Source organism: Paenirhodobacter ferrireducens (assembly GCF_004022265.1).
Classification (GTDB): Bacteria; Pseudomonadota; Alphaproteobacteria; order Rhodobacterales; family Rhodobacteraceae; genus Rhodobacter; species Rhodobacter ferrireducens.
In genome coordinates this window covers 1-56,100 of sequence record NZ_SAVB01000028.1, presented here as the reverse complement: position 1 = coordinate 56,100, position 56,100 = coordinate 1, and the positions used below count along the sequence as shown (strand labels likewise).

Below are 56,100 nucleotides of genomic sequence, written 5' to 3'. Positions count from 1 at the left end.
GATCCGGTCGCAGATCTTGCCCGCGACACGCAGGTCATGGGTGACGAACAGCAAGGTCAGACCGAGCCGCTGCTTCAGATCCTCGAGCAGATCGAGCACCTGCGCCTGCACCGAGACATCAAGCGCCGAAACCGCCTCGTCGGCGACGATGATCTCGGGTTCGAGGGCGAGCGCCCGGGCGATGCCGATGCGCTGGCGCTGACCGCCCGAGAATTCGTGCGGGAAACGCTCCATCGCCGAGGCCTTCAGCCCGACGAGGCTCAGCAGTTCGCGGGCCCGTGCCTCGGCCTCGGCGCGGGGGCGGCCGTGGGCGATGGGGCCTTCGGTCAGAATGCGGCCGATGCGCGCGCGCGGATTGAGCGAGGCATAGGGATCCTGAAAGATCATCTGGATCCGCTTGCGATGCGCGCGCAGCGCTGCGCCCCTGAGATGCGAGATATCCTTGCCGTCCATCTCGATCGTGCCGGAATCGGGTGTGACCAGCTGCACGATGGCGCGCCCGAGCGTCGACTTGCCTGAGCCGGATTCGCCCACGATCCCCAGCGTCTCGCCCCGCATCAGATCGAGCGTGACGTGATCCGAGGCCTTCACCACCCGCGCCCCGGTGCGGAATTCCTTGACCAGATCGCGCACCCGCAGCAGCGGTTCCTCGCGCGCCGGTTCGTCGCGGAACTCGACCGTCGGGATCGCGGCGATCAGCCGGCGGGTATAGGGGTGATCGGGCGCCTTCAGCACCTTTTCGGCCGGGCCCTGCTCGACCAGCTCGCCCAGCTCGATCACCGCGACGTCATCGGCGATCTCGGACACGACGCCGAAATCGTGGGTGACGAACATCACCGCCATCCCGTGCCGGGTCTGCAAGTCCTTGATGAGGCGCAGGATCTGCGCCTGCGTGGTGACATCGAGGGCGGTCGTCGGCTCGTCCGCGATCAGCACCCGCGGCTCCAGCGCCAGCGCCATCGCGATCACCACGCGCTGGCGCTGCCCGCCCGAGAGCTGGAACGGATAGGCGAACTGAGCGCGCTCTGGGTCGGGGATGCCGACCTCGCGCAGCAGCTGCAGCGCCCGGGCCGCGCGCTCGGCGGGGGCGAGGCGACCATGGGCCTCGAACACCTCAGCGATCTGCGCACCGATCCGCATCAGCGGGTTGAGCGCGGTCATCGGCTCCTGGAAGATCATCGCGATGCCCTGACCGCGCAGCTCCTGATACTGCGCCTCGCTCAGGTGGGTGATGTCGCGGCCGCCGAACAGGATGCGGCCGGCGCCGACGCTGACGCCCTTCGGCAACAGCCCCATCACCGCATTCGCCGACATCGACTTGCCGGAACCGGATTCGCCCACGATGCACAGCGTGCGCCCGGGCCACAACTGCAGCGAGACGTCGCGGATCGCGTGCGGACGGTCGGCGCCCTCGGGCAGATCGACGGTCAGATGTTCGATGCTCAGGGTGGGTTCGATGTCCATCTCAGCTCCTCCGGCGCGACAGGCGCGGGTTCAGCGCGTCATTCAGGCTTTCGCCGATCAGGTTCAGCGCCAGCACCGTCAGCACGATCGCCACGCCCGGAAACAGCGACAGCCACCACGCCTGACGGATCACCGTGCGCGCCGCGCCGATCATGTAGCCCCAGCTCATCAGGTTGGGATCGCCGAGGCCGAGAAACGACAGCGAGCTTTCCAGCAGGATCGCCGAGGCCACCATCAGCGAGGCCATCACGATGATCGGCGAAACCGCGTTGGGCAGGATCTGGCGCAAGATGATCGCCGGCGTCGACAGGCCCTGCAAGATCGCCGCCTCGATATATTCGCGCTGGCGCAGCGACATCACCTCGCCGCGCACCAGCCGCGCCACCGGCGGCCAGGACACGATGCCGATGGCAAGCGTGATCGACACCACCGAGGGCTGGAAGATCGCCACGATCACGATGGCGAGGGCGAAGCTCGGCACGGTCTGGAAGAACTCGGTCACGCGCATCAGCAGATCGTCGATGCGGCCGCCGAAATAGCCCGCGAGCGCGCCGACCGGGATGCCGATCAGCAACGCGGCAAGCGTCGAGACCAGCCCCACCAGCAGCGACACCCGCCCGCCATAGGCCAGCCCCGCCGCCACGTTGCGCCCGACCGTATCGGTGCCGAGCGGGAATTTCATCCCCTCGAACGGCGGCACGAAGGGACGCGCCACCATCTTCCACGGGTTGCCCGGAAACAGCAGCGGCGCCAGCAGCGCGACCGCCACGATCGCCGCCAGCAGCGCCAGCCCGATGATCCCGCCCTTGTTGGCGCGGAAACGGTGCCAGAAATCTTTCATCACAAGTCTCCTGTCCCTGTCACTGCGCGCGGATGCGGGGATCGACGATCCCGTAGATCAGATCGGTGATCAGGTTGAACACGATCACCATCGCCGCCGAGACGAAGAACACCCCGAGCAGAACGTTGTAATCGCGCTGTGTCAGCGCCTCGAACATCAGCCGGCCGATGCCGGGCCAGGCGAAGACGGTCTCGGTCAGCACCGCGCCGCCGACCAGCTGGCCGGCCTGCAGCCCCGCCAGCGTCACGATCGGCAACAGCGCGTTGCGCAGGATGTGGCGCCGTTCGATCACGGCGCGGGACAGGCCCTTGGCGCGCGCGGTCTTGACGAAATCGAGCTGCGCCACCTCGAGCATCGAGGCCCGGGTCATGCGCGAATAGACCGCCATGAAGAACAGACCGAGCGACAGCGCCGGCAGCGCCAGATGCTGCGCAATGTCGAGCGCGCGGCGAATCCCGGTGAAGCCCGATCCCACCGTCTCGTAACCGAAGGGCGGCAGCCAGCCGAGCACCACCGAAAACAGCAGCACCCCCATCAGCGCCGCCCAGAACAGCGGCGTGGCGTAAAACAGCAGCGCCACGGTCGAGATCAGCGTGTCGGACCATTTCCCCACCCGCGACGCCGCCAGCACCCCCGCCGCGACGCCGAGGATCAGCGACACCGCAAAGGCCGAGCCGGTCAGCAACAGCGTCGCCGGAAGCCGGTCCATCAGCAGATCGAACACCGGCATCTGCTGGCGATAGGAGAAGCCGAGATCGAGATGCAGCACATCCCAGACATATTTGCCGAGCTGCATGTAAAGCGGCTGGTCGAGGCCGAACTTCTCGCGCAGCTGCGCGAGGAACACGTCATCCGTGGCCCCGGCCTCGCCGGCCATTACCACCGCCGGATCTCCCGGTGCGGCATGGATCAGCAGGAAATTCAGCACCAGAATGGCCAGCAGCACCACGGCTGCCTTGGCCAGCCGGGCGGCGATACGGGTAGCGATCTTCATGAATGTCGTTCCGCGCATGAAAGTCCCCGGCGCGCTTGCCACGCACCGGGGAACGGGGTCACTTCTGGATCCAGGCGTTCTTGAACCCGTCGTTCAGGCCGATGCCCGTGGTGACGAGATCCTTGACCGAGCAGCGGCTGATCGTCGGCATCCCCATGTCGAGCAGCCAGGCGTTCGGCACCTCGTCGACGAGGATCTTCTGCACCGCGTCATAAGCGGCCTTGCGTTCAGCCGGATCGACGGTGCCCGCACCCGTGTCGAACAGCGCATCGACCTTCGGGTTCGAATAGCCCTCGACGTTGTTCCAGGGCGAGCCCTTCTTGATGTTGCCCGACACGTAGCTGCGCGACACCCCAAGCGCCGGATCGCCATACTGATACAGATAGGTCGTCGACAGGTCGTAATCCCAGTCCGACAGATGCTGGTTCCAGCCCGCCACGTCGGTCGAGACGATCTCGACCTTGATGCCCACATCGGCGAGGTTCTGCTTGATGACCTCGGCGAGGCGCATCCAGGTCTCGCCATAGGGCATCGGCACCAGCTTCAGCACCTCGCCCTTGTAGCCCGAGGCCTTGACCAGTGCCTTCGCCTTCTCCGGATCGTAGGGCCAGGGCTTCAGGTCGGTGTCGTTGTAGCGGGTGGAGCCGGCGAAGGGGCCGTTCGGGATCTGCCCGAGGCCGTTGAACAGCGAATCGCGGATGAACTCGCGGTCGAGCGCATACAGGATCGCCTGACGGAATTCCTTGCTCGCGGTCGGGCCCTGACGGTTGTTCAGCCACACCCAGGACTGCGGGCCGAAGAACTCCCAGCCGGATTGGGTGATGCAGGTATTGGGCAGCGCCTTCACCCGGTCGATGTCGAAATTCTCGATCGAGCCGGCGGGCAGGATGTCGACCTGTCCGGTCTCGTAGGCCACCGCGCGCGAGGCGGCATCGGGGATCACGTGCCAGTAAACCTCGTCGAGGTAAGGCTTGCCCTGATCCCAGTAATCGGGGTTCTTCACCAGCTTGATATACGACCCCTTCACCCATTCGGCGAACTTGAACGGGCCGGTGCCGATGGGGGTGTTGTTGGCCGGGTTGGTGGCGAAATCGGTGCCTTCGTAGATGTGCTTCGGCACGATCGGCATCGAACCGACCTCGAAGCTGTTCAGGAACGGGCCGAAGGGCGATTTCAGGCGGAACACCACGGTACCCGCGTCGGGCGCGGTGATGCTTTCGACATGATCGAGCACGGCGCGGAACCGCGGATGGGTCTTGCGCAGGAACACGTCGGCGCTGAACACCACGTCATCGGCCGAGAACGGCTGTCCGTCATGCCACGTCACCCCGCTCTGGAGGTGGAAGGTATAGGTCAGACCGTCGTCCGAGACCTCCCAGCTTTTCGCCAGCGAGGGCATCGGGTTCAGCTTGGTGTCGTAGCGCAGCAGCCCTTCGTAGATGTTGCCCGCGACCTGCTGGGCCGGAGCGTTCTGCACGAGGCCGAGCATCAGGCTCGGCGGTTCGGGCTGGATGACGACATTCGCCCGCCCGCCGGCGACCGGATCAGCCAGCGATGGCGCCACGGCCAGGAAACTCGCGACGACGGCCGCCAGAATGCGCTTCATGAAAATTCTCCCTTGTCGTTTGGACATATTCTTGTGCCTTCACGGCGCGAAGTCGCCTCCGCGCCCGAGGATGGAGAAATCATTCGGCCATCGCCGTCAGCGGCGCAAATAGGCCTGAGCTATCGCTGCGATAAGCGAGACGTCCCCTTCACCGAAGCGTCATGTCGAGCCCCCGCCCCGCAAGCCGCCTCTGCCATGTGCAAGGAGATGTCGCGGGAAAATCCGTGCGCTGATGCACGCCCCGGCTTTCCGTCCTGGCAAGGGCGGCGCTGGCGCCTGTCCGGGCGTGGAACAGCATGCCCGACAGTTCCCGCGCAAAAAGCGCGCTGCGCGCATCCGCGGCGCGCGGGGCGGTCTGCAGCTCATCTTCAAGTTCGGCGGTGAGCGCCAGAGTCTCGTTGAGTGTCCGGTCGCAGCGAAAGCCATTGCGGCGGATCGGCAGGACCTCAGCCTGAAGCGCCTGCAGCAGCGGCCGCACCGCCGCGATCCGGCGCCCGGACACGGGCTCCCTTGCCCGCTCCCCGCGCCCCGGCGCGCCCTCGCGGGCCGAGCGCGCAGCTGCCAGCCCCGCCCATCTGCCGGAGGCAAGCGTCCAGGCCGCGTTGATCGCGCCCGCCCCCGACGAGGCCCCGACCAGCATCTCGCGCGAGGCGGCATCGCCCGCCACCCAAAGCCCCGGCACCGACGAGGCGCAGTCCGGTCCTTTGACGACGATCCCGCCCGAACCGCGCACCGAGCCTTCGAACATCGGCTCGACCTCGAATTTCTGGGTGAACGGGTCCACGCCAAGCCGGTCGAACTGGGTGAAGAGATTGGGCTGCCCGGCCCGCAGGAACGGGCGGTTCGCCTCGGGCACCTGGGTGAACTGGCAAAAGACCGGTTCGTGCCCGAAGAGCGGGGCGGCCGCGGTGCCCATGACGCCATAGGGCGAGGACCAGCCGAGATGCACCTGATGCCCGGCCGCATCGAAGAACGCCGCCTGCAGCAGATAGCCGTTCTTGTCGACCGACCCGCCTTTCGGCACGATGCCGTAATAGTTCGAGAATTCCATCCCCGACCACTCGGCACCAAGCTCGGCCGCCATCAGCAGCGCATCGCCGGTATTGACGCTCGAGCCGATGCAGCCGCTGCGCAGCGCCGACCCGCCGGCCGCCATCACCACGGCACGGGCGTCGACCCGCCAGCGCTGGTCCTTCTGCCGCAGCACCCCCTCGGCACCGGCGCAGCGCCAGGCGGCATCCATCAGCAGCGAGACCGCCGGCGCATGATCGAGGATGGTGACCCCCGCCCGCAGCACGAGCCGGCGCATCTCGCGCAGATAGACTGGCCCCTGCACCACCACCTGCCCGCCGCGCCCGCTGCGATAGGTCGGATCGCCGACATAGCCGCGGCTCTCGGCAAAGCGCGGCCAGCTGGCCCATGTCTCCGCAAGAACGCGCTCCATCCAGGCCTCGTCGGCAAGCCCGCAGGCATCGACGGCCTTTGCCGCCATCGCCGCGGCGCGCCCTTCCGGCGCCACCCACCAATGGCCGATGGTCGCCGCGGCGCCAACGCCGGAAGCCCCGCACCAGCCTTTGTCCACCAAGATCACCTCGGCCCCGGCCGCGCGGGCCGCGAGGGCGGCCCAGGTGCCGGCCGGGCCGCCGCCGATCACGAGGACATCTGTCGCAAGATGCAGCTCCGCGCCGAAATGCCCGGCTCCGTCAGCCATGATATGCCTCCTTCCCGGGCTGTGCGCCCGGTTGCAGCGCCATGGGCGAAACCCCGGGGGCGGCCTCCGGCCGTTGTGAGAGCGCGAGCGCCTCGTCGAAACTTCGGGGCGGACGGCGGCCCTTGCCCCAGCCAAGCCGCGCCCGATAGCTGCCGAGAAGCTGACGCTCCGCCAGCTCCGCCTCGGTCGGCGTCAGGGCCGGCCGCCGTTCGGCCGCCACATAGAGCGCATCGGTCGGGCAATGCGCCTCGCACAGGAAGCAGGTCTGGCAATCCTCCTTGCGGGCGATCACCGGAAGCCCGTCCTCGGCCCGGTCGAACACATCCATCGGGCAGACCCCGAAGCACAGATCGCAGCGCACGCAGCGGCTGAGGGACACAAGCTCGATCATGCCACGACCTCCGCAGGCGTTTGGGCCAGCGCCGCCAGAAGATGGCCGCGCAGCTGCGAGAACGCCTCGGTGTCGCGACTGCGCGGCCGCGGCAGGGCGAGTTCGACCACCTCGTGCACATGGCCGGGGCCGGGCCGCATGACGACCACCCGATCCGCCAGATAGAGCGCCTCCTCGATGTCATGGGTGACGATCAGGATCGAGACCTGATGGGCCCGCCAGATCTTCAGCAGCTCTTCCTGCATCCGGGTGCGCAGGATCGAATCGAGCGCCCCGAACGGCTCGTCCATCAGCACGAGATCGGTTTCCACCGCCAGCGCCCGGGCGATCGCGGCGCGCTGCGCCATGCCGCCCGAAAGCTGCCGCGGATAGCTTTCTGCAAAGGCGTCGAGCCCGACGAGGGCGATATAGCGCGCCGCCCGCGCCTGCCGCTCGGCCGCGGTCATGGCGAGCGGCTCGAGCGCAAGCTCGACATTGCCGCGCACCGTGAGCCAGGGCAGCAGACGATGGTCCTGAAACACCACCGCGCTGCCCTGCCCGGCCGTGGTCACCGGCACGCCCGCAATCGCAAGCGTGCCGCTGTCCGGGGTTTCAAGCCCGGCGATGCAGCGCAGCAAGGTCGACTTGCCGCAGCCGGATGCGCCGATCACGGCGATGATCTCGTTGCGCCGGAGCTCCAGTCCGACATCCGCGAGTGCGCGGAAGGGCACGCCGTTCACGGGGAAGGATTTAGAGACGCCGGAAACGGACAGAAGTGGGGAGGTTTTCATGTCAGGTTGCCTTGTCGAGGTGACGGATCAGACGGGCGCCGAGCGCGTGGAGCGCGACACCGATCAGGGCGAGCGCGAGCACGCCCACGAGGGTGATATCCATGCGGAACTGCTCGCGCCCGCTCGCGATATAGGCGCCAAGGCCGCGGCCGTTGCCGATCGCGTATTCCGCGCCCACGGTTCCGATCCAGGCGGAGATCAGCGCGATCTGCACGCCCACGGCGATCGAGGGCAAGGCCGCGGGCAGATAGAGCGCGGTGATCCGCCGCCGCGGCGACAGGCCGAGCACCTGCACCAGCTCGACGAGCCCGGCCGGGGTCGCGCGCACCCCCTGCTGCGTCGCCAGCACCAGCGGGAAGAACGTGCCGAGGGCGATGAAGACGATCTTCGCCGTCTCGCTGGTGCCGAACCACGCCGTCAGCAGTGGGATCCAGGCGAAAAGCGCGATCTGGCGCAGGGTGTCGATGCTTGGCGACAGCGCCCGGCCGAGGGGCCGCGACAGGCCGAGGGCGAGGCCAAGGCCGATCCCGGCGACGGCGCCGAGACTGCCGCCAAGGGCAAGCCGCACCAGGCTGGCGCCAAGGGCGGCCCAGATCTCGCGCCCGTCCGGGTCGGTGACGGGCACCTGCAGAAGCGCGACGGGAGACACCGCCATCGGACCGCCCAGCAGGTGGTTTTCGACGGCAAGCGACCAGGCGGCCAGCGCGGCCGCGGGGAGCACCAGCCCCTTCCAGGACAGCTCAGCCATCGTCGCCCATCCTTGCGCGCAAGGCCCGCTCGCCTCCGCGCAGCAGCCGGTCGAGCGCGATGCCGGCGGAACCGACGGCGATCATCCCGACGATGACCAGGTCCATCTGGAAGAGCGTCCGGCCCCAGACCATGAGATAACCAAGGCCATCGGTGGCGGCGAGCATCTCGCAGGTGACGAGCGACACGAAGGCCTGACCGGAGGCGAGGCGCAGGCCCGAAAACAGCGTCGGCACCATCGCCGGCAGGCGGATCCTCCAGAGCTGCCGCAGCGGCGAGAGCCCGAGCACGCGCCCAAGCTCGGCGTAGCGCGCCGGCACCGCGCGCCAGGCGTCGCGGCTGGCAATCGCCACCGGCACGAAGCAGGCCTTGATCAGGATGATGACCTTCAGCACCTCGTCAATGCCGACAAGCAGGATCAGCACCGGAATCCAGCCCAGGGCCGGCACCGCGGCGATGGCGCGGAAACTGGGGCCAAGCCAGTCTTCGGCGCGCGGCGAGGCGCCGAGCAGCAGGCCGAAGAGAAATCCGAGCGGCGCGCCGATCAGCAACCCCACCGTCAGCCGCCACAGGCTGATGCGGGCGGCCGACCACAGCTCGCCGCTGTGCGACAGCTCGCCGAGTGTCGCGAGAACGCGGCCGGGTGCCGGCAGGATATGCTCGGAGACCAGAGCGCATTCCGCCGCGAGCTGCCACAGCAGCAGGCCGGCGAGCGGCGAGAGCCAGGGCAGCGCCCGGAAGGCCGCGCGCTGCAGGGTCCGCGCGCGCCGCAGGGCCGGTTGCCGCGCAGGCCGCGCGCGCCGCGCGAGGGGCGCCGCGCCCTGCCCGGGAACGGTGCTGACGGAAAGATCGCTCATCGTCCCGCCTCAGTTCGTACCGGTGGCAGGCCGGTCGGGCCAGACCGCCGCGAGCCCCTCGTCCTCGAGCGACTTCGCAAGGAAACGGCCATCCGCCCAGGCGGCAAGATCCAGGGTCTTGCGGGTCAGTTTCTGCGCTCTGGTGAACGCGAGCGCACTTGCGAAGCGCTGCTCGAACACCGCATCGAGGCGCGGATCATAGGCCTGCCGGAAGTCGGTATCGGCGTTCGACCGGCGAATGAGATCGACCGGTGTGCCCGCCCGGTTCCAGATCCGGAAGGCCTCTTCGCGGTTCGCCGGATCGGCCAGCCAGGCAGCCGCCCTGACATAGCCGTCGACGACCTTCTGCGTGGCCTCGGGATAGGCGTCGCGGAACTGCCGCGACACGAGGAAGCCGCCGAAACCCGAGACCTCGCGGTCGTCGCGGGCCGAAGAGAAGACCACCTTCGCCACCCCCTTCTGCTCGAGCGGCAGCAGGAAATCGGCGCCGAACACCGCGTCGACACTGCCCGCACTGATCGCGGCGAGCTGATCGGCGTTCTTGAGGTCGATCAGCGTGATATCCTTTTCGCTCAGCCCGGCGTGCCGCAGCGCCTCGAGCGCCGCCCAGTGGATGATCGTCGCCTTCTGCAGCGCGACGCGCTTGCCTTTCAGGTCGGCGAGGCTCTCGATGCCGCTGCCGGTGCGCGCGACGGCGAAGATGTTGGTGCCCTGCGTCGAGGCGACGATCACGGTGTCGAGCCCGTTCGCCGCGCCGACGATGTTCGGCACCGCACCATAGGAGGCAAAGTCCACCTGCCCGTTGGCGAAGGCCTCGTTGATCGCCGGGCCGGTGCCGGTGAAATAGGTCCAGTCGAGCTTGACCCCGGTGCCCTTGAACTCCTCGGCGATGAAGCCCTTGGCATCGGCGATCGCCAGCAGCCCGACGCCGAACGGCTTGCCGAACCCGAAGCCGACATCGCCGAAGCGGATCTCCTGCGGAAGCCCGCCGGCAATCGCGGCGGCACCCGACATCAACGCAGCCGCAAGGGCCGACAGCACTGTAAATTTCCTGAACATCGTCATCTCCGGCTGGTTGGATCTGACGCCAGATTAAAGACGATAATAACGATCGCAATTATAGATGAATGATGTGGGCGAATTCGCTGAATCTGTTCTGCCGGACGATGGTTGCAAGAAAAAGGACGCGCGACGTTGCATCGCGCAGACGAATATTTTTCTTCTTGCTGCGGCAGACCGGGCCGGTGAACCGCCGCAGGTTTGCCGCCGGGGGGACGTCCGTTGTCGTGGTTATAGGTGTCGGTGGCCATCGGGGTTCCCGGCAGGGTCGGGTTGCGACAACCAGCCTGCCCCGAAGGACAGCCCCGATGACCAACCCCATGATGGATCTCCGCGCGCTCCTGAAGAGGAACGGAGATGCCGGTCTGCCGCGTGAGAGGATCGGCTTTGCGGCCGAACGTCTGAGGGAGTTGGAGGTCGGCGCCAAGACCTGCACCGACTACGGCGAGAAGACCCCGAGCGGCTGGCGCAGTATAACGGCCAGCGCGGGCGAGACCGGCAGACGCGGGCCGGCAGCGTCGAGCTGCGCACCGGCACCTGTTCTCCATCCGCTCTCGAGCCCCGGCGCTCGGTGGAGCGGGCGCTGACGGCCGTCATCCAGCTGGCCGGATCGTCTCCGTCGCCGTGACGATCGCGGCGGGCGTGAACACCGATGGCCGCCGCGACGTGTTGGGCAGACCGAGGAATGGACCGACCAGAGAGGCCGTTACATGACGCCCGAAACGCTCGCGCCGGTCTGTGAGGGTGTCATGGTCAGCCTGCCTGCTGCGCAGCGCAACTGACCAACCCGGCCCGCATCAGAGCGCGAGGCCCACCGAAAGTGACACCACCGGCGGGGACACTATCCGGGGCTGGCGCGGCTCGACCAGTCTGAGCGATGCCGGGCCGCGCGTCTGTTCGCGATGTCGCGCGGCCACAGAACGAGCACGAATGATGCCGACCGCTTGCGGAAACACCTCCAGCGCTTCGCTCTCGGCTGGGCCATGGTGACGTCATCGCGGCCATAATCCTGGCCGGGCGCGGCGCAGCAGATGAACGGCCGGCGGGGGAAAGTCGCACCGCGGCAAGGGCGGGATCCGGGCTCTCGCAAATGGGCGGGTCTTTCATCCGCTCATACGCCCCTCCCCCCACCCGCCTCTGTATGCTTTGGCGAAGCGTGGTCCGCGCCTGGCCTATCTGTCGGCCAGGCGATAGCCGGCCCCCGGCTCGGTGAAGATCCAGCGCGGGTCGGCGGCATCATCGCCGAGCTTGGCGCGCAGCTGGCGGATATAGACGCGCAGATACTGGCTGTCCTCGGCATGGGCCGGCCCCCAGATCGCCTTCAGGATCATGTCCCGCGTGACCAGCCGCCCGGCGTGGCCGGCCAGAAGCCACAAGAGATCGAATTCCTTGCGCGTCAGCTTCAGGTCCTCGCCCGACAGGCTGGCGCGGTGCTCGGCCGCATCAATGACCAGCGGCCCCAGAGTCAGGATGGCGGGAGCCGCGTCCCGCGCCCGGTCGCGCAGCAGTCCGCGCAGGCGTGCCAGCAGCTCTCCGGTCGAGAACGGCTTGGTGACATAGTCTTGCGCTCCGGCATCCAGCGCAGCGATCTTGCCGGCCTCGTCGCTGCGCACCGACAGCACCAGAACCGGCACCTGTGACCATTCGCGAACCGTCTTCAGCACCGAGATCCCGTCCGCATCCGGCAGGCCGAGATCGAGAATGATCGCCGCCGGCGCCTCGCGCGCGGCCAGTGCAATGCCGTCCCGCGCCGTCGCCGCCTCGGAGACGACATGGCCTTCGGTCTCCAGCGCGACGCGCAGAAAGCGCCGGATCGGCGCCTCGTCCTCGACGATCAGGATGCGGGCAGCGGCGGTCAAGCGGATACCTCCGGGTTCCAGAGCGGCAGTTCCATCACGATCCGCGTGCCGCGCCCGTCGGGATGCACGGCCCCGGCGCGGATCGTGCCGCCATGGGCTTCCACGATCCCCTTGCAGATGGCAAGGCCGAGGCCGGTTCCCGCCTGTCCGCCGTCGCCCTGCTCGGCGCGCCAGAACATGTCGAAGACATGGGCGGCCGCGCCCGGTGGCAGGCCCGGCCCCTCGTCCTCGACCGACAGCACCGCTCGCCCGCGCGACGGACGCGCAGCGATCCGGATCGCGCGGCCCGGCCCGGCATATTTGCAGGCATTCTCGAAGATATTGACCAGAACCTGTTCGATCAGCACCGGATCGACCTGCGCCGGCGCCATGTCGACGGGGATCGCCACCTCCATCGGATGGCCCCGCAGCGGGCCGCGCAGCCGGTTGCGGGCCGATCCCACCAGCTCCCGCAGGTCGGTGGCATGGGTCTTCAGCGTCAGCGCGCCATGGCCGAGACGGGTCATGTCGAGCAGGTTCTGGATATAGCGGTCGAGCCGGTCGCCCTCGTCGCGGATGGTCTCGGCAAGGGTGCCGCGCGCCTCGGCGGTCAGGCCGGGTTGCGTCAGCCCCTCCGCCGCACCGAGGATCGACACCAGCGGCGTGCGCAGATCGTGACTGACCGAGGACAGCAGCGCGGTGCGCAGCCGTTCGGTCTCGCTTGCCACGCGGATCTGCGCCAGATCATCGGCAAGCCGCACCCGCTCCAGCGCCAGCGCCACCTGATCGGCCAGCGCTTCGACCAGCCGCCGGTCGCCGGGGGGCGGCTCGCGCCCGTCCTCGTAGGCAAGGCCCAGGACGCCGATCCGCCGCTCGGCGGCCAGCAGCGGCAGGAACAGCCAGCGCGAGGCGGGCAAGGTCTCCGAGCCCTTGCCCGCGGGTTCGCCATGCGCATGGGCGTAGGTCGCCGCAGACAGTTCGCGCGGCTCCATCCGGTCCTCGGGCGGAAAGGCCCCGACAATCGCAAGCTGCCCGTTTTCGTCGGGCAACAGCAGGATCGAGTGGCATTCGAGCACCGCGGCGACATGGCTGACCGCCGCCCAGACCACATCGTCGACGGAGGCCGCCGCCGCCGCCCGGCGCGAAAAGTCATAAAGCTTGCGCGTCCGGTCCGAGATCGCCCGCTGCGCAACGGCCCGGTCGCGCAGCCGTGCGGCGAGATTGCCGGTCAGGATCGAGACCGCAAGGAACAGCAGCAGCGTCACGAACTGGCCCCGGTTCCAGATCTGCAGCGTCATCCGCGGGTCGGTGAAAAACAGATTGTAGGCCAGGAAGCTGAGCACCGCAGCCGCAACCGACGGCCGGCGCCCGAGCGTCGCCGCAACCGCCACCACCACCGTCATGTAGAGCAGCGACAGGCTCAGCACCGGGATCAGCCGCTCGGCGCCAAGGGCGAGCAGCGTCGTCGCGCCAACCGCCAGCGCGACAAGGCCGAGCGGGCGCAGCTGGGCACGCAGATCGGCCCGGGCCGGCCGACGGCGCTGACGCTGGCGCGCCGGGCTTTCCTCGTCGGTGACGAGGGTCAGCTCGAACTGCGTCGCGCCGCGCAACAGGCCGGCGACCACGGCCTCATGCGGCGAGGGCGACAGCCAGCGCGCAAGCCGCGCCCTGGGGGCGGGCCGCGGCACAACGATACGGCGGACATTGTACCTTTGCGCGAAGTCCAGCACGTCCTGGGCGGCGTCGCGTTCGGTCTGCAGCACCGTCACCTCGGCCCCCAGCCGTTCGGCCAGACGCAGCGAGGACGTGCCCGGATCGCCCGCAAGATCGCGCCGCGTCTCGGCGCGCAGGCTGGTCAGCGCCACCGCCAGCCACTCGACCCGCGCCCGGTCGGCCGAGCGCCGGGCGATCCGCACCGCGTCGCGGCCGACGGCGCCTTCGGGCAGGACGACGAGGATCCGCTCCTGCGTCGGCCAGGGGCCCTCGATCGCGTTTGCCGCCATGTGTTCCTTGAGCTGCGCATCGACGCGGTCGGCGGCGGTGCGCATGGCAAGCTCGCGCAGCGCCGTCAGGTTGCCCTTGGCGAAGAAGTTCGCCACCGCCCGCGCCGCCTGGTCCTGCACATAGACCTTGCCCGCACGCAGCCGCGCGATCAGCTCGTCCGGCGGCAGGTCGATCAGCTCGATCTCGTCGGCGAGTTCAAGCACCTGATCGGGCACCGTCTCGCGCACCCGGATCCCGGTGATCCGCGCGACGGTGTCGTTCAGCGTCTCGACATGCTGGACATTCATCGTCGTGTAGACGTCGATCCCGGCGGCGAGCACATCCTCGACATCCTGCCAGCGCTTCTCGTGCCGGCCCCCCGACAGGTTCGAATGCGCCAGCTCGTCGATCAGCGCGAGGCCGGGAAGGCGGGCGATCAGGGCGTCGACATCCATCTCCTGCAGGATATGGCCCTGATGATAGACCGTCCGGCGCGGCAGGACCTCGACGCCGCGCAGCATCGCCTCGGTCTCGGCGCGGCCATGGGTTTCCACCACGGCGGCCAGCACGCTGACGCCTTCGGCCGCGCGATCGCGCGCGGCCTGCAGCATGGCGAAGGTCTTGCCCACACCGGGCGCGGCGCCGAGAAAGACCTTCAGCCGGCCCCGGCCTTCGCGGCGGGCTTCGGGCAGAAGGGCCTCGGGTTCGGGGCGGGAGGGTTCGGACATCTGACCTCTCAGTTCGCCGCAGCAGGCGCCACCGGCGTCGCCGCGTCAAGGGCAAGGTTGGTCAGCAGGACGTTGACGCGCGGCTCGCCATAAAGGCCGAGCCATCGGCTTTCGGTATGGGCGGCGATGATCCGGCTCACCTCGGCAAGGGGAAGGCCGCGGGCCGCAGCGATGCGGGCCGCTTGCCCATGGGCGTTGGCGGGCGAGATCTGCGGATCGAGGCCGGACCCCGACGCGGTGACCGCGTCCACGGGGGCCGTGCCGCCATTCGCGGCCTCCCAGGCGCTGCGCCGGGCGGCCACCTCGCGGCGCAGCGTCGCCGAGCTCGGGCCGAGGTTCGAGGCGCCCGAGGGCATGGCGCTGAACGCCGCGGCCGAGGGGCGCGGATGCAGATAGCGCGCGCCCGCGAAGTCCTGCGCGATCAGCCGCGAGCCGATCACGCTGCCGTCCTGCACGATCAGGCTGCCGTTGGCGGCGGCGGGCACCAGCGCCTGCGCGATGGCGGTGATCGCCAGCGGATAGGCGAGGCCGGTGAGAAGGGTCATGCCCGCAAGCAGGACGAGGGCGGGGCGGAACAGGGTCAGCATGGATGTCTCCTTACACAAGGCCAAGGGCGGTGACGGCGATGTCGATGGCCTTGATCCCGATGAAGGGCACGATCAGCCCGCCCAGCCCGTAGATCGACAGGTTGCGCCGCAAGAGCGCCGCGGCGCTCGAGGGCTGGTATTTCACCCCGCGCAGCGCCAGCGGGATCAGCGCGACGATGATCAGCGCGTTGAAGATCACCGCCGACAGAAGCGCGCTTTGCGGCGAGGCGAGCCCCATGACGTTCAGAACGCCGAGCCCCGGAAAGGCGGCGACGAAGATCGCGGGCAGGATGGCGAAGTATTTCGCCACGTCATTGGCGATCGAGAAGGTGGTCAGCGCGCCGCGCGAGATCAGCAGCTGCTTGCCCACCAACACCACCTCGATCAGCTTGGTCGGATCGCTGTCGAGGTCGATCAGGTTCGCCGCCTCCTTCGCGGCGGGCGTGCCCGAGTTCATCGCCACCCCCACATCCGCCTGCGCCAGGGCGGGCGCGTCGTTCGAGCCGTCGCCGCACATCGCGACCAGCCGCCCGCCCGCCTGTTCGCGGCGGATGTAGTCGAGCTTCATCTCGGGCGTCGCTTCGGCCAGGAAATCATCCACCCCCGCCTCGGCGGCAATCGCGGCAGCGGTCAGGGGATTGTCGCCGGTGATCATCACCGTGCGGATGCCCATCGCGCGCAGTTCCGCGAAGCGCTCGCGCACGCCAGGTTTGATGACGTCCTTCAGATGGATCGCGCCGAGGATCACGTCGTCTTGCGCCACCAGCAGCGGCGTGCCGCCCGAACGGGCAATCTCGTCGATCTTCGCGCGCAACGCCGGATCGGCGGAGCGCCCCACGAACCGCTCCACGGCATCCACCGCGCCCTTGCGCAGCTGCCGGCCCGGCAGATCGACGCCGGAAAGCCGGGTCTGGGCGGAGAAGGCGACGGACTCGCCCATGTCCGGGGTCTCGCCGGTCAGGGCAGGGAGCAGCCGGCGCGCCAGATCGACGATCGACTTGCCTTCCGGCGTGGCGTCGCTGAGCGAGGCAAGCCAGGCGGCACGGACCAGTTGTGTCTCGCTCACGCCCCGGGCCGGATAGAAAGCATCGGCCATCCGGTTGCCGAAGGTGATGGTGCCGGTCTTGTCGAGCAGCAGCGTATCGACATCCCCCGCAGCCTCGACCGCGCGCCCGGATTTGGCGATGACATTGGCGCGCACCAGCCGGTCCATGCCGGCGATGCCGATCGCGGACAGCAGCCCGCCGATGGTGGTGGGGATCAGCGTCACGAACAGCGCCGCAAGCGTCACGACCGGGATCGCGATGCCCGAATAGCGGGCGAAGGGGGCGAGCGTGACCACGACGAAGAGGAAGATCAGCGTCAGCCCGGCAAGCAGGATGTTCAGCGCGATCTCGTTCGGGGTCTTCTGCCGCTCCGCGCCCTCGACCAGCGCGATCATCCGGTCGAGGAAGCTTTTGCCCGGTTCGGCGGTGATCCTCAGGATCAGGCTGTCGGAAACAATCCGGGTGCCGCCGGTGACCGAGCAGCGGTCGCCGCCGGAGTCGCGGATGACGGGCGCGCTTTCGCCGGTGATCGCGCTTTCGTCGACCGAGGCGACGCCGCGGATCACCTCGGCGTCGGTCGGGATCAGGTCCCCGGCCTCGACGCGCACAAGCTGCCCGGCCCGCAGCGCCGAGGACGGCACCGGTTTCGGCGCGGGGTCGTCCTCGCGGGCGAGCAACCGGACCATGGTTTCGGCCTTGGTCGCGCGCAGGCTGTCGGCGCGGGCCTTGCCGCGGCCTTCGGCGAGCGCCTCGGCGAAATTGGCGAAAAGGACGCAGACCCAGAGCCAGAAGGCCAGCTGAAGGGTCACGCCCCAGCCCGGCGCGCCGATGGCAAGGTCACGCAGGGCGAGAACGGTGGTCAGCCCGGCGGTGACGGCGGTGACGAAGATCACCGCATTGCCGATCAGGGCGCGGGGGTGAAGCTTGGCGAAGGCGGCTTTCAGCGCCGCCGCATAAAGGCCCGGATGGGCGCTCGGGGAGATGGACATGGGGTGTCCCTGAACTGAAGGGGGAAGGCGCGGCCCGGCGGGGCCGCGCGGGATCAGAAGCTGTGTCCCGCCGCCAGGGCGGTCTGTTCCGCGATCGGGCCAAGTGCCAGAACGGGGAAGAACGTCAGCGCGCCCAGGATCGCGACGGTCAAGATCAGCAGCGTCACGAACAGCGGCCCGTGCGTCGGGAAAGTCCCCGAGGTGACGGCGGCGCGCTGCTTCGCGCCGAGCGAGCCGGCAATCGACAGCATCGGCACGATGATGGCATAGCGGCCGAGGAGCATCAGCAGGCCAAGGGTCGTCGTCTGCCACTGCGTCGCGGCGCCGAAGCCCCCGAAGGCCGAGCCGTTGTTGCCGATCGCCGAGGAATAGGCATAGAGGATCTCGCTCAGCCCATGCGGCCCCGCCTCCTGCACCGAGGCCAGCGCCGCCGGCACCGAGGCCGAGATCGCCCCGCCCGCCAGAATGCCGAAGGGCATCGACAGGAAGGCCAGCATCGCGAGCGTCACCTCGCGCGCCTCGATCTTGCGGCCGAGGTATTCCGGCGTGCGCCCGACCATCAGCCCGGCCAGGAAAACCGCCAGAACGACATAGAGCAGCATCCCGTAAAGCCCGGCGCCGACGCCGCCGAAGACCACCTCGCCGATCATCATGTTGACCATCTCGACAAGGCCCGAGAGCGGCATGAAACTGTCGTGCATCGCATTGACCGAGCCATTCGAGGCCGCCGTGGTCGCCGCGGCCCAAAGGGCCGAGAGACCGGCACCGAAGCGCTGTTCCTTGCCCTCCATGTTGGTGCCGAGACCAAGGACCGCGGTGCCGCCCGTTTCGCCCCACCAGATCACCACGAGGCCAAGGACGAACATCACGCCCATGGCGGCAAAGATCGCCCATCCCTGCCGGCGGTCTTGCGCCATCCGGCCGAAGACGAAGCAGAAGGCGACGGGAATGAGCAGGATCGACAGGCACTGGACCATGTTCGACAGCACCGTCGGGTTCTCGAACGGATGGGCCGAGTTCACGCCGAAGAAGCCGCCGCCATTGGTGCCAAGCTGCTTGATGGCGATCTGTGCGGCGGCGGGGCCGCGCGCGATCACCTGATCGGCGCCTTCGACCGTTGTCGCGTGCACCGCGCCCAGCAGCGTCTGCGGCACGCCCTGCACGGCCAGCACCAGCGCCACCACCACCGACAGCGGCATCAGCACATAGAGGACCGAACGCGTCATGTCGGCCCAGAAATTGCCAAGCCCCGCTCCCCTTTCGCCGGTGAAGCCGCGGATCACCGCGATGCCGACCGCCATGCCGGTCGCCGCCGAGACGAAGTTCTGCACCGTCAGGCCGGCCATCTGCGCGAGATAGCTGAGCTGTGCCTCGCCGGAATAGGCCTGCCAGTTGGTGTTGGTGACGAAGCTGATTGCCGTGTTGAAGGCGAGATCCGCCGGCATGCCGGCAATGCCATCGGGATTCAGCGGCAAGGCGCCTTGCAGGCGCAAGATCGCATAGAGAGCAACGAACCCCGTCAGGTTGAAGACCAGTACGGCGAGTGCATAGGCCTTCCAGCCCTGCGAGACATCGGCGCGGATGCCGGCAAGGCGATAGAACCCCCGCTCGAGCGGGTCGAAAACGGGCGAAAGTGGCGTTCGTTCGGCCGCGTAGACGCGCGTCATCAGGCCGGCCAGCGCCCATCCACCCGCCGTCAGCACCGCGCAAAAGAGGAGATATCCCAGAAGATCGTGCATCGTCGCGCCTCAGAACCGGTCGGGGCGCAACAGCGCGAGGATCAGGAAACCGAAAACTCCCGCCGCGACGGCGAGGCCCAGGAGGATGTCGAACATGTCGTCCTCACATCCTGTCGATGAGGCGCAGGGCACCGGCGAAAAGGCAAAAGCCCGCCAGCCCGAGCGCGAGATAGATGAGGTCTGCCATGGCAGTCTCCCGCTGTTGTCATGGTAGGGGGATCGCTCGGACAGGCGTGAAGGGGATATATGAAAGGCAGCGCAGGCGCATAAAGATCGCGTAAAGGGGCGCCGCGAGCGCGCAAGGTCGGGAGCGCAGAGCGCGGCTGCAGTGGCTTGCGACCGCGCGCCTCCAGGGCTTCGGCCCTGCCGTCCGAGCCACTGACGAGCGCCAGTTCGGGGCCGGAACGGAGTGTTGCCGCTTGGTTCTTCGGCCGCGACGTGCTACCCGGGCGGGTATGTCTCCGCTCCCCCCTCCCGACCCGTTCAACGCTCTTGTGGAGGCGCTCGACCTTCCGCCGCGGGGAGACGGCCCGCTGAGCGGCGCGCGCTTCACGGTGAAGGACAATATCGACCTCGCCGGACATCGCACTTCTTACGGCAGCCCCGCCTGGCGCGATGCCCATCCCGCGCCGGTCCACAACGCCCTTTGCGTCGATCAGCTGCTGGCCGCCGGGGCGCGCTGCGTGGGCAAGGCCATCGCGGATGAATTCACCTACAGCCTCGATGGCGAGAGCCAGTTCTTCGGCACGCCGCGCAATGCACGGGCTCCGGACCGGATCCCCGGCGGATCGTCGAGCGGTTCGGCCGCCTCCGTCGCCAACGGGCTGGCCGATTTCTCGATCGGCACGGATTCGGGGGGCTCGGTGCGGGTTCCGGCAAGCCTGTGCGGGATCTGGGGCATGCGCCCCTCGCTGCATCGCATCTCCGAGGCCGGGGTGCTGCCCTTCATGCCGAGCGTCAGCACGGTGGGGATCCTCGCCGCGGGCCTGCCGCTGCTCGAATCCGTGGCGCGTGTTCTGCTGCGCAGCGGGACAAGGCCGGCGCCCTCCAGACGCCGCCTGCTGGTGCTGAGCGACGCGGTCGAGCTTGCCGCCCCCGCCGTGCAGACACAGGTGCGCGCGGCTCTGGATGACATCGCGCGGCGCACCGGCCTTGTCGCCGAGCCGATCCGTTTCGCGCAGCTCATCGGCGAGGACCGGCCTCTGAGCGACTGCAATCTGAAGGCGCTGCGCGACCTGCAGACGGCGGAAGTCCAAAGCACGATCGGCAACTGGATCGAGACCGCCCGACCCGAGCTCGGCACCACCTTCTCGCTGGCTTATGGCAATGTGCTCCGGTTCGACCGGATCGCCGCATTGGAAAGCCTGAAGCGCTGTGAGCGGCTGTTCGAACAGATCAACGCGGCGCTTCCCGCGGGCACGATCATCTGCTTCCCCACCACCCCCTGCATCGCGCCGCCAAAAGGCTCGCTCAGGACGCTCGAGGCGGTAACGGCCTTCTACGATCCCACGATGACCCTCACCGCGTTTTCCGGTGTTGCCCGCCTTCCCGAGATCTCGGCGCCGCTGCTGACGGTCGAGGGATGCCCGGTCGGGCTGTCCTTCGCCGCCGGGCACTATCAGGACGAGGCTCTTCTTCAGGCGCTGTCTGAGTTTCTGCGGCCGCAGGATCGTTGAGGGCGGCGCGGAGCCGATCGCCACAACACTCCGCAGCCCCGCACCCGAGCATGGCGGTCAGGGCCGCAACGGGCCCCTTCCCGACCCGAAAAGGCAGAGCGGGAAACTCCGGCGTCAAACTGTCCGGTTCTCCGGGCATCAGATCAGGCCGGCAGGCCTCGCCGTTTCCGCGCAACGGGGGGGCGCCACCCGCGCGCGGAAACAGGAGACGCAGGCTTTCACCCCAAGGTGCGGCCGCCGTCCACCACCAGATCCGCGCCGGTGATGATCGCCGCCTCGTCCGATGCGAGGAAGGCCACGGCATTGGCGATATCGGCAGGTTCGGGCAGGCGGTCGACGCAATGCTGGGCCAGCAGAACCTCAAGCGCCTTTTCTTTCGATCCGAAGCGCTTGACCAGCATCGCCTCGACCAGCGGCGTCCAGACCCAGGTCGGATGCACCGCATTGACCCGCACGCGATAGCCACTCTTGCCCGCGCTGAAGGCAGCGTTGCGCGTCAGTGCCCGCACGCTTGCCTTGCTGACATTGTAGGGGATCGCATCCAGACTGCTGACGAAGGCCGTGGTCGAGCCGATATTGACGACGGCACCACCGCCGCTGTCCTTCATCACCCGGATCGCTTCGCGGGTGCCCAGAAAGGTGCCGTCCACGTTCACCGACATGATCCGCTGCCAGTCGGCGGTCGGCAGCGCGTCGATCAGGAAGCTGCCATTGCCCACGACCCCGGCGGCATTGACCAGAACGTCAAGCTTGCCGGCCTCGGCCACAACCGCATCGAGGGTCTGGCGCCAATCCGCATCCGATGTGACGTCGAGCGGCACGATGACCGGCGCGACAAGCCCCTCGAAGGCCGCCGCGATGCTGTCGGTCGGTTCCGGCTTCAGATCGGCAAGATAGACCTTGCCGCCCTCCTGCGCGATGCGCTTGCCGATCGCGGTGCCAAGCGCCCCGGTGCCGCCGGTGATGAAGGCGGTCTTGCCTGCAAACCTTTTGTCCATTCGGTCTGTATCCTTCTTTGAAATCCGCCCGGGCCCGGTGCGGGGCACGGGCCGTGGCAGTCATTCGTCGACGACACCATTGCCCAGCGTGCCGATGCCGGTGATCTCCACCTCGACCTGCATCCCCGGGGCGAGGTAAAGCTGCGGCTTGCGGAATTTGCCGACCCCGCCCGGCGTGCCCGTCGCGATCACATCGCCCGGCTGCAAGGTGAGCACGCTCGAGATATAGGCGATCATCTCGGGGATCGAGATCGCCAGATCGTCGAGCCCGGCCTGCTGCACCACCACGCCGTCAACCCGGGTGGTCAGGGTCTGCGCGGTGATATCCTCCAATTCATCGGCGGTCACGATCCACGGCCCGATGGAGCCCGAGGCCTCGAAGCTCTTGCCCGGCCAGAACTGGGTCGTGTGGATCTGATAGTCGCGGATCGACCCTTCGTTCACGCAGGTATAGCCCGCCACATGATCGAAAGCCGCCTCGGCCGGAATGTGACGCCCCGCCTTGCCGATGATTACCGCCAGCTCGCCCTCATAATCGAAGTCCTTGCTGACCTTCGGACGCACCAGCGGCGTGCCGTGCCCGACCAGCGAGGACGGGTAGCGGGTGAAGATCGAGGGATGGCGGGGCCGGTCGCGGCCGGTCTCAGCGATGTGTGACAGGTAGTTCAGCCCGACACAGAGGATCTTTTCCGGGGTCGGAACCGGCGGCAGCAGCGTGACATCGGCCAGCGGAAGGGCCGTGCCGACCCCGGCCAGCCCGGGCACTGCGTCGGCAGCGATCACCTGACGCAGGTCGGCATATTGCGCCCCCAGAACGGCCCCGGCATCCAGAACGTCGGACCCGGCAACGGTGCCATAGCTGGCCGTCCCCGAGGGGGTGATGAAAGAAACAAGACGCATTCGTCGCTCCTGCAGAGTCTGGGATAAGGGAAATCTGATGATGATTGCCGCGCGTGGACACGGTCACCGATCGGACGGGGGCGCGACGCGCTCTCCGTCCGCGGCCGCGCCGGGCCAACGGGCAAGCAGCTTGTCCGCCGTCGCCTGATAGTGTTCCAGCAGCAGCGCCGTGGCCCGCGCCGCATCGCGGTGCAGCACTGCCTCCAGAATGTCGGCATGTTCCTGCTCCACGTTGCGCGCACTCGTGGTCGTGACCGGCCCCGAGGTGACACGGTAGATCTCGGTCGCCGCCGCGAGTTTTTCGCAAATGTCGATCAGCGCCGGGATGCCACAGGCCTCGACCAGCTTTGCGTGAAATGCGCGGTGCGCGTTGAACCATTCGGGGTTGCCGTGCAGCTGGTCGCCGGGCAGACGGCGCTGCGTGCGCGACAGCCTGTGATGGGCCGCCAGCACCTCGGTCTCCCAGTCCATGTCCCCGCGCTCGATGGCCAGCGTCAGCGCCAGCTTTTCGTTATGGCAGCGCAACAACGTCAGATCGAGCAGTTCCTTGCGGTCGAGTTCGGGCACGGAAAACCCCTGCCCCGTCGTCGAGCTGACCAGACGGTCTCCGCTCAGCAAGATCAGCGCCTCGCGCACGACGGTCGTGCTGGCGTTGTATTCCTTGCTCAGAACCGCAGGCTGCAGCCGGGTGCCCGGCGTGATCTGACCGTCAAAAATGCCCTGACGTATCCGCTGATAGACATCCAGCGCCAGTGACTTTGCTTCTCCCCGTTTCGACATCGCCCAGCGCTCCTATCTGTATCTTGGAAAAAATGACATTTGTGCATGCAGCTCAGCGGATCATCTGCGACGGCAGCCAGGTGACGAGCCCCGGGAAAACCGTGATGACGATCACCACGGCCAGAGCCAGCGGCACGAACAGCAAGACGCCGGAAAAAACGTCCTTGAGAGAGATCCGATGGCCAATGTTGATCTCGGGATCCTGCGCCATGCGATGACCGATGAACACCAGCAAGCCAACAGGCGGCGTCAGGATGCTGATTTCCGCCATCAGCACCAGAAAGACGCCGAACCACATCGGATCATAGCCCGCTGCGACCACGATCGGCATGATCAGCGGAACCGTCAGCAGCATCATCGCGATCGCATCCATGAACATCCCGAGCACGAGATAGAGCAGGATCAGCAGGCCGAAGAACACGACGACATTGCCCGAGACCTCCCGCATGCTCTGCGACAGCCATTGCGCGGCGCCGGTGACGGCCAGCAGGCGGCTGAGGATGGCCGCGCCGATGACCAGGATCAGCACCGAGCCCACCGCCGACAGCGTGCCACGCGCCGCCCCGAACAGCGAGCGCAGGAAGCTGCGGGCGTCCTGCACGGCAAGGCAATAGAGCGCCGCGCCCACCGCCCCCACCGATGCGCATTCGGTCACCGTCAGGAACCCGCCGCCGAGGCCGCCGAAGATCACCGCGATCAGCAGCGGCACCGGCCAGGCGGCGGCGACGATGCGCAGCTTCTCGCGCGGGCTCAGGGCCGGGGCCGCCGCGACCGTCGCGGCCTTCGCGCCGCGCCCCGTGGCGCCGACCCAGTCGGGGCGGAGCACGGCGATTGCCACCACGGTCAGCACATAGGCGAGGGTCAGCAGGATCCCCGGGATCGTGCCCGCGAGCAGCTGCGGCCCGACCGGCACCTCGGCGAAGCCCGCGAAGATCACCATCATGATGCTCGGCGGGATCAACTGGCCGATGGTGCCGGCGCTGAGCACCGCACCAACCGCAAGGCGCTTGTCATAGCCAACGCGCAGCATCTCGGCGATCGCGATCCGGCCAAGCGCATAGGTGCTGCCCACGGTCGAGCCGCTGATCGCGCCGAGGCCCGCCCCGGCGATATTGGTCGTCGCGGCCAGATTGCCGGGCAGCCAGAAGAACAGGATGCGCGCGGCGGCGTAAAGCTTGGTGGTGATCCCCGAATACCAGAGCATCAGCCCCATGAAGACGAACATCGGCAGCACGACGAAGGTCGAACCGGAGGCGGTGGTGAAGGGCACCTGCGACAGCGTCGTGTCAAGCGCACGCGGGCCCATCACGGCATAAAGGCCGAGCGCGCCCGAGACCCCCATCGCGAGCCCGACACTCATGCCCAGCCCCATCAGCGCGAACATCATGCCCAGTGCCACGATCGCACGCAGCTCCCGCGCCATATCGACGAAGAACAGCGCGCCACAGACCGCGCCGAGCACGGTCAGCAAGATCACCCAGGACACGCCCTTCCACGGCTGCACATCGGCCGGGACAGGGGTGGCAAGGTCAGAAATCGGTGTCATCTGCTGGGTCATCACAGGGCCTCCGGGCTTTCCATGGGCTCATCCGCATCGGGGCTCGCCCCGGACAGAACGACGTAGAGATACTGTGCAATGACCAGCGCGAAGCTCAGAAAGCCCACGGCCGTCACAAAGCGCACGGGCCAGATGGCGATCTTGTAGGCACCGGCATACTCGCCGTCGGTCATGCTCTCGAACGCGACGTGAAAGCCAAGCCACGCCATCTTCAGCAAGATCAGGATCGACAGCACCGCCACGATACCGTCCGCCAGTTTCAGCGCATTGCGGCCCAGAACTTCGGTCAGCATCGAGACCCGCACGTGTTCATGGCTGACGCCGGCCCACCAGATGCCGACAAAGACCATCGGCACCATCAGCCAGTATTCCGTGACCTCGAGCGCCCCGGGAATGGGCGTATTGAACATGTTGCGCGACACGACGTCGGCGAAGGTCAGCAAGATCAGCACGTAAAGACAGACGCTCCCCAGTCCGGTGAGCGCGGCCTTCCCCACGCGCCAGATTGGCAGCTTTCGTTTGCCTGGGATCGATATCATGGAAGTTCTCGCAAATGGCGATTGCGCAGCCTCGGGCGGGCAGGCAATGGCGGATGGGGGGCATGCAGCGCGGCAGCGCGGGCGACATGGGCCGTGCCCAGCCCGCCCGCAGCGGTGCGTCAGGGCTGCGTTGCGCTGTACGGAGTGACGATCTCGGCCAGGATCTGCGCCTTAAGCGGGGCGAAATCCGGCAGCTCTCCGCCCTTGGCCACGAAATCGCCCCAGGAGGTGTAATCCCCCCCGAACCCGAGGTTGTCGCTGAGCAAGGCACGCCATTTCGCCCGCAGCTCCGTCAGGCGCGCAACCTCGCGGCCGGGATCGGCAACCTCTGCCGGGCTGGTGGCGACGGCATCGGCGCGGACGGCATCGTGATGGGCATCGACCTTCTGACGCATGCCGGCATCCGGCGTCGTATAGACGACCCCGCTTTCGATGCTGGACTTCGCCGCGCGCAACTGCTGCCGCAGTGCGGCTTCCAGCAGCTCCGAGGCATATTGCGCGGTCTCGTCCCAGATGATCTCCTTCAGATCCTGCGGGAAGGCATTCCACGTCTCGAGATTGAATCCATAGACCGCCTGCGCATAGGCCGTCAGCCCCATCCCCAGGTTGAAGTACTTGCCGTGATCGAAGAACCCGTTGGCCCCCGCATCGGCAAGCCCCCCCATCCAGCAGTCGATCACGCCGGACTGGAAGGCCTGATAGACCTCGGTGATCGGCAGCGCGACCGGAGTCAGCCCCAGGTTCTGCGCCTCTTTGGTCCAGGTCTCCCCCGCGACCCGGCTGCGTTTGCCCGCGAGCTCAGAAAGGCTTGAATTGTCTTCCTTGCACAGCAGACCATAGGGGCCGGTGATCGAGAAAGACGGCATCACCGGCATGATCCCGGCATCCAGCAGCTGCTGAGTGTGCGCGGTCAGGCCGGCGTTCCATTCATACCCGGCCAATGCGGCGGTCGCCACTTCGAGGATCGGGTTCTGTTCGCTCGGAATCGCCAGACTGCCCTGCCACTCGTCCACCGAGAATTTCGCCGGCTCATAGGCCGGCAGAACGAAGCCGAAATCGAACAGCCCTGCCCCGAGCCCCGAGGTCAGCTCCTGCGCCGGCACAAGACTGCCGGCGTAGTAATACTCGAATTTCAGCTTGCCTCCGCTGCGCTTTTCCAGCCGCGCGGTATAGGCCTCCATCGGCGCCGTGAACCAGTTGTCGGGTCCGTAAAGCGAGGCCACGCGCAACGTCATCGGCTTCATATCCGCCAGAGTTTCGGCCGAAACGGCCAGGGGGGCAAAGAGCGCCGCCGTCAGCGCGACCCCCGTCATCGTGATCTTCATTGCTGTCTCCTCCCGTAAACAAAGCTGAATGGCTGCGCGCTGCCGTCCCCGGCCCCCTCCCATCCAGGTCCAGCGCCACACGGCACCGAAAAAGCGAATCGAGCGCCTAGAATCGATTAATTATCGAAAAATATTTTTCCGTCAACCGCAGACACCGCTGCAGCAGCGAGGGTTATTCCCCACCCGCATCGGCGGTGTCGCGCAACGGTCTGATCTGGCGCGCCGAAAGCCGGGCATCTCGCCAGGCTCAGGACCCCTTGATTTCAGGCGCCGCGAACGCCGCAACCAAGACGATCGTGGTCGTCTCCGGCAGGACTGCGCTCCTTGCTGGATCGCGGCAGCTCCACCGTGGCACACAGACGCCATCGGGGCGGCCCCCCTCTTTGAGCCACAGGTTGCGCATCGGCCCGCGCCCGGGCGCGTCGCGGTCTAGTCCTCGCCGCGGCGACAGGCCGAAGGGGTCAGCCCGAACATCGCGCGGAACAGGCGCGAGAACTGCGCCTGATCGGAAAAGCCGAAGCGATAGGCGATGTCGGCGATCGAGGCGCCGGGGGTGGTGCGCAGCGCGTCGCGCGCGGCAATCAGCCGGCTTTCGCGGATGAACTGCGCCACCGTCGCATTGGTCTCGCCAAAGAGCTCGTGCAGGTAGCGTTTCGAGATCGCGCAGGCCTGCGCCACGGTCTCGGGCGTCAGATCGGGGTCGGAGAGGCGGGCGCGGATCACCTGCTCGGCCCGGCGCAGATGCGCAGCGCGAACGGCGCTCGTCGCCCCCTCGACCGCTTCGGATTGACCGTCGAGCGCCAGCGCCAGCAGCTCAACCACCTGCCGGCCCAGCACCTCGGCCGCGTATTCGTCGGCCCGCGGCAGCATCTGCAGCGCCCGCACCGTCTGGGTGAAGAGCCCCGCCACCCCGTCGCGCCCGTCGAAGACCCGGGCGCAGAAGCGGTCGGGGCCGCGCAGTTTCTCTGACAAGCCGCGTTTCGAGATCTTCAGCACACACAGCTCGTTCGTCGCGCCATAGGAAAAGCGATAGGGCGCGTCGCCGCGCTCGATCAGGAAGCCGCCCGGGTCGCAGACCACCTCGCGGCCGAGCTGGCGGAAGGCTACCGGGCTCAGCCGCGGGATGGTGATCAGGAACTCCTCCTCGGCGCCGGCGCGGATGTGGCTGGGCAGGCGTTCGTATTGCGCGGGCTCGGTCATCAGCCGCGACAGCGACACCGGCCCCATCGCGCGCCGCTCGATCCGGCCCGAGAAGCGGGCGGCGTCGCGGAAGGTGAGGTCGAGCGGGAAATAGGCCTCGGCGATGGTGCCGGACCAGAACCGCGCGCGCAGCGGCGGGGCAACCTCGTCGGTGTGGCGGGCAACGACCTCCATGCGCAGTCTCCCGTTGCGCTTTTCGAATCGGTAACCGCGCCGCGCCCTGTCGATCAAGACGTTTTCGCGACAACCGGCCGGCGGGTGCACCCGGCGACAAATCCCGGTGCGCGGAGGAACAAAACCGGCCGCCCGGCGCGCTGAGTGACAAGTTTTTGCGCATCCCCGTGCAAGATCGCACCCCCCCGAGTCGCGCAGCCTGAAGGGACAATGCGAGGCCGGACAGCGGCCCGTGCGAACAGGGAGAACTGACATGATCCGCCCCGGCGGCCCGGTTTTCGCATGCCCGCTGTCCCTGAACACAAGGACCGACAGGGCATGACAAGACGCAAGGTGGACCCGATCACGCTTTCCGTGGTGCGGGGCGTTCTGGAAACGACACAGCGCGAGATGACGCTCGCGCTCGAGCAGACGGCGCGCAGCTCCGTCTTCAACCTGGCGCATGACTATTCGACCGCGCTCTTCAACGGCGCGCCCGAGATGATCTTGCAGGGCCAGGACATCCCGATCCACCTCGGCTCGCTGATCCCGGCGATGAAATCGGTGGCGCATTTCTTCAAGGGCGAGATCCACGAGGGCGACCTGATCTTGCACAACGACCCCGCCTATGGCGGCAGCCACATCATCGACACCTGCATGTATATGCCGGTGTTCTACGAGGGCGAGCTGGTGTTCTGGACGGTGTGCAAGGGCCATCTGACCGATGTCGGCGGGCCGGTGCCGGCGGGCTACAACCCGAACGCCACCGAGATCTTCGCCGAGGGGCTGCGGATTCCGCCGGTGAAGATCTGGGACCGCGGCGTGCCGCGCCATGACGTGATGAACATGATCCTGACCAACATGCGCGCCCGCCGCGATCAGGAGGGCGATTTCAACGCGCTGATCGGCGCCTGTCAGGTGGGGGCGCGCAACCTCAAGGGGATGATGGACAAATACGGCAAGCAGGTGGTGCAGGACTGCATCGCCGAGCTGCTCGACATGGCCGAGGCGCATATGCGCAAGCTGATCGCGGCGGTGCCCGACGGCACCTATTCGGGCACCGCGATCCTCGAGGATGCGGGCCACGGTCTGGGCGATTTCGAGATCACCGCGACCGTCACCATCACCGGCGACAATTGCCACATCGCCGTCAGCTCGCCGCCGCAGGTGCCCTATTTCATCAACTCCTACGAGGGCAACAGCCACTCGGGCGTCTATCTCGGGCTGATGATGTTCGCGCAGCTGCCGCCGCCCTACAACGAGGGGCTCTATCGCTGCGTCTCGACCGACATGGGGCCGAAGGGCACGCTGTGCAACGCGCAATCCCCGGCGCCGCACATGAACTGCACCACGACGCCGATGGAGACCCTGACCGACGCCGTGCGTCTGGCCTTCGAGCAGGCGGCGCCGGCCAAGGTCGCGGCAAGCTGGGGCCATGCCAACGGCTGCAACATCGCCGGCTGGGACAAGCGCCACGACGAGGAATACGTGACGATGGTGCTGGCCTCGATCATCTCGGGCGCGGGCGCCACCGCGACGCAGGACGGCTGGCACGCCTGCGGGCCGGAATGCTGCTTCGGCGCGCTGCATTCGGGCGATATCGAGATGCTCGAACATTCCTATCCGATCATCATCCACGAATACGGGCTGATGGAGGATTCGGGCGGGGCCGGGCGCAACCGCGGCGGCTCCGGCACCCGCTGGGAGGTCGAGCCGCTCGACGCGCCGATGACCCTCGTCACCTTCGGCGAGGGCCGGCGGATCCCGGCCATGGGCGCCTCGGGGGCACGCTCGGCACTGGTGCCGCCGAAGGTCGGCCGGCTCGAGGTGACGCGCGGCGGCGAGACCACCGTGATCACCGAGAACGTGATCGAGACGATCCGCCCGGGCGAGCGTGCCGCCAACATGAACCCCGGCGGCGGCGGCTATGGCAACCCGTTCGAGCGCGACATCGCCCGCGTGGTCGAGGACGTGAAGAACGGCCTCGTCAGCCTCGAGGGTGCGCGACTCGATTACGGCGTCGTCATCACCGACCGCGCGACGCTTGCCGTCGATGCCGAGGCGACGCGCGCGCTGCGCTCGGCCTGATCCCTTCATCTTGCCCGAAATACCTCCGGGGGGACCGGGGGGCAGGCAGCCCCCCGCGCGACCCCGGCCACAGTCAAGGACCCATCCCATGCAGAACCAATACCGCCTCGGCATCGACGCCGGCGGCACCTTCACCGACTTCATCCTGGCCGACCGCAGCGGCGGCGTGCGGATCTTCAAGGCGCTCTCGACGCCGCAGGACCCGACCCGCGCGATCGAGAACGGCCTCGCGCTGATCGAGGAAGAGACCGGCATCACCCCGCGCGAGATCGTCTCGAACGCCGATCTGTGCATCAACGGCACCACCGTCGGGCTGAACGCGCTGATCCAGCACAAGGGCGCGCGCACCGGGCTGATCGCCACGGCCGGCCATCAGGACAGCATCGAGATCCGCCTCGGCCACAAGGAAGACGGCTATCGTTACGACCCCGACTATCCGCCGGCGCGGATGCTGGTGCCGCGCTATCTGCGCCGCGGCGTGCGCGAACGGGTGCTGTCGACCGGCACCGTGCACAGCGCGCTGAACGAGGAGGACGTGCGCGAGGCCTGCCGCCATTTCCTCGCCGAGGGCGTCGAGTCGGTCGCGATCTCCTTCGTCTGGTCGGTGCTGCACCCCGCCCACGAGCGCCGCGCCGGCGAGATCGTGCGCGAGATGATGCCGGGCGTGCGCCTCACGCTGGGCAGTGCGCTCTATCCGCAGGTGCGCGAATATACCCGCACCTCGACCGCGATCGTGAACGCCTATCTGGCGCCGATTCTCGCGGGCTATGTCGAGAAGGTCGACGGCTATTTCCAGTCGCTCGGCGCGCGCGCCCCGGTGCGCTACTTCCAGTCGAACGGCGGGCTGGCGCTTGGCCGGGTGGTGTCGGACCAGTCGGTCTATGCGATCAACTCGGGCCCGGCTTCGGCACCGCAGGCGGCGCTCTATCTCGGCGAGCCCTGGGGGATGGAGGACATCATCACCGTCGACATGGGCGGCACCTCCTTCGACATCACCCTGACCCGCAACGGCCGCGCCAATGTCTCGAAGGACATCGACTTCCTGCGCTACCGCATCGGCATCCCGATGATCCAGGTCGAGACCCTGGGCGCGGGCGGCGGCTCGATCGGCTGGATCGACGAGATCGGGCTGTTGCAGATGGGGCCGCAATCGGCCGGGTCCGAGCCCGGGCCGGCCTGCTATGACCAGGGCGGCGAACAGCCGACCACCACCGACGCGAACCTGGTTCTGGGCTATCTGAACCCCGACGGGCTCGTCGGCGGGCGGCTGCCGCTGAACGTCGAAAAAGCCCGCCGCGCGATCGAGACGCATCTGGCCAAGCCGCTCGGCATCAGCGTCGAGAAGGCGGCGCATGGCATGTTCACCATCGTCAACAACAACATGGTGAACGCGATCCGGCGCGTCTCGGTCGAGCGCGGCTATGACCCGCGCGACTTCGTGCTGAACTGCGCCGGCGGGGCGACGGCCGCCCATATCACCGCGCTTGCCCGCGAGATGGGGATCCGCAAGGTGCTGATCTCGAAGCTTGCCTCGGGGCTGTGCGCCTTCGGCCAGATCATCTCGGACGTGAAATACAACTACATGGCACCGGCGCCGGTGCGGCTTGAAGGGGCAGATGCCGCGGCGAAGCTCGATGCGCTCTTCAAGGAGCTCGAAGCGAAGGGCCGCGCCGATCTGGCCGGCGACGGCTTCGGCGCCGAGCGCGTCTCGGTGCTGCGCTCGCTCGACATGCGCTATGTCGGACAGGTGCATGAATGCACCGTCTCGGTCGAGCCTTTCGAGGTGACCGAGGCCGCGCTTGCGCGTCTCAAGGCCGCCTTCCACGCCCGCCACGAAGAGCTTTACACCTATTCGGAACCGGGCAGCGTGGTCGAGGTGGTGAACGTCGAAAGCGCGCTGACCGGCGCCGTTGACAAGCCCGCGCGGATGACGATCGCACCGGGACAGGGGGCGCATGCGGCCCTCGCCGGCACCCGCGAAATGATCTTCGCGGCCGACGGCACGCATCAGGACACCCCCGTTTACGAGGGCGCGAAGCTCGGTGCGGGCGACCGCATCCTCGGGCCGGCGGTGATCCAGGAGGTGACGACGACGATCGTGATCGAACCGGGCTGGACGGCCGAGCTCGACCCGACGGGCGTCTATGTCCTGACGCTCAGCGAGGCGGAGCCGGCCGCGGCCGAGGCCGCTGCGGCGCAGACCGAAGACGCGTAAGCGCGCCTTGCGGCGGGGCCGCACGCCGGCCCCCCGCCCCCGAACGACAAAACACACAACAACAGGGAGTTTCCGCAATGGCCGGAAAACTGGAGGGCTCGGAAGAGCTCGAATTCTCCGACCGCCCGGTGCCGCGCGACGCGCGGATGGGGCGGCTGCCGCTGACGATGGCCTGGTGGTCGGTCTGCTCGGCGATGTTCTATCTCGTGGTGGCCGCCTCGCTCGCGCTTGCCTATGGCGCGCGCAACGCGATCATCGGGCTGGTGCTGTCGGTGATCGCCTATGCGGTGGTGAACGCGGTGCTTGCCCGCCACGCGATCCGCACCGGGCTGAGCGTGTCGCTGTTCTCGCGCATCCTGCTCGGGCGCACCGGCGCCGCGGTGGCGACGCTGATCTTCTTTGCCACGGCGATCTATTATGCGGTCTTCGAGGGCTCGGTGATGGCGCTCGCGCTGCAGGATTATGCCGGGCTGGCCTATCCGCTCGCCGCGGGCATCGTCGTCGTCTATTCGGTCGCCCTGATCTTCGGTTCGATCCAGAACTGGCTCGACAAGCTCAATGGCGTGCTGCTGCCCTTCTACGTGCTGGGGCTCCTGGCCGCGATCGGGCTGGCGATTGCCGAATACGGCTATTCCGACGCCTGGCTGGCGCTTGGCCCCGAGGGCGGTGCGCCTGCCGGCGGCTGGTGGGACTGCTTCGTCGCCTACATGGGCGTGTGGGTGCTGATGATGTACACCTACGACTATGCCCGCTTCGGCAAGACCGAGGACGCGGGCTTTCACGCGGGCTTCACCTTCGGCGCGCCCTTCTACACCGTGGCCTTCCTGCTCAACGGCCTGGCCGGCATCTTCCTCGCCGCCAGTCTGCCCACCGGCGGCGCGGTGAGCGAGGTCTCGGTGGTGCTCGCGCTGATCAAGCTGATGGGCTTTGCCGGGCTTGGCTTCGTCTGGATCTCGCAGACCCGGATCAACACCGCGAACTATTACCTCGCTGCGGTGAACATGGAGAGCTTCGCCGAGACCGCCTTCCGGCTGCACCTGCCGCGCGTGGTCTGGGCCTGCGTGACCGGGGTCGTGGTCTATGTGCTGATGATGGCGGATGTCTTTGCCTACATCCTGCAGGCGCTGGCCTGGCAGGGGATCTTCGTCGTGGCCTGGGTCGCGGTGGCGATGACCCATATCCTGACCGAGGGCCGCGGCGGCGCCAACGAGGACAGGCTGCATTCGAGCCTCGCCGAAACGCCGAGCGTCAATCGCGCAGGGATGACGGCATGGCTCTTGAGCGCGGGGGCCGGTCTTGTCTTGCACGTTCTGGGTGGGGCCTGGGCCGCAGCCTCAGCACCGGCGACGTTCATGGTCGCTGCCGTGGCCTATATCATCCTTCATCCCCTCATCAGAATGCGGACAGCCGTGCGCAACGCATGACACTTCGCCGCGGCCAGAAAGGCCGCGGCATCGGCCGTCACCGGAAGCGCGATGTCGCGGCCCGGCGGAAATCATCAGAGGGACGAGTTATCGGGGGGCACAGCAGGTCAGATCGGTTGCATGGCGAAACTTCCCGCCCCCCGCGGCCGTGGAACGACCTGGTCCGACGACAATGCCTCGCTGAGGTGTCGGGGGGCTCTGCCGAGCCACTTCGATCCCGACATGGGGTGGCACGCAGGTCGCCGCAGCATACCCGACGAATCCCGGAGCCAGCCCCGCGGCGTCCACGGGGCCGGACCGAACCGCGGGCTGGCCCGGGCGGAATTGCCGCGCAGGCTCAGGACCGATGCCCCTGGCGGCTGCCGACGCGCCCCGGGTCTTCGAGCCCCGCCGCCGCCATCAGCCTGCGCGCATAGGGCGTCCGCGGCGCGGTCAGAACCTGTTCGACAGGTCCTTGCTCGACCACCTCGCCCTGCTTCATCACGATCACCCGATCCGCCAGCGCCCGCACCACCGCCAGATCGTGGCTGACGAAGACATAGGCCAGCCCATGCCGTGCCTGCAGATCGCGCAGCAGGTCGATCACCTGACGCTGCACCATCCGGTCGAGCGCCGAGGTCGGCTCATCCAGCACCAGAAGCCGCGGCTTGAGGATCAGCGCACGGGCGATCGCGATGCGCTGGCGCTGTCCGCCCGAGAATTCGTGGATATAGCGGTGCCGCGCCGCGCCGGGCAGCCCGACCTCTTCCAGCGCCGCGATGGCGGCGCGGTCGCGGGCGGCCGCATCCAGATCGGGGCGATGCACGAGCAGGCCTTCGGTCACGATCTGCCCCGCGCTCAGATGCGGGCTGAGCGCGCCGAACGGGTCCTGGAACACGACCTGGATCTGCGCCCGCCAGGGCCGCAATGCGCGCGCGCTCAGCGCCGTCAGATCCTGCCCGTCGAAGCGGATCTCGCCACGCGCGTCGATCAGCCGAAGGATGGCCCGCGCCAGCGTCGATTTGCCCGAGCCGCTCTCGCCAACGATGCCCAGCGTCTCGCCCGCCTTCAGATCGAGGTCGATGCCGTGCAGGATCTCCAGCCGCGAGCGTCCGCTGCCGAAGCTGACACGCAACGCCCGGGTGCGCAGGATCTCGGGGGCTCCGGCGGCGGGCGGGGCCTTGTGCCCGTTCGGCTCGGCATCAAGGAGCGCGCGCGTGTAGGGATGGGTCGGGGCGGAGAACAGCGCGCCGGTCGCGCCCTGCTCGACCACCTCGCCCGCGCGCATCACATAGACCCGGTCGGCGATATGGCGCACCAGCCCCAGATCATGGGTGATGAACACCACCCCCATGCCGTTTTGCCGCTGCAGATCGCGCATCAAGGCGATGATCTCGGCCTGGATCGTCACGTCCAGCGCCGTCGTCGGCTCGTCCGCGATCAGCAGCGACGGACGATTGGCCAGCGCCATCGCGATCATCACCCGCTGCCGCTGTCCGCCCGAAAGCTCATGCGGATAGGCGCGCATCTTGCGCTCGGGCTCGGGCATCTGCACCAGCTCGAGCATCTCGAGCGCCCGCGCCCGCGCCGCCCGGCGTCCGATCCGCTGATGGCGCAGGATCGGTTCCATGATCTGATCGCCGATCCGGTACAGCGGATCGAGCGAGGTCATCGGCTCCTGGAAGATCATCGACATCTGCGACCCGCGCAGGGCCCGCAGGTCGCTGCGCGACATCCCCAGAAGGTCGCGCCCCTGAAAGGCGATGCGCCCCTCGGCGGTGGCATTGTGCGGCAAAAGGCCCATCGCGGCGAGCATCGACTGGCTCTTGCCCGATCCGCTCTCGCCGACGATCGCCACGATCTCGCCGGGGTTCACGTGAAAGGACACGTCGCGCACCGCCAGCACCGGCGCCCCCGCACCGCGATAGCGGATCGACAGCCCCTCGACCGACAGAAGCGGCGGCATGGTCCCCATCTCGTCCAGCTCGGTCATCCGGCCTCTCCCTTCAATGGTCGCGCGGGTCGAGCGCATCGCGCAGCCCGTCGCCGAGGAAATTCAGTGCAAACAGCGTCGAGATCAGGAACAGCGAGGGAAACAGCAGCATCCAGTTCGCCGAGGGCATCGCACGGGCGCCCTGCGCGATCAGCACGCCCCAGCTCGACATCGGTTCCTGCACCCCGAAGCCGAGATAGGACAGGAAGCTTTCCAGAATGATCACATTGGGCACCAGCAGCGTCATGAACACGATCACCGGGCCCAGAAGGTTCGGCACGATGTGCCGCAGCAGGATGCGCGACCGGCTGACGCCCAGCGCCTCGGCCGCCTCGACGAATTCGCGCCGCCGCAAAGACAGCGTCTGCCCACGCACGATCCGCGCCATGTCGAGCCACAGCACCGCGCCGACCGCCACGAACATCAGCAGGAAATTGCGGCCGAAGAACACCACCAGCATGATCACGAAGAAGATGAAGGGCAGCGAATAGAGCACGTCGACGATCCGCATCATCACCTGATCGACGATCCGGCCGGCAAAGCCAGAGATCGCGCCGTAAAGCACCCCGATCACCATCGCGACCAGCCCCGACAGCAGCCCGATCGACAGCGACACCCGCCCCGCGATCAGCGTGCGCGCCATCAGATCGCGCCCCGTCGTATCGGTGCCGAAGAGGAAATGGTGCCGCTCGATCCGCGTGGTCAGCTCGGTGCCGCTTGGGCCCGGGGCCCCGATCTCGGTGCCCTCGAACAGGTCCGAGCGGTCGAAATAGCGCGCCGCGCGCGGGTCGACCGTGCGGCCTGCGGTGGCGATGGTGGCCCGGATCACGTCGCCCTCGCGGCGCCAGTCGGTCACCTCGAGCCGGGCTCGCCGCGCTGCCGCCTCGAAGGCGGGGCCCACCGCCTCGGCGCGGGGGTGGCTTGCCAGACTTGCGGGCAGGCTGGTGTAGTTCTGAAAGATCCGGTCATAGCTGTTGGGCACCAGCATCGGCCCGAAGACGCAGGCCAGCACCATCAGCACCAGATAGACGAGGCTTGCCATCGCCAGCCGGTTGCGGCTGAGCCGCGCCCAGGCATTGCCCCAGAACGACAGCCCGCGCCCCTCGGGGGCCGGTTCCGGCACGATCGCGGCATCAGTCATAGCGCACCCTCGGGTCGATGATCGTGTAGACGATGTCCACGATCAGGTTGAACAGGATGGTGAAGACCGCCAGCACCACGACCGCGCCCATCACCACGGTGTAGTCGCGGTTCAGCGCGGCATCGACGAAGTAGCGCCCGACTCCGGGGATCGAGAAGATCGTCTCGACCACGACCGAGCCGGTCATCAGCGCCGCCGCCGCGGGCCCGGCATAGGACACCACCGGCAGCAGCGCCGAGCGCAGCGCATGGCGCAGCACCACAGCGAGCTCGCTCAGCCCCAATGCGCGGGCGGTGCGGATGTGATGGCTGTGCAGCGCCTCGATCATCGAGGAGCGCATCAGCCGCGCGACGACCGCAAGCTGTGGCAGCATCAGGCAGATCACCGGCCCGATCAGGTTGCGGAACGCCCCGCCCTCCCAGCCGCCCACCGGCAGCCAGCGCAGGCTGAGAGCGAAGACGAGCTGGAACACCGGGGCGACGACGAAGGTCGGGATCGTGCTGCCCGCGGTGGCCAGCGCCACCACCAGCCGGTCGACCCAGCCATTGCGACGCAGCGCCGCCCAGACGCCCAGTCCGCCGCCCAGCACCAGCGCCATCACGAGCGCCCAGCCGCCCAGCCGCACCGACACCGGCAGCCCCGCAGCCAGGAGTTCGGCCACGCTGAACTCGGGCATGGTGAAGCTGGGCCCCAGATCGCCCCGGGCCAGATTGCCCAGATAGATCGCGTATTGCTGCACCAGCGGCAGATCGAGATGATAGGCGCGTTCGAGATTGGCGCGGATCACCGGATCCAGCGCACGCTCCTGATCGAACGGGCCGCCGGGCGCCACGCGCATCATGAAGAAGGTCAGCGTGACCACGACGACCAGCGTCGGCACCGCGGTCAGCAATCGCCAGAAGATATAGCGTGTCATCGAGTGTCCCTCGCGACGGTCAGAGGGGGCGCCCGACCGCGAGGGCCGGGCACCGGGCGATCATTTCACGCTCAGGAAGCGGCTCGGATGCACGTCGAGCACATTGTCGTTCCAGCCCCCGACCCGGTCCGAAACCAGGTTGTGATAGCTGTAGAACATCAGCGGCATGACACACAGATCGCGCGCCACCCCGACCGCCTCGGCCTGATGCAGGGTCTGCATCCGCACCTGCGGGTCGGTCTCGGCCGCGGCCGCGGCCTTGGCCATCAGCGCGTCGAACTCGGGGTTGGCATAATTGGTCATGTTGTTCCCGGTGCCGCTGCTGCACAGCGACAGGAAGTTCTCGGGGTCGGCATAATCGGCAAACCATGCGGCCCGCGCCAGATCGTAATCGCCCTTCTGCTCGAGATAGCCGTAGTGCGATTTGGTATCCAGATTGACGAGGCTCACCTCGATGCCGAAGGGGGCCAGCATCTCCTGCACCGCCACGGCCGTGTTGGTGTTGTTGTCGGAGGTGTTGTAGCGCAGCTCCAGCTTGATCGGGGTCTCGGGCGTGATGCCGAGCTTGGTCAGGATCTCGGTCGCGGCATCCTCGCGGTCGATCTGGCCTTGAGCCGCATAATCGAGAAGCGCGCTCTGATAGCCCTCGATCCCCGGCGGCACGAAGGAATAGGCGGGCAGCATCGTATCCTGCCAGACCTTCTGCGACAGGAAGTCCCGGTCGATCAGCATCGAGATCGCCTGGCGCAACGCCGGATCGTTCCACGGCGCCTTGTCGGTCTTGAAGCCGTAGTAATAGGTGCCGAGCGTCGGCCCCACCCGCACCTGATCGCCGAATTTCGCGCGCAGGTCCTCGGTCTGGCTGGTCGGGAAATCGCGGTTGGTGTCGAGCTCGCCCGCCTCGAAGCGCTTGACCGCAGCGGCGGTGTCGGCGGTGGGGTAATAGTCGACCCGGTCGATCGCCACCTCTGCCGCATCCCAGAAATCGGGATTCTTGGTCAGAGTGATGTGATCGTTGGGCACGAAATCGGTCAGCGTATAGGCGCCGTTGCTGACCAGATTGCCGGGCTTGGTGAAAGCCGCGCCGAACTTGGCGACATTGGCGGGCTGCACCGGATAGGTCGACTGATGCGTCAGCATCTTCAGGAAATAGGGCGTCGGCGCGTTCAGCGTCACCTCGAGCCGGCGATCGTCGAGCGCACGGATGCCCAGCGCCTCGGGCGGCAGCGTGCCCGCGGTGATCTCGGTCGCGTTCTTCACCGGCGCCAGCATGTAGGCATATTCGGCCGCGGTCTCGGGGCTGACCACGCGCTGCCAGGAGAACACGAAATCCTGCGCCGTGACCGGGCTGCCGTCCGACCACTTGCCGTCGGCGCGCAGCGTGAAGGTATAGACCAGCCCGTCATCGGAAACGGTCCAGCTTTCGGCCGCGTCCGGCACGAGGCGCGCATCGGCATCGAGGCCGATCAGACCGCTGAACAGGTCGCGCATCAGGTTCGCCTCGGCCAGCGTCGAGGTGCGATGCGGATCGAGCGATTCCGGATCGTCAAGGTTGCCGCGGTTCAGCACGGTTTCGGCAAGGCCCGCCGAGGGCAGGGCCAGCGTGGCCAGCAGCGCCAGCATCGAGGGGGTGGAGCGCAGGAAGCGGTATTGCATGGAAGATCCTCTCGGTTGGGAAGGGTGCCCCCGTTTGGCCGGGGGTCTGTGGTGGAAAAGGGGTCAGCCGCCCGGCACCGGCGCGCGCGGCGAATGGCGTTCGGTGGTGGCGACCATGGCGTCGATGATCCCGGGCTCGGAGCCGGCGTGCCCCGCATCGGGCACCACGATCAGCTCGGCCTGCGGCAGGGCCCGCGCCAGCCGATGCGCGCCGATCATCGGCGTCACCATGTCATAGCGTCCCTGCACCAGCGTGACCGGCAAGCCGGCAAGCCGCGCGACCTGGCCAAGCAGCCAGTCGGGCTTCGGGAAGAAGCCGCGGTTGACGAAGTAATGCGCCTCGAGCCGGGCCAGCGCGACCGCGGTCTCGGGTTCCTCGAAGGCCTCGGCCCGCGCCGGATCGGGCAGCAGCGACAGCGTCGCCCCCTCCCAGCGCGCCCAGGCCCGGGCGCAGATCAGCTGTTCCTCGGGCGTGCCGCCGAACAGCCGCCGGTGATAGGCGCCCAGCAGATCGCCACGTTCGGCCGGCGGGATCGGCGCCACGAAGGCCTCGAAGGCCTCGGGATGGATCAGCGAGGCGCCCGATTGGTAGAACCAGCCCAGCTCCGCATCGCTCATCAGGAAGATGCCGCGCAGGATCAGCTCAGTCACTGCCTCCGGGTGGCGCACCGCATAGGCCAGACCCAGCGTCGACCCCCAGGAACCGCCCACCACCTGCCAGCGACCGATGCCCAGATGCACCCGCAGCGCCTCGATGTCGGCCAGAAGATCCCAGGTCGTGTTCTCGGCGATCTCGGCATAGGGCGTCGAGCGGCCGCAGCCGCGCTGATCGAAGAGGATGATCCGGTAGGCCTCGGGGTCGTGCATCCGGCGCATCGCCTCGCCGATCGACCCGCCCGGGCCGCCATGCAGCACCAGTGCCGGCTTGCCGCGGGGGTTTCCGGCCTCCTGATAATAGATCCGGTGCAGCGCCGAGACCTGCAGATGGCCCTCGTGATAGGGCTCGCAGGGGGGGAACAGCGGGCGCCGCGCGGTCATGCCAGCGCCTCGGCGGTCTGCGGGACGGGGGCCGCGAATTCGGCCTCGAGCAGGGCGCCGATCTCGGGGAAGATCATCGGGTCGTCGACGCTGGTCTCCTCGCCCTGGGTCATCAGCACCACGATCAGCGCGCGCCCGTCGGGGCGGATCCAGCGCATCATGTCATGCTTGAAATACGAGCTGGCCGCATCGCCGGTCCAGGTGTTGTGCCCGGCCTTCGACCACAGCCGCGTGCCCTCGGACATGCCGCCGCCCAGATATTCCGACAGCTGATAGGCGGACATCGAGGCCCGCGGATCGCGCCGGTCGCGCGCCATCTCATCCCGGGCGCGCGCCGTTTCCGCCGGCGGCAGGCCAAGGTCGGTGCCCTCGTACAGCTCCCACATCAGCCGGGCGCAGGCGAGCGGCGTCAGCACGTTGAGGTATTCCCCCGCGGCCCCGGCATATTGCGCCTCGCGCCCGTAGCGCATGTCGTCCATCAGCTTCTGGGTGATGTTGCAGCCCGCGAATTCGGGCCAGTCCCGCGCGGCGAAATACCGGTTCAGCCCCTCGCGCGCGTCGCGCCAGGCCTCGAGGGCCGCCCCCTCGAGCAGCGTGTCGCCGGTGGTGCCGCTGAGCAGGTCGATCACGTAGTTCGTCGCCGTGTTCGACGACCACAGGATCATGTCGCGCAGGGCGCGATCCAGATCGGTGTGCATCTTCAGCCGCCCCTGCGCCAGCTGATCGAGCGCATGCAGCAGATGGAAGCTCTTGACCAGACTGCACGGATAGCAGCGCCAGTCACCGCGCCAGGAAAACCCCTGCGGCCGGCCATCGGCACCGCGTTCGACCAGCACCAGCCCCATGGTCTCGCCATGCACCCCCCGGGCGCCGAACGCGGCCTCGATCCGTGCGACAAGCGCGGTGCCGCGGCGGGTCCATTCCGGGGTCTGGGTAAGAAACATGAGCGAGGCTTTCCGACTGACTGAAACGTGTCGCTTTTCGATAGCATCCGCCCCACCGATCAGTAAAATTATTAAGAATGCATCTAGTATCGGATTTCAGATAGTGAACCTGCGCGAGATGGAGCTGTTCGGCACGCTGATGCGGGTCGGCACGACGATCGAGACGGCCCGCGTGCTGGGCCTGTCGCAACCTGCGGTCAGCGCCCAGCTCAAGCGGCTGGAAAGCCGGCTCGGGCTGCGGCTGTTCGAGCGCACCGGCAACCGGCTGATGCCCACGGCCGAGGCGCAGGCGCTGTTTTCCGACGCCGCCGCGATCTTTGCGACCCAGGCGCGGGTGAATGCCCGGGTGCGCGCGCTCCAGCAGCGCGACACCACCAGTGTCACGATCTCGGCCACCCCGGCGATCGTCGAAGGGTTTCTCAGCACCCGGCTGGCGCAGGCGGGATTTCGCGACTGGAAACGGCGGCTGCGCCTGTGGGTGACCGACCCAGAGGAGGACGTGCGCAGCGGCCGTGCCGATTTCGGCATGCAGATGGCCTTCCCCGCCAAGGCCGATTTCCAGGCTCAGACGCTTGCCACGATTCCGCTGGTGGCGGTGATGCAGCGCAAGGACCCTCTGGCGCGCAGCGCGGAAATCCCCTTGCCGACGCTGGCCGCAAGCCGCCTGATCGCCTACGACCCGGCCTGGTCGCCGATGGGCGACACGATCCGCTCGACCCTGCAGAAATTCCACCTCGCCTACGATCCCTCCTGCGAGGTGCCGTTCTGCTCGACCGTCTGCCAGCTGGTTGAGGCCTGTGGCGGCGTCGGCGTCATCGACCAGCTCACCGCGGACAATATCCGGTCCGACAGCCTGGCGGTGCGCCCCGTCGCGCATCTGCCCGGGGTGCCGCTGATCCTGTTCTATCGCCGCGGTCAGACCCTGCGCGGCGCAGCTCAGGAACTGATCGCACAGCTGAGCGCGAGCATCGCCTAGGGGCAGCTGCCATCAATCGGCTTGCGCAGGTCCAGACACCCCGCCCGGCTCCTGCGCGCTTTAGCCGCCCGAGCTGCGCAGCGACGAGCCGAAGCCGCCGGTCGACTTCACCGTCGACTTGTTGCTCCACCCGCTTGCGGGCTTCGACGACAGCGGCGCCTTGTCGAAGGTCGTCGCGGGCTTGTTGAAGGTCGCGGCCGGCACCGTGGCCGAGCCGCGGTTGTTGCCGAAGACCTGCCCGCCCGGGGTGGCAAAGCCGCCGCCGCGCTGCGGATAGAGCGGCTGCGACATCAGCCCGCCGCCGCCCGACAGCATCTTGCCGAGCAGGAAACCGGTGAGCAGCGGCATGAAGATGCTGCCGCCGCCACCGTTCGGGTTCACCTGTGCCTCACAATTGCCGACGCCGTGCTGTTCCTCGCAGGCGGTCATCGCGTCATAGCGCGGCGCCGATTCCATGTTGGTCTGCACCGCCTGCGCATAGGCGGTGGTGCAGTCGTCCTCGGTCATCGTCGCGCCGGGCTTCGCCGTTTCCGCAAGGCAGGATTTCAGGTCCGGGAAGGCCGTCGCCTCTTCCGTCTGCGGCTTGCAGGCCGCCAGCGCGAAGGCCGAGGCCCCGATCAGCCCGATGGTCAGGGGGCGCATCGCCCGGGATCGTTTCATCTGTCACCCCTCGATGTAATGCGGCACGAACTGGCTCAGGTTCTGGGTAATCAGCCCGGCATCCTCGCGCAACCCCATGCCGGTGCAGCGCTCGCCCACCACCCAGGCGCCGATCACCGGGCGCCTGCCGTCGAAGACCGGCAACGGGTGATAGGCCTGACGGATCTTCGGCCAGGCGTCATAATCGCGATCGTCAGAGGCCGCGATCTCCTGCCCGAAGCCATCGAGGATGCGCAGCGATGCCCCCTCGCGCGAGAAGAGCGGCTTGATCACCACGCCGTCCGGGAAATCGCCCGGCTCGTCCTCGAACACGGCGGGCAGCAGGTTCGGGTGGCCGGGGTTGAAGCGCCACAGCATCGGCAGGATCGCCTTGTTCGACACAAGTGCCTTCCACGGCGGTTCGAGGAAGGTGCAGCCGCTGCCCGCGAGGTATTCGGCAAAGGGCTCGCGCAACAGGTTCTCCCAGGGGTAGAGCTTGAAGAGGTACCGCACCGGCCAGCCCTCGGCATCGGCGAAACGACCCTCGGGGGTGATCCCGAGCTTGTCGAGGGTCAGATAGACCGGGTTGATCCCCGCCTCCTTCGCCGCCCAGGCGAGCGTCTCGGTGGTGCCGTAATCCTCGCTGTTGTCGGCGACCGAGGTGAACCACACGGTCTGGTCGTCCGGGAAGATCTCGGCAAAGCGGGCGACCAGCGCCTCCCAGGTGCCGTTGAACTGGTCGGCCCCGTCCGGCAGCACGCCGGCGCCGATCTGGTCCTCGAGCCAGCGCCACTGGAACGAGGTGCTCTCGAACAGCGAGGTCGGCGTGTCGGCGTTGTATTCCAGAAGCTTCGCCGGGCCCGTGCTGTCATAGGCAAGGTCCATCCGGCCATAGAGCGTCGGATCGCCGTCGCGCCAGCTTTGCGCGACATAGTCCCAATGCTCGCGCGGCAGGCCCATCCGCGCCATCAGCTCCTCGGAACCGAGGATGCGCCCGACCGCGTCGAGGCACAGCGCATGCAGCTCGGTCACCGGATCCTCGATCTCCGCCTCGATCTCGCGCAGCGAGAAGCGATAGGCCCGGGCCTCGTTCCAATAGGGTTCGCCATACATCGTATGGAAGTCGAACCCCGCCTCTTCGGCGATCTCGCGCCAGGTCGCGCGAGGTTGCAGATGGCGGATTTCCACGTCATTTCCTTTTTCCGTTCCCGGCCCAAGATGGGGAGCCGGCCGGCGAATTGCCAGAGCCCGGGGCCGATGATCTGTCCCTGCCCCCCCTCAGCGCCGGCAGGACCACGGCGCGTCTCGCCCCGGCAGGCGGTTCACGTCACGCGCCGGTGATCTGCCGATAGGCCTCCATCGCCACGCCGTGCAGCACCTCGCGCGTGAGATCGCCGACCACGGCGCAACCAAGGCTGTCGTCGAACCACCAGTAACTGCGGGCGGTATCGCGCTGCGCGAATTCTGGCGGCTGCTCTGCCCGGCCGGGCTCCGGCGCGACATAGAGCGTCAGCCGTCGCCCCTGCGCATCGCGATACATCATCAGAACCGCGGGACCGTTGACGCCGGGCAGGACCCGCCCCCCCATCAGGCTGAAGCCGCTGCGGCTGAGATCGGGCGGCGCGATCTGCCGCCCCAGCCGGTTCGACAGCCAGGTGCTCAGATGCGGCTCCTGCGTGGCCGCGACCTCGACCGGGTGAACGGTTTCCACCGAATAGGTCGCAAAGGCGCGAAACGCCGCCATCGCAAGCGGGGTCTCCGCCCGCTCCGCCCAACGCGCGCCGAGCGCACCGCCGGTCGCCCCGACCGCGAGCAGCAGACAGGCGGCGACCAGCTGCGACCAGACCGGCAGACCGGATCGGCGCTCGGCCCGGCGTTCGGCGCGACGCAGAACAGCTTGCAGCGCCGCCGGCACCGGCTCCTGGGCAACCGGATCGTAAAGGGCACGCAGCGCCGCATCCTGCCGGTCCCAGGCCGCAAGATCGTTGCGCAACGCCGGATCCTGCGCCGCCCGCGCGGCCAGCTCCGCCTGCTCGGCCGGGCTGCCGTGGCGCAACCGCATCTGCGCCGCGCTCTCGATGTGATCCCGCTCCGTCACCGCTGCCTGTCCTGTGTCTGAATGGAAATCGTCTCGCCCCGGTCGGTCATCCGGCGCAGGCTCTCGCGCGCCCGGGCGACCCGCGAGGCGACGGTGCCCGGCGGCTGCCCCAGCACCTGCGCGGCCTCGGCAAGGCTCAGCCCCTCGACCGCAATCAGCAGCAGCGCGGCACGCTGATCTTCGGGCAGACGCCCCATCGCCGCGTGCACCTCGCTCAGCGCCAGATGGCCTTCCTGCGCCCCCGCCTGCCCGATGCCGCCCGCGCTTTCCAGCGGCAGAAGCTGCGGGCGCAGGCGCAGGCTGCGCAGCCGGTCGCGAAACCGGTTGAGCAGGATGCGGAACAGCCAGCCCCGCACCTCGCCCTCGCCGCGCCACAGATGGCGCCGCGCCACCGCGCGCTCCAGACAATCCTGGACAAGATCGTCCGCCTCGTCCCGGTTGCGCGTCAGCGCATGGGCATAGCGCCGCAGGGCCGGGATGGCGGTCTCGATTTCGTCCAGAAGCGTCATCGGCGCCGCGCCTCACTTCGGTTGGGCAATGTGCCACAGCCCCTTGATCCCGTCGCCGGTGATGTCGCCGGCCTTGTGATCGTTGATCCAAGTGTAGAGCGGCCGGCCGTGATAGGTCCATTGCGCCGCGCCATCGCTGCGCCGGGCCAGGCCGAAATCGCCCTCGGCCATGGCGCCGGTCGCGGCAAGCAGCGGCGGCCAGTTCCTGGCACAGCCGGCGTAGCAGCTGGGGATCCCGCCCTGATCGTTGTCGAAGGTGTAGAGCGTCATCCCCCTCGTGTCGCTCAGCACCTTGCCCTTGGCGCTGTTCTGCTGCCCGATCGGCACCTCCGCATGGGCCGCTGCGGCGGCGAGCACCGCCGCCAGCGCAAGAGGTATGGCAATGGATTTGCGTGTCATCGGCATGTGAGTCTCTCCCCCTTCGGCCGAACCGGCCGGTCATCGATCCCGCGAATGCGGTGATCTGGGAAGACTGACGTTTTGCAACGAAACCTTATCCCGCCACGCACGCAGCCGTGAACGGGCTCGGGGAAGACTGAGTGCGCCACATCGGCGACGACGGCGAGATCACACGCGGTGACCGCGCGATCAATGCGGATGAAGCCGCCGTCGTGCAGCGGATTTTCGCAGCCTATGCCGATGGGATGTCGCCGAACCGGATCGCCGACCAGCTGAACCGCGAAGGCATCCCCGGCCCACGCGCCGGCAAATGGGACAAGTCGACGATCCATGGGCATTGATGCAGAACTGCGGCTTGTGGCGCGGCTGCCCCTTACTCCAGTGGCGTCATGCCACGCGAACGATCTCGGCGGCTCCGAGGGAGTTGAAGCGATTGGTGACTGAGCGGCAAGCGCCATTGGTCCGAGCGCAGCCGCGAAGGATGCGGATTTGGATTTCGGCGGTTTGGCGGTCGGGGTCTCTTGCAGCGATCCGCTCACCGAAGGACTTGAGGCAGCGCCTCTTCGCCTCGATCCGGCTTCGGACGTGGTCTCCGGTCCAGCGCTTCCAGAACGCCCGGCCATAGTGTCGGGTCGCCCGCAGGGTGTCGGTCCAGGCCATTGCGGCCGGTAGTGTCGCAAAGTTTCCGGTTCCTTTGGTGTCCCAGAATATGCAAGCATTGTCAGTGAGTTGGCGAAAGGCGGTTGACGTGATCGAGTTTAAGGGCGTGCACTATCCGAAGTCTGTGATCCTGCACGCAGTTTTCTTCTACCTCCGCTACGCCGTGTCCTATCGTGATCTTGAAGAAATTCTGGCCGAGCGCGGCATCATGGTTGACCACGCCCCCCTAAACCGCTGGGTGGTGAAGTTCGCGCCGCTCATCGCCGTCAGGGCGCAGTCCCGTAAGCGACCGACCACGAACTCCTGGCGGATGGACGAAACATACATCAAGGTGAAGGGGCGCTGGACTTACCTTTACCGGGCGGTGGATCGCGACGGACAAACCCTTGATTTCATGCTGTCCGAGCGCCGAGACTTTGCCGTCGCCCGGTGCTTCTTCAAGCGGGCGATTGGTTCGAACGGCGTGCCCGACCGGGTCGTCATAGACAAGAGTAGTGCCAACCTGGCCGATTTGCAGGCGGTGAACACGATCCTGCAATTTACCGGCGGGGGCCGCACAGTCGCGATCCGACAGGCCAAATATCTGAACAATATCCTTGAACAGGACCATCGCTTCATCAAGCGGATCACCGGGCCGATGATGGGCTTCAAGGCCTCCCACTCGGCTGCGGCAACCATCGCCGGCATCGAGACCGCGCACATGATCCGCGAGGGGCAGATCCCGGCCAACGGCGCCAGCGCCTTTAAGGTGTTTGCCGCGCTGACAGCATAATTGTGTCTGGCGGCCGGCCCCTCTCAACCTGTTTGAAACTTTGCGACACCCCCCATGAGCGCCACCCCCACCGCACAGAGCCCCGCGATCAGCCAATCCCCCGCCGAGACATTGGCGACGATCACACCGAGGAGCGCCCAGATCACCCCGGCGCGGTAGCTCCAGACCATCGGACGGCTGGCCGCGACCCCGACCGCAACGGCCAGCACGACGCCGATAAGCGCGATCGCCGCGATCCGGGGCGGCAGAACGCCATAGCCCGTCAGCACCACTGACACCGCCGCCCCCGAGGCCGCCGTCAGCCAGCCCGCATAGAGCCCGACTGCCGCCGTCTCGCGCCAGGTCGGCCCCAACCGGCGCATCGCGATGATCGCGCCCACGGCCATCGGCAGGATCATCGCCGTCGCCAGCGCCGGCGAGCGCATCGCCGCCTCGATCCAGAAGAGGCCGATGAAGAGGCTCGCCCCCATGGGCCACGCGGCGCGGCTCCAACCCGGCGTCTCGGCCGGGCGTGCGACCGCCCAGGCGGAGGTCGCGATCAGGGCCAGATAGATCAGCCCCCAGACCGAGAAGGCCCAGCCCACCGGCTGCGCGGGCCAACGCTCCACCTGCACGGGAAAGCTCTCGCGGGAGAAGCCGCCAAATCCGTTCGAGAAGATCGGCGCGGCGGCAAATCCCACCGCAAGGATCAGGATCGCAAGCCGCGTGATGCGGTCAGTCATGTTCTGTCTCCGAAAATCAGACGCGAAACGCACGTGGCGGGGGGCTCCCGACCGGGCGTCACGCGCCGCCGTGGCGCAGCGTGACCTGAACCACGTCGCAGCGCCCGGTGGCGAAGGCCGCGGCACAGCCCTCGAGATAGAATTGCCAGCTGCGCAGGAAGGCCTCGCCATAGCCAAGCCGATGGATCCGTGCGCGTTGCTCCATCATCCGCTCTGCCCAGATCCGGCAGGTGCGGGCGTAATCCTGACCGAAGGCGAAGCTCTCCTGCACCCGGAGCCCCGCCTGCCCGGCGGCATGCGCGATGCTGGCCGAACAGGGCAGCATGCCGCCCGGGAAGACATGCTGGCGGATGAAATCCGAGCGCTGCCGATAGACCCAGAACTCGGCATCGGGCACGGTGATCGCCTGGAGCACGGCGCGCCCGCCCATCGCCAGCCGGGCCTTGAGGGTGGCGAAATAGGTCGGCCAATACCTCTCGCCCACGGCCTCGACCATCTCGATCGAGACCAGATTGTCGAACTGGCCCGTGACCGCGCGGTAATCCTGAAGCCGGATCTCGGCGCGTCCGTCGAGGCGCGCATCGGCATAGCCCTTCTGCGAGGGCGAAAGCGTGATGCCCGTCACGCGGTGGCCGTGCTCGCTTGCGGCTTCGGCAAACCCGCCCCAGCCGCAGCCGATCTCGAGCAGGCTCTCGCCGGGGGCGAGCTGCGACAGGATGCGGTCGTTCTTGCGCGCCTGCGCGTCCTCGAGATCGTCGGTGCCGGCGAAGAGCGCCGAGGAATAGGTCATGCCGCGGTCGAGCCAGAGCTGATAGAATTCGTTGCCCACGTCGTAATGCGCGCGGATATTGCGCGACGCGCCGCGCAGGCTGTTGGCGCGCATCAGCCGGTCGATCAACCGCATCCGCCAGCTTTGCAGCCGCGTGGGCTCGGACCACTGCGCAAGGCCCGCCTGATTGCGCATCGCGATCGCCAGCGCCCCCTCGAGCGTGTCGCTGTGCCACTCGCCCGAGATCCAGCCCTCGGCCAACCCCACATCCCCGCGCATCGCGAGCCGCCGCAGCAGGCGCCAGTCGCGGATGCGCACCTCGGCCTCCGGCCCCTGCGAGCCGAAATTCAGCCGCGCCCCGTCCGGGGTGGTGACGATCAATCGCCCCTCGCCGATCCCTTCGAGGGCCGAGAAGAAGCGGGTCTGGAGCGCGCGGGTCGCGATGGTCATCGGCTGATCTCCTCGTGTGGGGCGGGCGGAAGCGGGCGATAGGCGGCGCCTTTCAGTTTCAGGCGAAGCGCGTGCCAGTAGATCTGGGCAATGACCCGCAGCGCCCCGCCCGGACGGCGCAGCGCGCCTGCGACGATCGCCTTGGTGGTCAGCGGGCGCAGCGCGCCGGTCATCGCGGTCTCGACCCCGGCCTCGCCGTCGATCTGCGCGATCAGGATCGAGAGGCTGTCGGGGCGCAGCGCAAAGCGAAAGCGATACTCGCCCGCCACGTCCTGAAACGGCGAAACGTGGAAGACCTTGCGCGCGCTCAGCCGCGTGGCGGCGGTGATCGGGGCACCGTCGGGCGGCGCAAGAAGATAGCTGTGGCGCTGACCGAAGGTATTGTTGACCTCGGCGATGACGGCGCAGAGCGCATCGCCTTCGAGCAGCATCCAGAAGCTGACAGGGTTGAACCAATAGCCGAGGAACCGCGGCTGGGTGAGCAGCGCGAGCACCCGGCCGGGGGCGCGGTCAAGCCCCGCCTGAGCAAACTGATCCCAGGGCCAATCTGTGCCGGTGCCCGCCCCGCGTGCGCCCCCGTGATCGCGCCGGTAGAGCGCGAGCAGGTTGAACCGGTCAAGCGACAGCCCCCGCGGCGGTCGCGCGGTTGCCGGCGCCAGCATCACGTGATCGGCGCGCGTGCGAAAACTGTGGCGCAGCGCGCCGCGGCGGGCATGGGTGATCACGGCATCGAGCGCCAGAACCTCGCCCGCCGCCAGTCGCGCCGCCAGCGTCATGTCCGCACCCGGGCGAAGGGACGCGCGCGCGCGACGCGCCAGGCGCTGGCAAAGCCGTCCTCGTGGAAGCCGTTGCGCAGCCAGGCCCCGGCGAACCAGGTGTTGCGCGCCCCCTGCATCGTGGCGATCTGCCGTTGTGCCGCCAGTGCCGGCAGATCGAAGACCGGGTGGCTGAACGACACCTCGTCGTAGATCAGGCGCGCGTCGATCTCCTGCGCCGGGTTCAGGCTGACGAAGAGCGGATCGTTCTCGGGGATGCCTTGCAGACGGTTCATCCAATAGCTGACATCGACCGCGCCCGATCCGGTATCGCCCCGGCTGACCCAGGAACTCCAGCATTTGCGCCGCCGCGGCATCACCCGCGGATCGGCATGCAGGACGGTGCGGTTGGGCTGGAAGCGGATCGCGGAAAGCGCGGCGCGTTCGCCCTCATCGGCGTCTGCCAGCATCCTCAGCGACTGATCGGGGTGGGTAGCAAGGATCACATGGTCGAAGTCCTCGGGCCCGGCTCCCTCGGCGCGGACCTGCACCCCCTTGCCGTCGCGGTGGATCGCGCGCACCGGCGCGCCCGTGCGCAAGCTGACCCCGGCGCACGTCAACGCGTCGGCAAGCCGTCTCACATAGGAAATCGAGCCGCCCTCGACCGTCCACCATTGGTGATGCTGGCCCTTGGACATCAGCCCGTGGTTGCGCATGAACCGCACCAGCGCCTGCGCCGGGAAGGCGCCGATCCCGCGATCCGGCGTCGACCAGATCGCGCCGCAGAACGGGTAAAGATAGGCATCGCGAAACTGCCCCCCGAGGCCCATGCGCGCGACCAGCTCGGCGATGGTCACATCCGGCGTGGCCGCGACCGCCGCCTCGGCCCCCGCGTTGAAGCGCAGGATATCGCGGATCATCCCGTAAAACCGGGGATCGAGGAGGTTGCGACGCTGCGCGAACAGCGTATCGAGAGAGCGCAGCGCATATTCGATCCGCCCGCCGTTCAGCGACACCCCGAAGCTCATGTCGGAGCGGATCACCGGCACGTCGAGATCTCGGAAGAGCCCGGTCAGATGCGGATAGTTGGTGTAGTTGAAGACGATGAACCCGGTATCGACCGGCTGATCGCCGCGCCGCCCGGCCACGACGGTGCGCGCATGCCCCCCCAGCCGCGGCTCGGCCTCGAACAGGGTGACGCTGTGGTCCCGTGCGAGCAGCCAGGCCGCCGAGAGGCCGGAAATGCCGCCGCCGACGATCGCGATGCGTTGCGGGGCGCCTTGGGTCAGATCGAATGCCATGGAACTTCTTTGCTTGCTGTGCCTCTTCGATACGGGACAGGGCCGCTCCCGGATCACTGCGCCGACGATTTTTCATCGACGAGTGATCCACGGCCGGGGACGGCGCGTAACAGCCTCATGGAAACCGTCGTTGCGCCCGTCCGGCCGAAAGCCCATACCTTTGTGACGCCTTCGCCCCCGACCGGGCGAAAGGGCGAGCCAGAGGTGTCGGTCAAGGTGGAGACTCCGGTGACGACAGAGCTGTCCGACCTCAGCCGTGACTTGATCGCCGTGCGGGACCAACGCGATCGCGCGGCCTTCGGGCGGCTCTTCGACCATTTTGCGCCCCGGCTGAAATCCATGCTGCTGCGGGGCGGGTTGACCGATGGTAGCGCCGAGGACGTGGTGCAGGACGTCATGCTGGCGGTCTGGCACAAGGCCGCGCAGTTCGACCCGCATCGCGCCGACGCAGCCGGCTGGATCTATGGCATCGCCCGCAACCGCCGCATCGACATGGCGCGCCGCAAGCCGCTGTCGCAGCCCGAGGAGATGCCCGATCTGCCGAGCCTCGATCCCGACGCCGGTCAGGTTCTGGCCCTGCAACAGGAGGCGAGCCACCTCGCCGCGGCGCTCGCCCGCCTCGCCCCCGAACAGGCCGACGCCTTGCGCGCGGCCTATTTCGACGACATCCCCCACAGCCGCATCAGCGAGATCACCGGACTGCCGCTCGGCACGATCAAGTCCCGCATCCGCCTCGGCCTCGACCGCCTCAGACACGAACTGAGGAGCATAGCCCCATGACGGACATCCAGCATCATATCTCTGACGAGCTTCTCGACGACTATCGCGCCGGGGCCTTGCCGCATGCCTTCTCGGTCGTGGTGGCCGCGCATCTGTCGCTCTGCGACGACTGCCGCGCCCGGCAGGAGGCGCGCGACATGATCGGGGGCGCGCTGCTCGCGGGCGCCGAGACGGCGCAGCTCGGAACCGACGCACGTGCGCGGATCATGGCCGCGCTCGACACTCCCGCGCCCGCACCCGCGCCCCGCGGCTCGGGCGTGTTTCCCGCGCCGGTGATGGCCGAACTGGGCGGACGCCCGCCGCGCTGGCGCATGCTGGGCGGCGGCATCCGCCAGCAGATCCTGTCGGCCGATCGCGAAGGGTCGCTGCGGCTCCTCTACATTCCGCCGGGCAAGGCGGTGCCCGAACATGGGCACCGCGGGCTCGAACTGACGCTGGTGCTGCAGGGCAGCTTCGCCGACAGCGAAGGCGCCTTCCGGCGCGGCGATGTCGAGACGGCGCATGACGATATCGACCACCAGCCCATCGCCGGCCCCGGCGAGCCCTGCATCTGTCTGGCCGCGACCGACGCACCATTGCGCTTCCACGCGATGCTGCCGAGCCTGTTGCAGCCGATCTTCCGGATATGAGCGGCGCGCGCCCCCAGCGTGTCTGGATCATCGGCGCGAGTGCGGGGATCGGTGCAGCGCTCTCGCGCGCACTGGTGGCGCGCGGGGCGCAGCTCGTCCTGTCGGCGCGCGACGAAGCGGCGCTGAGCCGGCTTGCCGCAGACTGCGGCGGGGCCGAGATCGTCGCGCTCGATCTTGGGCAGGCGGGTCAGCTGGCGGCGGCCTGCGACCGGCTGCGGGCGGAGGCCCCCTTTGACGCGATCATCTGCACCGCCGCGCTCTACGATCCGGGGCGGGTCGCCGATCTGGCCCCCGAACGGGTCGAGGCGATGGTGCGCGTCAACCTGCTGGGCACGCTCGACGTTGCGCGGCTGTGCCCGCCGCTGATCCGCGACGGAGGACAGATGGTGCTCTTCGGCTCGGTCGCGGGCTATCTGGGTCTGCCCGGCGGCCAGCCCTATTCCGCGACCAAGGCGGCGATCAACAATCTGGCCGAGAGCCTCGCCGTCGAACTCGCACCTCGGGTCGATGTGCGGCTGGTCTGTCCGGGCTTCGTGGCGACCCGCCTGACCGAGAAGAACAGTTTCGCGATGCCTGCGATCATCACCCCGGAAGAGGCGGCCAAGGCAGTGCTGCGCGGGATGGCTGGACGCGGCTTCGAGATCCACTTCCCGCGCCGCTTCACCCTTGTCCTCAAGGCGCTGCGCCTCATGCCCTACGCACTAACCCTGCCCCTGCTGCGCCGGTTGGGCTGAGGCTCCGGTCAGGCCAGCTTGCCGCTGAGGGCCGCGACCCCCGCCCAGGCCGCGAAGCCGGTCAGCGCAATCCCCCAAAGCCCGTCGATCACCACTTGCTGCACCGACCAGTCGCGCAGGGTAGCATAGTTCGTCATCTCGTAAGTGCCGTAGCACAGCAGCCCCAACACCATCCCGCCCGCCAGCGCCTGTACCGGCGCCCCGGCCCGGAGCGCGGGGATCGAGACGAACCACAGCACCCCCGCGACATAGGCCAGATAGAACAGCGCCGCCGGGCCGAGCCGCAGCGGATCGGCCAGCAGATGCCCGACATGACGCTCGAAAACCGGGCGGATCAGCAGTCGGATGCCGACGATATCGGCCCCGAGGAACGCGGCCGTGGTGATCAGGTACAGCAGGGCATAGGTCGGCATCTGGGGCTCCGTGGCGGCACTCGGGTCAGTCGCGCGCGGTGCGGCGCAGGCTCAGGAATTCGCGCCGCAGATCCGATTTGGTCTGGAATGCGCCGCGCATCACCGAATTGGTCATCACCGACTGATCGTCCTTGATCCCGCGCCAATGCATGCAGAAGTGATCGGCCTCCATCACCACGGCCAGCCCGTCGGGACGGATCCGCGCCTCGAGCTCGTCGGCGAGCATGACGACGGCCTCTTCCTGGATCTGCGGGCGCGACATGATCCAGTCGGTCAGGCGCGCATATTTCGACAGCCCGATCAGTTCGGATGAGGCATTGGGCAGAACGCCGATCCAGACCCGACCCATGATCGGGCACAGATGGTGCGAACAGGCGCTGCGCACGGTAATCGGCCCGACGATCATCAGCTCGTTCAGGTGGGACACATTGGGAAAGGTGGTCAGCTCGGGCGCGGGGCGATAGCGACCGGCGAAGACCTCGTCGACGAACATCTTCGCGACCCGCTTGGCGGTCTCGGCGGTGTTGTGGTCGGCGGCGGTGTCGATCACCAGCGCGCTCAGCACGCCCTGCATCCGCTCGGCCACCTCGCGGCGCAGCGCCTCGAGCTCGCCCTCGCGCAGGACCGCCGAGATATTGTCGTTGGCGTGGAAACGCTGCCCGCTTTCGACCAGGCGCGCGCGGATGCTCTCGGAGACCGGCATCGCCGGGCCTGCCTCCGGGCGGGTTTTCGCGTCAACCATGGAACGATCCAGCATCTCTTCTTTCCTCCGTGAAGCGGGCTGCACCCGGTGAATGTTTCGTTTCCGTCAGGGCCGGCGGCAGGAAGCTCGCTGTGACGGTCAGGCCGATTGCCGCGGCGCCCTTGGAAGCCTTACGCGGCAAGGAGGTTTTCGGATCATTCCTGGCGATCTTGCGGTGCCTTTCAGGCCAAGTCGATGCGGTCGATCCACCGCTTGCCCGATCGAGCCTTGAACCGCTCCGGGTTTGCCGGAGGCTCCAACTCCTGAGCAGGATGGAGCATCATGGGCAAGACGACGAACAAGTTTCCCCCCCGAAGTGCGCGAGTGCGCGGTGCGCCTGGTTCTCGGCAATGAGGGTCAGCATGGATCGCGCTGGCTGGCAGTCATGTCGATTTCCGCGAAGATCGGCTGTGCGCCGCAGCCCCTGAACGAGTGGGTCAAGAAGGCCGAGGTGGACAGCGGGCAGCGCGCTGGCATTTCAAGCGACATGGCCGAGAAGATGAAGGCGCTGGAGCGGGAGAACCGGGAACTGCGCCAGGCGAACGAGATCCTGCGCAAGGCGAGCGCATATTTTGCGATGGCGGAGCTCGACCGCCGGTCGAAGTGATGGTGGGTTTCATCGATGCTCATCGTGCGGAGCACGGGGTCGAGCCGATCTGCAGGGTGAGCCGCCGAAGGCGCCATTGGTTCAAGCCCGGCGGCGAACGCCGATCGCCCCGTCCACCTACTACGATCACCTGGCGAAGCGGGCCGATCCGGCCCGATTGTCGGATCGCACCCGGCGCGACGCAGCCCTGCGGCCCGAGATCGAGCGTGTCTTCGAAGAGAACTGGCGCGTCTACGGCGTGCGCAAGGTCTGGCGTCAGCTGGATCGGGAAG

The 56,100-nt window shown here is 67.9% G+C and carries 51 protein-coding genes, 3 pseudogenes and 1 other annotated feature (1 of these 55 only partly in view); of the genes and pseudogenes, 12 read left to right on the top strand and 42 right to left on the bottom strand.

All coding sequences use genetic code 11. The features are described 5' to 3' along the window. From EOW65_RS18090 to EOW65_RS18040, 11 genes are all read right to left on the bottom strand, one after another. Positions 1–1,464 carry the 5' portion of an ABC transporter ATP-binding protein gene (locus EOW65_RS18090; protein ID WP_128151809.1) on the bottom strand. The gene continues 123 nt to the left of window position 1, outside the view, so the window shows 1,464 of its 1,587 coding nt (coding positions 1–1,464); its start codon is at positions 1,462–1,464; its stop codon lies beyond the left edge, outside the window. A 1-nt stretch (position 1,465) separates the two neighbouring features. Next, positions 1,466–2,305 (bottom strand): ABC transporter permease, encoded by an 840-nt coding sequence (locus EOW65_RS18085; protein WP_128151807.1) that lies wholly within the window; start codon positions 2,303–2,305, stop codon positions 1,466–1,468. A gap of 19 nt (positions 2,306–2,324) precedes the next feature. Continuing rightward, on the bottom strand, positions 2,325–3,317 hold the full coding sequence (locus EOW65_RS18080; RefSeq protein WP_240664775.1) for an ABC transporter permease: 993 nt from the start codon (positions 3,315–3,317) through the stop codon (positions 2,325–2,327). 40 nt (positions 3,318–3,357) lie between these two features. Next, complete coding sequence (locus EOW65_RS18075) at positions 3,358–4,905, bottom strand: ABC transporter substrate-binding protein (RefSeq protein WP_128151803.1); 1,548 nt, start codon at positions 4,903–4,905, stop codon at positions 3,358–3,360. Between the two features lie 148 nt (positions 4,906–5,053). Further along, positions 5,054–6,616 (bottom strand): FAD-dependent oxidoreductase, encoded by a 1,563-nt coding sequence (locus EOW65_RS18070; protein ID WP_128151801.1) that lies wholly within the window; start codon positions 6,614–6,616, stop codon positions 5,054–5,056. After that, positions 6,609–7,007 carry a 4Fe-4S dicluster domain-containing protein gene (locus tag EOW65_RS18065; protein WP_128151799.1) on the bottom strand — a complete coding sequence of 133 codons (399 nt, stop codon included), beginning with the start codon at positions 7,005–7,007 and terminating at the stop codon, positions 6,609–6,611. Before EOW65_RS18065 ends, EOW65_RS18070 begins: the two co-directional genes overlap by 8 nt. Continuing rightward, positions 7,004–7,726 carry an ABC transporter ATP-binding protein gene (locus EOW65_RS18060; protein ID WP_206364096.1) on the bottom strand — a complete coding sequence of 241 codons (723 nt, stop codon included), beginning with the start codon at positions 7,724–7,726 and terminating at the stop codon, positions 7,004–7,006. The genes EOW65_RS18065 and EOW65_RS18060 overlap by 4 nt, the downstream gene beginning before the upstream one ends. Before the next feature lie 52 nt (positions 7,727–7,778). Next, positions 7,779–8,525 (bottom strand): ABC transporter permease, encoded by a 747-nt coding sequence (locus EOW65_RS18055; RefSeq protein WP_128151795.1) that lies wholly within the window; start codon positions 8,523–8,525, stop codon positions 7,779–7,781. Then, positions 8,518–9,381, bottom strand: a complete 864-nt coding sequence (locus EOW65_RS18050) for an ABC transporter permease (RefSeq protein ID WP_128151793.1) — start codon at positions 9,379–9,381, stop codon at positions 8,518–8,520. The genes EOW65_RS18055 and EOW65_RS18050 overlap by 8 nt, the downstream gene beginning before the upstream one ends. Before the next feature lie 9 nt (positions 9,382–9,390). Next, positions 9,391–10,440 (bottom strand): ABC transporter substrate-binding protein, encoded by a 1,050-nt coding sequence (locus EOW65_RS18045; protein WP_128151792.1) that lies wholly within the window; start codon positions 10,438–10,440, stop codon positions 9,391–9,393. Positions 10,441–10,442: 2 nt separating this feature from the next. Beyond that, positions 10,443–10,691, bottom strand: a complete 249-nt coding sequence (locus EOW65_RS18040) for a hypothetical protein (protein WP_128151790.1) — start codon at positions 10,689–10,691, stop codon at positions 10,443–10,445. Between the two features lie 57 nt (positions 10,692–10,748). Here EOW65_RS18040 and EOW65_RS18035 point away from each other — a divergent pair. Beyond that, a pseudogene (locus EOW65_RS18035) lies at positions 10,749–11,115 on the top strand (transposase); the annotation flags it as partial. A gap of 497 nt (positions 11,116–11,612) precedes the next feature. Here the strand turns inward: EOW65_RS18035 and EOW65_RS18025 are convergent. Genes EOW65_RS18025 through kdpF form a run of 6 tightly spaced genes read right to left on the bottom strand, consistent with a single transcriptional unit; the run spans position 11,613 to position 19,446 of the window. Further along, the gene (locus tag EOW65_RS18025; RefSeq protein ID WP_128151788.1) at positions 11,613–12,299 is read right to left on the bottom strand and encodes a response regulator; all 687 of its coding nucleotides are present in this window, start codon (positions 12,297–12,299) and stop codon (positions 11,613–11,615) included. Further along, a complete protein-coding gene (locus EOW65_RS18020; RefSeq protein WP_128151786.1) occupies positions 12,296–14,989 on the bottom strand; it encodes a sensor histidine kinase in 2,694 nt (897 codons plus the stop codon). Before EOW65_RS18020 ends, EOW65_RS18025 begins: the two co-directional genes overlap by 4 nt. An 8-nt stretch (positions 14,990–14,997) precedes the next feature. After that, positions 14,998–15,576 (bottom strand): potassium-transporting ATPase subunit KdpC, encoded by a 579-nt coding sequence (gene kdpC / locus EOW65_RS18015; RefSeq protein WP_128151784.1) that lies wholly within the window; start codon positions 15,574–15,576, stop codon positions 14,998–15,000. Between the two features lie 10 nt (positions 15,577–15,586). Continuing rightward, on the bottom strand, positions 15,587–17,611 hold the full coding sequence (kdpB, locus tag EOW65_RS18010; protein WP_128151782.1) for a potassium-transporting ATPase subunit KdpB: 2,025 nt from the start codon (positions 17,609–17,611) through the stop codon (positions 15,587–15,589). A gap of 53 nt (positions 17,612–17,664) precedes the next feature. After that, entirely contained in the window at positions 17,665–19,350 is a 1,686-nt protein-coding gene (gene kdpA / locus EOW65_RS18005; RefSeq protein WP_128151780.1) for a potassium-transporting ATPase subunit KdpA, read from the bottom strand. Positions 19,351–19,359: 9 nt separating this feature from the next. After that, positions 19,360–19,446 (bottom strand): K(+)-transporting ATPase subunit F, encoded by an 87-nt coding sequence (gene kdpF, locus EOW65_RS20440; RefSeq protein WP_121534678.1) that lies wholly within the window; start codon positions 19,444–19,446, stop codon positions 19,360–19,362. A gap of 359 nt (positions 19,447–19,805) precedes the next feature. On the opposite strand from kdpF, the gene EOW65_RS17995 reads away from it, so the two are divergent. Then, positions 19,806–21,026: an amidase family protein gene (locus tag EOW65_RS17995; protein ID WP_128151778.1), complete on the top strand. Its 1,221-nt coding sequence runs from the start codon at positions 19,806–19,808 to the stop codon at positions 21,024–21,026. Positions 21,027–21,244: 218 nt separating this feature from the next. Here the strand turns inward: EOW65_RS17995 and EOW65_RS17990 are convergent, their stop codons facing one another. From EOW65_RS17990 to EOW65_RS17960, 7 genes are all read right to left on the bottom strand, one after another. Then, a complete protein-coding gene (locus EOW65_RS17990; RefSeq protein WP_128151776.1) occupies positions 21,245–22,024 on the bottom strand; it encodes an SDR family NAD(P)-dependent oxidoreductase in 780 nt (259 codons plus the stop codon). A gap of 60 nt (positions 22,025–22,084) precedes the next feature. Then, positions 22,085–22,924, bottom strand: coding sequence for a fumarylacetoacetate hydrolase family protein (locus tag EOW65_RS17985; protein WP_128151774.1), 840 nt, complete (start codon positions 22,922–22,924; stop codon positions 22,085–22,087). 63 nt (positions 22,925–22,987) lie between these two features. After that, positions 22,988–23,704 carry a GntR family transcriptional regulator gene (locus tag EOW65_RS17980; protein ID WP_128151773.1) on the bottom strand — a complete coding sequence of 239 codons (717 nt, stop codon included), beginning with the start codon at positions 23,702–23,704 and terminating at the stop codon, positions 22,988–22,990. A gap of 52 nt (positions 23,705–23,756) precedes the next feature. Continuing rightward, on the bottom strand, positions 23,757–25,262 hold the full coding sequence (locus tag EOW65_RS17975; protein WP_128151771.1) for a TRAP transporter large permease: 1,506 nt from the start codon (positions 25,260–25,262) through the stop codon (positions 23,757–23,759). Next, positions 25,262–25,801, bottom strand: coding sequence for a TRAP transporter small permease (locus EOW65_RS17970; protein WP_128151769.1), 540 nt, complete (start codon positions 25,799–25,801; stop codon positions 25,262–25,264). Before EOW65_RS17970 ends, EOW65_RS17975 begins: the two co-directional genes overlap by 1 nt. 119 nt (positions 25,802–25,920) lie before the next feature. Then, positions 25,921–27,126 (bottom strand): type 2 periplasmic-binding domain-containing protein, encoded by a 1,206-nt coding sequence (locus EOW65_RS17965; RefSeq protein ID WP_164880154.1) that lies wholly within the window; start codon positions 27,124–27,126, stop codon positions 25,921–25,923. A 429-nt stretch (positions 27,127–27,555) separates the two neighbouring features. Further along, positions 27,556–28,500, bottom strand: coding sequence for an AraC-like ligand-binding domain-containing protein (locus EOW65_RS17960; protein ID WP_128151765.1), 945 nt, complete (start codon positions 28,498–28,500; stop codon positions 27,556–27,558). A 318-nt stretch (positions 28,501–28,818) separates the two neighbouring features. Between EOW65_RS17960 and capB the strand changes: the two genes are divergently transcribed. From capB to EOW65_RS17945, 3 genes are all read left to right on the top strand, one after another. Further along, positions 28,819–30,567, top strand: coding sequence for a caprolactamase subunit beta (gene capB / locus EOW65_RS17955; protein ID WP_128151763.1), 1,749 nt, complete (start codon positions 28,819–28,821; stop codon positions 30,565–30,567). 88 nt (positions 30,568–30,655) lie between these two features. Continuing rightward, positions 30,656–32,782: a caprolactamase subunit alpha gene (gene capA / locus EOW65_RS17950; RefSeq protein ID WP_128151761.1), complete on the top strand. Its 2,127-nt coding sequence runs from the start codon at positions 30,656–30,658 to the stop codon at positions 32,780–32,782. Positions 32,783–32,859: 77 nt separating this feature from the next. Further along, a complete protein-coding gene (locus tag EOW65_RS17945; protein WP_128151759.1) occupies positions 32,860–34,206 on the top strand; it encodes a purine-cytosine permease family protein in 1,347 nt (448 codons plus the stop codon). Positions 34,207–34,543: 337 nt separating this feature from the next. Here EOW65_RS17945 and EOW65_RS17940 read toward each other — a convergent pair whose 3' ends face one another. The 6 genes from EOW65_RS17940 to EOW65_RS17915 all read right to left on the bottom strand — a co-directional run bounded on the left by EOW65_RS17940 (position 34,544) and on the right by EOW65_RS17915 (position 41,873). Next, positions 34,544–36,151 (bottom strand): ABC transporter ATP-binding protein, encoded by a 1,608-nt coding sequence (locus tag EOW65_RS17940; protein WP_128151844.1) that lies wholly within the window; start codon positions 36,149–36,151, stop codon positions 34,544–34,546. Positions 36,152–36,191: 40 nt separating this feature from the next. Next, positions 36,192–37,319, bottom strand: a complete 1,128-nt coding sequence (locus EOW65_RS17935; protein WP_128151757.1) for an ABC transporter permease — start codon at positions 37,317–37,319, stop codon at positions 36,192–36,194. Next, the gene (locus tag EOW65_RS17930) at positions 37,312–38,235 is read right to left on the bottom strand and encodes an ABC transporter permease (RefSeq protein ID WP_128151755.1); all 924 of its coding nucleotides are present in this window, start codon (positions 38,233–38,235) and stop codon (positions 37,312–37,314) included. Before EOW65_RS17930 ends, EOW65_RS17935 begins: the two co-directional genes overlap by 8 nt. Before the next feature lie 60 nt (positions 38,236–38,295). Further along, positions 38,296–39,891, bottom strand: coding sequence for a peptide ABC transporter substrate-binding protein (locus tag EOW65_RS17925; protein ID WP_128151753.1), 1,596 nt, complete (start codon positions 39,889–39,891; stop codon positions 38,296–38,298). 63 nt (positions 39,892–39,954) lie between these two features. Further along, positions 39,955–40,929 (bottom strand): prolyl aminopeptidase, encoded by a 975-nt coding sequence (gene pip / locus EOW65_RS17920; RefSeq protein ID WP_128151751.1) that lies wholly within the window; start codon positions 40,927–40,929, stop codon positions 39,955–39,957. After that, entirely contained in the window at positions 40,926–41,873 is a 948-nt protein-coding gene (locus EOW65_RS17915; RefSeq protein WP_128151749.1) for a serine hydrolase, read from the bottom strand. Before EOW65_RS17915 ends, pip begins: the two co-directional genes overlap by 4 nt. Positions 41,874–41,976: 103 nt before the next feature. Here EOW65_RS17915 and EOW65_RS17910 point away from each other — a divergent pair, with 103 nt between their 5' ends. Beyond that, positions 41,977–42,849 carry a LysR family transcriptional regulator gene (locus EOW65_RS17910; RefSeq protein ID WP_128151747.1) on the top strand — a complete coding sequence of 291 codons (873 nt, stop codon included), beginning with the start codon at positions 41,977–41,979 and terminating at the stop codon, positions 42,847–42,849. Between the two features lie 60 nt (positions 42,850–42,909). Here EOW65_RS17910 and EOW65_RS17905 read toward each other — a convergent pair whose 3' ends face one another. The 5 genes from EOW65_RS17905 to EOW65_RS17885 form a co-directional block, all read right to left on the bottom strand. Further along, on the bottom strand, positions 42,910–43,509 hold the full coding sequence (locus EOW65_RS17905; protein WP_128151745.1) for a DUF1190 domain-containing protein: 600 nt from the start codon (positions 43,507–43,509) through the stop codon (positions 42,910–42,912). Positions 43,510–43,512: 3 nt separating this feature from the next. Continuing rightward, on the bottom strand, positions 43,513–44,676 hold the full coding sequence (locus EOW65_RS17900; protein WP_240664773.1) for a glutathionylspermidine synthase family protein: 1,164 nt from the start codon (positions 44,674–44,676) through the stop codon (positions 43,513–43,515). Positions 44,677–44,815: 139 nt separating this feature from the next. Then, entirely contained in the window at positions 44,816–45,586 is a 771-nt protein-coding gene (locus tag EOW65_RS17895; RefSeq protein ID WP_128151743.1) for an anti-sigma factor family protein, read from the bottom strand. Continuing rightward, positions 45,583–46,095, bottom strand: a complete 513-nt coding sequence (locus EOW65_RS17890) for a sigma-70 family RNA polymerase sigma factor (RefSeq protein ID WP_128151741.1) — start codon at positions 46,093–46,095, stop codon at positions 45,583–45,585. Before EOW65_RS17890 ends, EOW65_RS17895 begins: the two co-directional genes overlap by 4 nt. Before the next feature lie 12 nt (positions 46,096–46,107). Beyond that, positions 46,108–46,500 (bottom strand): COG4315 family predicted lipoprotein, encoded by a 393-nt coding sequence (locus EOW65_RS17885; RefSeq protein WP_206364094.1) that lies wholly within the window; start codon positions 46,498–46,500, stop codon positions 46,108–46,110. A 134-nt stretch (positions 46,501–46,634) separates the two neighbouring features. Between EOW65_RS17885 and EOW65_RS17880 the strand changes: the two genes are divergently transcribed. Continuing rightward, the gene (locus EOW65_RS17880) at positions 46,635–46,835 is read left to right on the top strand and encodes a recombinase family protein (protein WP_128151739.1); all 201 of its coding nucleotides are present in this window, start codon (positions 46,635–46,637) and stop codon (positions 46,833–46,835) included. Positions 46,836–46,881: 46 nt separating this feature from the next. Here EOW65_RS17880 and EOW65_RS17875 read toward each other — a convergent pair. Then, a pseudogene (locus tag EOW65_RS17875) lies at positions 46,882–47,163 on the bottom strand (hypothetical protein); the annotation flags it as partial. 79 nt (positions 47,164–47,242) lie between these two features. Between EOW65_RS17875 and EOW65_RS17870 the strand changes: the two are divergent. Continuing rightward, positions 47,243–47,926 (top strand): IS6 family transposase, encoded by a 684-nt coding sequence (locus EOW65_RS17870; RefSeq protein ID WP_128151737.1) that lies wholly within the window; start codon positions 47,243–47,245, stop codon positions 47,924–47,926. 23 nt (positions 47,927–47,949) lie between these two features. Here EOW65_RS17870 and EOW65_RS17865 read toward each other — a convergent pair whose 3' ends face one another. The 4 genes from EOW65_RS17865 to EOW65_RS17850 are packed head-to-tail and all read right to left on the bottom strand — an operon-like array spanning position 47,950 to position 51,923. After that, on the bottom strand, positions 47,950–48,648 hold the full coding sequence (locus tag EOW65_RS17865; protein ID WP_128151735.1) for a tryptophan-rich sensory protein: 699 nt from the start codon (positions 48,646–48,648) through the stop codon (positions 47,950–47,952). Between the two features lie 58 nt (positions 48,649–48,706). After that, complete coding sequence (locus EOW65_RS17860) at positions 48,707–49,867, bottom strand: SAM-dependent methyltransferase (protein ID WP_128151733.1); 1,161 nt, start codon at positions 49,865–49,867, stop codon at positions 48,707–48,709. Beyond that, positions 49,864–50,643: a DUF1365 domain-containing protein gene (locus EOW65_RS17855; RefSeq protein WP_128151731.1), complete on the bottom strand. Its 780-nt coding sequence runs from the start codon at positions 50,641–50,643 to the stop codon at positions 49,864–49,866. The genes EOW65_RS17860 and EOW65_RS17855 overlap by 4 nt, the downstream gene beginning before the upstream one ends. Further along, positions 50,640–51,923, bottom strand: coding sequence for an NAD(P)/FAD-dependent oxidoreductase (locus EOW65_RS17850; RefSeq protein WP_128151729.1), 1,284 nt, complete (start codon positions 51,921–51,923; stop codon positions 50,640–50,642). The genes EOW65_RS17855 and EOW65_RS17850 overlap by 4 nt, the downstream gene beginning before the upstream one ends. 117 nt (positions 51,924–52,040) lie before the next feature. Between EOW65_RS17850 and EOW65_RS17845 the strand changes: the two genes are divergently transcribed. Genes EOW65_RS17845 through EOW65_RS17835 form a run of 3 tightly spaced genes read left to right on the top strand, consistent with a single transcriptional unit; the run spans position 52,041 to position 54,066 of the window. Beyond that, positions 52,041–52,703 carry a sigma-70 family RNA polymerase sigma factor gene (locus EOW65_RS17845; protein ID WP_128151727.1) on the top strand — a complete coding sequence of 221 codons (663 nt, stop codon included), beginning with the start codon at positions 52,041–52,043 and terminating at the stop codon, positions 52,701–52,703. Then, on the top strand, positions 52,700–53,332 hold the full coding sequence (locus EOW65_RS17840; protein WP_128151725.1) for a ChrR family anti-sigma-E factor: 633 nt from the start codon (positions 52,700–52,702) through the stop codon (positions 53,330–53,332). The genes EOW65_RS17845 and EOW65_RS17840 overlap by 4 nt, the downstream gene beginning before the upstream one ends. Next, entirely contained in the window at positions 53,329–54,066 is a 738-nt protein-coding gene (locus EOW65_RS17835) for an SDR family NAD(P)-dependent oxidoreductase (protein ID WP_128151723.1), read from the top strand. The genes EOW65_RS17840 and EOW65_RS17835 overlap by 4 nt, the downstream gene beginning before the upstream one ends. Before the next feature lie 8 nt (positions 54,067–54,074). Here EOW65_RS17835 and EOW65_RS17830 read toward each other — a convergent pair whose 3' ends face one another. Together EOW65_RS17830 and folE are read right to left on the bottom strand one after the other, a co-directional pair. Then, positions 54,075–54,479, bottom strand: a complete 405-nt coding sequence (locus EOW65_RS17830; RefSeq protein ID WP_128151721.1) for a DUF2177 family protein — start codon at positions 54,477–54,479, stop codon at positions 54,075–54,077. A 25-nt stretch (positions 54,480–54,504) separates the two neighbouring features. Beyond that, positions 54,505–55,236: a GTP cyclohydrolase I gene (folE, locus tag EOW65_RS17825; RefSeq protein ID WP_128151719.1), complete on the bottom strand. Its 732-nt coding sequence runs from the start codon at positions 55,234–55,236 to the stop codon at positions 54,505–54,507. A 267-nt stretch (positions 55,237–55,503) separates the two neighbouring features. Between folE and EOW65_RS17820 the strand changes: the two are divergent. Next, positions 55,504–56,100 (top strand): annotated as a pseudogene (locus EOW65_RS17820) (transposase); the annotation flags it as partial. After that, positions 55,786–55,904: a sequence feature (AL1L pseudoknot), on the top strand. Its footprint overlaps the pseudogene before it by 119 nt.

Excerpts from the sequence above, each read along its gene's own strand:
- EOW65_RS18085 (WP_128151807.1), bottom strand. The coding sequence starts at position 2,305 with ATGAAAGATTTCTGGCACCGTTTCCGCGCCAACAAGGGCGGGATCATC.
- EOW65_RS18080 (WP_240664775.1), bottom strand. The coding sequence starts at position 3,317 with ATGCGCGGAACGACATTCATGAAGATCGCTACCCGTATCGCCGCCCGG.
- EOW65_RS18075 (WP_128151803.1), bottom strand. The coding sequence starts at position 4,905 with ATGAAGCGCATTCTGGCGGCCGTCGTCGCGAGTTTCCTGGCCGTGGCG.
- EOW65_RS18070 (WP_128151801.1), bottom strand. The coding sequence starts at position 6,616 with ATGGCTGACGGAGCCGGGCATTTCGGCGCGGAGCTGCATCTTGCGACA.
- EOW65_RS18065 (WP_128151799.1), bottom strand. The coding sequence starts at position 7,007 with ATGATCGAGCTTGTGTCCCTCAGCCGCTGCGTGCGCTGCGATCTGTGC.
- EOW65_RS18055 (WP_128151795.1), bottom strand. The coding sequence starts at position 8,525 with ATGGCTGAGCTGTCCTGGAAGGGGCTGGTGCTCCCCGCGGCCGCGCTG.
- EOW65_RS18050 (WP_128151793.1), bottom strand. The coding sequence starts at position 9,381 with ATGAGCGATCTTTCCGTCAGCACCGTTCCCGGGCAGGGCGCGGCGCCC.
- EOW65_RS18045 (WP_128151792.1), bottom strand. The coding sequence starts at position 10,440 with ATGTTCAGGAAATTTACAGTGCTGTCGGCCCTTGCGGCTGCGTTGATG.
- EOW65_RS18040 (WP_128151790.1), bottom strand. The coding sequence starts at position 10,691 with ATGGCCACCGACACCTATAACCACGACAACGGACGTCCCCCCGGCGGC.
- EOW65_RS18020 (WP_128151786.1), bottom strand. The coding sequence starts at position 14,989 with ATGTCCGAACCCTCCCGCCCCGAACCCGAGGCCCTTCTGCCCGAAGCC.
- kdpC (WP_128151784.1), bottom strand. The coding sequence starts at position 15,576 with ATGCTGACCCTGTTCCGCCCCGCCCTCGTCCTGCTTGCGGGCATGACC.
- kdpB (WP_128151782.1), bottom strand. The coding sequence starts at position 17,611 with ATGTCCATCTCCCCGAGCGCCCATCCGGGCCTTTATGCGGCGGCGCTG.
- kdpA (WP_128151780.1), bottom strand. The coding sequence starts at position 19,350 with ATGCACGATCTTCTGGGATATCTCCTCTTTTGCGCGGTGCTGACGGCG.
- kdpF (WP_121534678.1), bottom strand. The coding sequence starts at position 19,446 with ATGTTCGACATCCTCCTGGGCCTCGCCGTCGCGGCGGGAGTTTTCGGT.
- EOW65_RS17995 (WP_128151778.1), top strand. The coding sequence starts at position 19,806 with ATGTCTCCGCTCCCCCCTCCCGACCCGTTCAACGCTCTTGTGGAGGCG.
- EOW65_RS17990 (WP_128151776.1), bottom strand. The coding sequence starts at position 22,024 with ATGGACAAAAGGTTTGCAGGCAAGACCGCCTTCATCACCGGCGGCACC.
- EOW65_RS17985 (WP_128151774.1), bottom strand. The coding sequence starts at position 22,924 with ATGCGTCTTGTTTCTTTCATCACCCCCTCGGGGACGGCCAGCTATGGC.
- EOW65_RS17980 (WP_128151773.1), bottom strand. The coding sequence starts at position 23,704 with ATGTCGAAACGGGGAGAAGCAAAGTCACTGGCGCTGGATGTCTATCAG.
- EOW65_RS17975 (WP_128151771.1), bottom strand. The coding sequence starts at position 25,262 with ATGACCCAGCAGATGACACCGATTTCTGACCTTGCCACCCCTGTCCCG.
- EOW65_RS17970 (WP_128151769.1), bottom strand. The coding sequence starts at position 25,801 with ATGATATCGATCCCAGGCAAACGAAAGCTGCCAATCTGGCGCGTGGGG.
- EOW65_RS17965 (WP_164880154.1), bottom strand. The coding sequence starts at position 27,126 with ATGAAGATCACGATGACGGGGGTCGCGCTGACGGCGGCGCTCTTTGCC.
- EOW65_RS17960 (WP_128151765.1), bottom strand. The coding sequence starts at position 28,500 with ATGGAGGTCGTTGCCCGCCACACCGACGAGGTTGCCCCGCCGCTGCGC.
- capB (WP_128151763.1), top strand. The coding sequence starts at position 28,819 with ATGACAAGACGCAAGGTGGACCCGATCACGCTTTCCGTGGTGCGGGGC.
- capA (WP_128151761.1), top strand. The coding sequence starts at position 30,656 with ATGCAGAACCAATACCGCCTCGGCATCGACGCCGGCGGCACCTTCACC.
- EOW65_RS17945 (WP_128151759.1), top strand. The coding sequence starts at position 32,860 with ATGGCCGGAAAACTGGAGGGCTCGGAAGAGCTCGAATTCTCCGACCGC.
- EOW65_RS17940 (WP_128151844.1), bottom strand. The coding sequence starts at position 36,151 with ATGCCGCCGCTTCTGTCGGTCGAGGGGCTGTCGATCCGCTATCGCGGT.
- EOW65_RS17935 (WP_128151757.1), bottom strand. The coding sequence starts at position 37,319 with ATGACTGATGCCGCGATCGTGCCGGAACCGGCCCCCGAGGGGCGCGGG.
- EOW65_RS17930 (WP_128151755.1), bottom strand. The coding sequence starts at position 38,235 with ATGACACGCTATATCTTCTGGCGATTGCTGACCGCGGTGCCGACGCTG.
- EOW65_RS17925 (WP_128151753.1), bottom strand. The coding sequence starts at position 39,891 with ATGCAATACCGCTTCCTGCGCTCCACCCCCTCGATGCTGGCGCTGCTG.
- pip (WP_128151751.1), bottom strand. The coding sequence starts at position 40,929 with ATGACCGCGCGGCGCCCGCTGTTCCCCCCCTGCGAGCCCTATCACGAG.
- EOW65_RS17915 (WP_128151749.1), bottom strand. The coding sequence starts at position 41,873 with ATGTTTCTTACCCAGACCCCGGAATGGACCCGCCGCGGCACCGCGCTT.
- EOW65_RS17905 (WP_128151745.1), bottom strand. The coding sequence starts at position 43,509 with ATGAAACGATCCCGGGCGATGCGCCCCCTGACCATCGGGCTGATCGGG.
- EOW65_RS17890 (WP_128151741.1), bottom strand. The coding sequence starts at position 46,095 with ATGACGCTTCTGGACGAAATCGAGACCGCCATCCCGGCCCTGCGGCGC.
- EOW65_RS17885 (WP_206364094.1), bottom strand. The coding sequence starts at position 46,500 with ATGCCGATGACACGCAAATCCATTGCCATACCTCTTGCGCTGGCGGCG.
- EOW65_RS17865 (WP_128151735.1), bottom strand. The coding sequence starts at position 48,648 with ATGACTGACCGCATCACGCGGCTTGCGATCCTGATCCTTGCGGTGGGA.
- EOW65_RS17860 (WP_128151733.1), bottom strand. The coding sequence starts at position 49,867 with ATGACCATCGCGACCCGCGCGCTCCAGACCCGCTTCTTCTCGGCCCTC.
- EOW65_RS17855 (WP_128151731.1), bottom strand. The coding sequence starts at position 50,643 with ATGACGCTGGCGGCGCGACTGGCGGCGGGCGAGGTTCTGGCGCTCGAT.
- EOW65_RS17850 (WP_128151729.1), bottom strand. The coding sequence starts at position 51,923 with ATGGCATTCGATCTGACCCAAGGCGCCCCGCAACGCATCGCGATCGTC.
- EOW65_RS17845 (WP_128151727.1), top strand. The coding sequence starts at position 52,041 with ATGGAAACCGTCGTTGCGCCCGTCCGGCCGAAAGCCCATACCTTTGTG.
- EOW65_RS17840 (WP_128151725.1), top strand. The coding sequence starts at position 52,700 with ATGACGGACATCCAGCATCATATCTCTGACGAGCTTCTCGACGACTAT.
- EOW65_RS17835 (WP_128151723.1), top strand. The coding sequence starts at position 53,329 with ATGAGCGGCGCGCGCCCCCAGCGTGTCTGGATCATCGGCGCGAGTGCG.
- EOW65_RS17830 (WP_128151721.1), bottom strand. The coding sequence starts at position 54,479 with ATGCCGACCTATGCCCTGCTGTACCTGATCACCACGGCCGCGTTCCTC.
- folE (WP_128151719.1), bottom strand. The coding sequence starts at position 55,236 with ATGCTGGATCGTTCCATGGTTGACGCGAAAACCCGCCCGGAGGCAGGC.